Below are 57,671 nucleotides of genomic sequence, written 5' to 3'. Positions count from 1 at the left end.
CCGAGTTCGTACCCGTCCAGGGCACCACGGACGCCGACCTCGCGGACGCCGCTCAGCTCTCCTCGCTCTCCGACGAGACGCCGGAAGGCCGCTCCATCGTCGTCCTGGCGAAGGAGAAGTACGGGCTGCGCGAGCGGCAGCAGGGCGAGTTGAGGGGCGCCGACTGGGTCGCCTTCACCGCCCAGACCCGGATGTCGGGTGTGGACGTGGACGGTCGCAAGGTCCGCAAGGGCGCGGCCGGTTCGGTCATCGCCTGGGTCATCGAACGCGGCGGGGTCGTCGCCAAGGACGCCCAGACGCTCACCGACGCGATCTCCCAGGCCGGCGGTACGCCGCTGCTCGTCGCCGTCGAGGACACCGCGGGTGCCCGCGTGCTGGGCGTCATCCACCTCAAGGACGTCGTCAAGCAGGGCATGCGCGAGCGCTTCGACGAGCTGCGCCGGATGGGCATCAAGACCATCATGATCACCGGGGACAACCCGCTGACGGCGAGGGCGATCGCCGAGGAGGCCGGGGTGGACGACTTCCTCGCGGAGGCGACTCCCGAGGACAAGATGGCGCTGATCAAGCGGGAGCAGGCGGGCGGCAAGCTCGTCGCGATGACCGGTGACGGCACCAACGACGCTCCCGCACTCGCCCAGGCGGACGTGGGTGTGGCCATGAACACCGGTACCTCGGCCGCGAAGGAGGCCGGGAACATGGTGGACCTGGACTCCAACCCCACCAAGCTCATCGAGATCGTGGAGATCGGCAAGCAGTTGCTGATCACCCGTGGCGCGCTGACCACGTTCTCCATCGCCAACGACGTCGCGAAGTACTTCGCGATCATCCCCGCCATGTTCGCGGTGGCGTACCCGGGCCTGGACAAGCTCAACATCATGCACCTGGCCTCGCCCGAGTCCGCGATCCTGTCCGCCGTCGTCTTCAACGCGCTGATCATCATCGCGCTGGTGCCCCTGGCTCTGCGGGGCGTGCGGTACAGGCCGATGGGCGCCGACAGGATGCTCCGCCGGAACCTGGCCGTCTACGGACTGGGCGGCCTGATCGCCCCGTTCATCGGCATCAAGATCATTGACCTGCTCATCTCCCTCATTCCTGGCATCGGGTGACGTCATGAACAACTCATTGGGAAACACCGTGCGGTTGTTCGGAGCCGGGGTGCGCGCGCTGCTCGTCCTGACCCTGGTCTGCGGGGTGCTCTACCCGCTCCTGATCACCGGGATGGCCCAGGGCCTGTTCAACAACAAGGCCAACGGTTCGGAGGTCAAGGACGGCGGCAAGGTGGTCGGCTCCGGCCTCATCGGGCAGACCTACAACCTGCCGCTGAAGGACGGCGAGGAGACTCCCGCGCCCGACCTGAAGTGGTTCCAGCCGCGACCCTCCAACGGACTCGGCACCAACTCCGTGAACACCCAGTACAAGCTCATCCTGTCCGGGGCCACCAACCGCTCCGGCGACAACGCGGATCTGATCAAGTGGGTCACCGAGGCCAAGGCCGCCGTCGTCAAGGACAACTCCACCGCGGACTTCAAGGTCAAGCCCTCGGACGTGCCGGCCGACGCCGTCACCTCCTCCGGCTCGGGCCTCGACCCGCAGATCTCGCCCGAGTACGCCCAGCTCCAGGTCCACCGGGTCGCCGCGCTCAACAAGCTCGGTGCCCAGCAGGTCGAGAAGCTGGTCGAGGAGAACACCGACGGCCGCATCCTCGGCTTCATCGGTGAGCCCCGGGTGAACGTCCTGAAACTCAACATCGCACTCAAGGCGCTCATCGCGGGTTGATGGCGGCTCCCCGCATGGGGCTGCCCCGGGGCCGGTTGATGACCGGTGTGCCCGGGGCAGCTCGTGGGGGTCAGGAGGGTCGTGGCGGGGGGCCGGGGGTCAGCGGGTGTCGGCCTTCGGGGCCTTTGGGGCCCGGTCGGGTTCCGCGGCGGGATCGTGGTGGTTCGCCCAGGGGGTGAGGGCGGGCTCGCCGCGGCGGACGGATCCGGGGGCGCGGCGGGAGGGGCGCTGGGGACGGTGTTCGGACGAGCTCAGCTGCCAGGGCACGCTGATGACCATCACGCCGGGGGTGAACAGCAGCCGGCTCTTGAGCCACAGCGCGGACTGGTTGTGCAGGAAGTTCTCCCACCAGTGCCCGACGACGTACTCGGGGATGAAGACACTGATCACATCGCGCGGGCTGGCGCGGTTCAGCGACCGTACGTACTCCACGACCGGGCGGGTGATCTCACGGTAGGGCGACGCCAACGTCTTCAACGGCACCTCGATCCCGTAGGTGTCCCACTGGTCCTGGAGGATCTTGGCCTCGTCGCGGTCGACCGCGACCGTGAGAGCCTCGAAGGTGTCGGGGCGGCAGGCGCGGGCGTACGCGAGAGCGCGCAGCGTCGGTTTGTGGACCTTCGAGACCAGCACGACGGCGTGCACGCGGGCGGGCAGCACCGTCTCGTCCGCCGGGTCGGTGACGGCCAGTTCGGCGGCGGTGTTGTCGTAGTGCCGCCGGATGCCCCGCATCATCAGCCACAGCGCCACCGCGGCGATCACCGCAAGATAGGCGCCCTGCAGGAACTTCGTCAGCAGGACGATGACCAGCACCAGACCGGTGACGAACGCGCCCAGGCCGTTGATCAGCCGTGCGGTCCGGTGCCGGCGGCGCTGGGCCGGGTCGGGCTCGGTGCGCAGGGCGCGGTTCCAGTGCCGGACCATGCCGGTCTGCGACAGCGTGAAGGAGGTGAAGACGCCCAGGATGTACAGGTGGATCAGGTTGGTGACCGACGCGTCGAACACCCACAGGAGGCCACCGGCGACGACGGCGAGGGCGACGATGCCGTTGGAGAAGGCGAGACGGTCGCCGCGGGTGTGCAGCTGACGGGGAAGGTAGCGGTGCTGCGCCAGGATCGACGACAGCAGCGGGAAGCCGTTGAAGGCGGTGTTGGCGGCCAGGACCAGGACCAGTGCGGTCGCGGCCTGGATGAAGAAGAAGCCGAAGCTGTGATCGCCGCCGAAGATCGCGGCCGCCAACTGGGCGATGACGGTGCGCTGCGGAGTGGTCGCGCAGTCCCCGGCGAAGCCCGTGAGACGGCAGGTGTCCTCGGTGATGTGCACCTTCGCGATCATCGCGAGCGCGGTGATGCCGGAGAACATCACCACCGCGATCAGACCCATCACGGTCATTGTGGAAGCCGCGTTGCGGGACTTGGGCTTGCGGAACGCCGGCACCCCGTTGGAGATCGCCTCGACGCCGGTGAGTGCGGTACAGCCGCTGGAGAACGCCCGCAGGCCGAGCATCAGCAGCGCCAGGCCCGTCAGATTGCTGTCACCGGGGGCCGCGGTGACGCCGTAGGCGGCGGACTCCGCCACCGGGGCGTCACCGACCAGCCAGCGGAAGAGTCCCGTGGCGCACATGATCAGCACGCCGGCGACGAACAGGTATGTCGGTGCGGCGAACGCCCGGCCGGACTCGCGCACGCCGCGCAGGTTCACCGCGGCCAGCAGCGCCACGAACCCCACGGCCATCGCGGTGCGGTAGTCGTTGAGCGAGGGCACCGCGGAGATGATGTTGTCGACGCCGGAGGCGACCGACACCGCGACCGTCATCACGTAGTCGACCAGTAGGGATGCGGCCACCACGAGTCCCGCGGACGGGCCGAGGTTGGTGGCGACCACCTCGTACGACCCACCGCCGGACGGATAGGCGTGCACGACCTGCCGGTAGGACAGCACCACGACGGCCATCAGGCCGACCACCGCCATCGCCACCCAGGTCGTCAGATGGAGGAAGGCCAGCCCGCCGAGGGTGAGCACCAGCAGGATCTCCTGCGTGGCGTACGCGACCGACGACAGGGGGTCCGACGCGAAGATCGGCAGCGCCAACCGTTTCGGCAGCAGCGTCTCCTGCAACCCCTCGCTCGGCAACGCCCGACCGATAACTACCCGCTTTATGCCATCAACGATTCTCGCCACGCGGGGGAGCGTAAGGGCCGCTCAGCCATCAGGCGCGCGACGCTGACGACCTCGCGGGGGCCCCTGATCCGGTGCGTTGGGCAATCAACTCCCTTACAGGGCAAGGGAGTACGCCGATGGGAGGCCGTCGCGGCGGGCTGGGTGGCCCTGGTTGTCGGTGACCAGTCTTAACGAAATCCATACGGCTCGCGCGTCCTGCCCGCCGCCGGTCCTGCCCGCGGCCCCGCACAGGAGAGTGCGGCGGTGAACGGCCCACCGCCGCACTCGGAGCGGAGCGGATCGGCCGGCATACCCGACCTCTCCGTTCCCGTATCGCATCGGTACGCACCACTTCGCCGGCGTCCCGCCGACCGGATGGGCGGATCCGGTCTCGGCGGGACACCGCCCCGGTCAAGCAGCTCAAGACCGGCGGCCTGATCAGCTGACCGCTCCCCGAGAAATCCGCAGCCGATTCGGCCATCCCTTCGCAGATCGCGGACGGATGGCCGAATTCGTTTCCACTCCTCCGACGCGGCAAGGTGGCCGCCGTCGAGACGGCCGGCAGCACCGTGAGGTCATCGGGGTCCGATAGGGTCACGGCGCCGTACGAGCCGAAGACGTGAGGGGCTGGCGACGAGTGACGGTGGACCGGAGCACGGGCACAGGCGCGGGCGCGAGCGCGGGCCGGGTGGGGCTGGGCACGATCGCGCGGGAGTGGGGGCGGATCGGCTGCATCGGCTTCGGCGGGCCGCCGACCCACATCGCCCTGCTGCGGCAGCTGTGCGTGGAGCGCCGCGACTGGATCCCGGCGGAGGAGTTCGAGGACTCGATCACCGCGACGAACCTGTTGCCGGGCCCGGCCTCCACCCAGCTGGCGATCCTCACCGCCTGGCGCCTGCGCGGCCTGCCTGGGGCGCTGGTCGGCGGTCTGAGTTTCATCCTGCCGGGCCTGGCACTGATCCTGGCCCTCGCCGCGCTGTTCCTGTCCGGGAACCCGCCGCTGTGGGTGCGCGGGGCGGCCGCGGGAGCCGGGTCCGCCGTCGCCGCCGTTGCCGTGCACGCCGCCTGGTCGTTGGCTCCCGCCAGCTGGAAGCGTGCGGGGACGGCACGTGCGGGGACGGTACGTTCCGCTCGGGTCCGCTGGCTCGGGTACGCGCTGGCGGGCGGTACGGCTGCCGCTCTGACCGGGCCGTGGCTCGTGCTGGTCCTGCTCGGCGCGGGGCTGGTGGAGATCGCGGTACGTTCCCGCGGCCGGCGGAACGACCGGCGCGTCGGGCGACGCGTAGCGTCGTGGCCGGTCGTGGCGGCCGCACCGGTGCTCGGCTCTGGGGTGCTGGCGCTGGCATGGGTGGCGCTCAAGGTCGGAGCCCTGTCGTACGGCGGCGGGTTCGTGATCATTCCGCTGATGCAGGCGGACGCCGTCGACCACTACCACTGGATGACCGACGGCCAGTTCCTCAACGCCGTCGCCCTCGGCCAGATCACCCCCGGCCCGGTCGTGCAGACCGTCGCCGTGGTCGGGTACGCGGCGGCGGGAGTGTGGGGCGGTCTGCTGGCCGCCGCGGTGGCGTTCGCCCCGTCGTTCCTGTTCGTGATCCTCGGTGGGCGGCACTTCGACGGGGTGCGCTCCAGCGAGCGGATGCAGGCGTTCTTCGCCGGCGCCGGCCCGGCCGTGATCGGCGCCATCGCCGGATCCGCGATCCCGCTCGCGCTGGCCCTGCGCAACGGCTGGCAGTACGCCGTTCTGGCGGCCGCCGCGCTGTGGCTGCTGGCTGCCCGCCGCGGAGTCGTCAGCGCACTGATGGGAGCGGGAGCGCTCGGTGTGGCCGCGGCGCTGGCCGGCTGGCCGGTGGGCTGACCGCCATCCGCGCCCGACCGGGTTCTGCCCCGACCGGTCTCCGCCTGACCGGTCTCTGCCACGACCGGTCTCCGCCCGGCCCGGTCAGTGGGCGTGCGGGCCGGGCCGGTGGACGGGGCCGTGGGCGTCGTCGCAGCCGGACTCCTGGCCCTCGGCCGCAGGTGTGGTGATCTGCAGGAGCTCGGTGCTGTCCTCGCCGAGGTGGTCGACCTGCAAGGTCGCGTGATCGACCCCGTACTCGTCCTGGAGCAGGCGCTGCAGGTGGCGCCGTACGGCGTGGCAGTCGCCGCCGGGCTGGACCAGGACGTGGGCCGACAGGGCCGGCTGCCCGGAGGTGATCTGCCAGATGTGCAGGTCATGGACCTCCACCACGGTGTCCTGGGCTGCCAGTCGGTCCCCGAGCACGTCGGGGTCGAGTCCCGCGGGCGAGGCTTCGAGGAAGATCCGTGCGGAGTCGCGCACCAGGCCGTAGCCGGCCTTGAGCATCAGGGCGACCACGAGCAGCGAGGCGATGGCGTCCGCGCGGGCGAAGCCGGTGGTCAGCACGATGGCCCCGGCGATGGCGGTGGCGATGAATCCGAAGAGGTCGGTGAGGATGTGCTGGTAGGCGCCCTCGACGTTCAGCGAGGTGCGGTTGGCCTTGGAGATCGCCCAGGTGGCGACCAGGTTGACCGCCACTCCGGCCAGGGCGGTGATCAGGACCAGGCCGCCGGTGACCTCCGTCGGAGCGATCAGCCGCTGGATGGACTCGTAGGCCAGCCATGCCGACAGCAGCAGCAACGTCATGCCGTTGGCCTGTGCGGACAGGATCTCCACGCGCTTGAGCCCGTAGGTGTAGTGGCCCTTCGCGGGCCGGGCCGCGAGTCGCATCGCGACCAGCGCCAGCACGATGGACACGACGTCGGTGAGCATGTGCGCGGCGTCCGAGAGCAGCGCCAGGGAGTTCGCCGCCACACCGACGACGACCTCGCCGAGCATGAAGGCGCCGATCAGCGCCAGGGCGATCGTCAGCCAGCGCCGGTCCGCGTCCGCGGCCACCCCGTGCGAGTGCCCCGCGTGGCCGCCCCCCGACCCGCCGGCGTGGCCGCCGGCGTGGTGGTGCTCGTGGTCGCTCACAGGGCCCCCAGGGGTGTGTGTTCGTGTCCGGCGTGTGCAAGTGAAGCGCAGTAACGAGGTATTCGCCAAAGGCTGCAATGGACACCGTTACCACTGTCACCTGCGGCGATGCGGCAGACCCGCGCGGTGAGTGGCGATGAGAACGAGGACGACGGGGTAGCTGCGCAGGGACCGGCCGTCGCCGCGACGGCCAGGTCGGCGGTACGGAACGGCGCCGTTATTTCAGCAGTCGGGACATCCGCCGGTCGGCGAGGGGTTTGCCGCCGGTCTGGCAGGTGGGGCAGTACTGCAGTGACGAGTCGCTGAAGGACACCTCGCGGATGGTGTCTCCGCACACCGGGCAGGGCTCGCCTTTGCGCCCGTGGACGCGCAGTCCGCTCTTCTTCTCGCTCTTGAGGTCCCGCAGGGCGAGTCCGCTGGACCGTTCGATCGCGTCGGCGAGCGTCGAACCGATCGCCGCGTGGATCCGGGCCACCTCGTCCTGCGAGAGATTGGCCGCCAGTTTGAACGGCGACATCCTGGCGGTGTGGAGGATCTCGTCCGAGTAGGCGTTGCCGATGCCGGCGATCGTGCCCTGGTCGCGCAGGACGCCCTTGATCTGGCGGCGCTCACCCTTCAGCAGCTCCACGAAGGCCGCCAGGGTGAAGGCCTCCGAGAGCGGGTCGGGTCCGAGCCGTGCGATACCGGGCACGTCCTGCGGATCGCGTACGACGTAGATGGCGAGGTGCTTCTTGGTGCCTGCCTCGGTGATGTCGAAACCGGCTCCGTCGGGTTCGGCCAGCCGCACCCGCAGGGCGAGCGGGCCCTTGCCGGGGCGTGGTGGCGCTGCCGGCAGTGCGTCGTTCCAGCGCACCCAGCCGGCTCGGGCGAGATGGATGACCAGATGCAGTTCCCCGGCCCGGAGATCGAGGAACTTCCCGTGCCGGGTCACGCTCTCGAAGACGAGGCCCTCGAGCGCGCCGGGCGGCGGGTCGTAGGTCTTGAGCGCGTGCACGGCGAGCGGGTACACCCGCGCCACGGAACGGCCGACGACGTGTTCGGCCAGGAAGCGGGTGAGGGACTCGACCTCCGGCAGTTCGGGCATGCCTTCAGTCTGCCCCGGCGCGGCCGGATCGGGCGGTTGCGGCGGTGGGTCCGGGTGGGCCGCCGCCCGCGCGGGGCTTCGCGCGGGCGGCGGGCCGTACATGAGGGTCCTAGGAGGGGTCCTGTGCGGGGTCCTCCGTGAGGTCCTCCGTGTGGGGTCCTGCTCTCAGAGCCCGGCGGCGGCGCTCTGGATGGCGGAGGCGAAGGTGCTCACCTCGGTGTAGACGCCCGGGTACCCGGCTCGCGCGCAGCCCTCGCCCCAGCTGACGATGCCGACCTGGATCCACTGGTTGTTGTTGTCCTTGCGGAACATGGGACCGCCGGAGTCGCCCTGGCAGGTGTCGACGCCTCCCTGGGCGAATCCGGCGCAGATCTCCTCGCCGGGTATCAGGTCGCCGCCGTAGGAGCTGCTGCAGGACGCGTCGCTGACGAAGGGCACCTTGGCCTTGTAGAGGTAGCGCTGCTGGCCGCCGCCCTCACTTCTGGCGCCCCAGCCCGCGATGTCGAAGGTGCCGGAGTTGAACGCGGTGGTGCCGGCGATGTTCAGGGTCGGCAGGTTGATGGGCTTGGCGAGTTTGATCAGCGCCCAGTCCTTTCCACTGCCGTTGTAGCCGGGGGCCTGCAGCACGCGAGTGGACTTGACCTTGATGGCGCTGCCGCTCTGGAGGTCGACCACGCCCGCCGTCGCGGTGATGGACGTGTTCGCGCCGCTGCCGTTCACGCAGTGCGCGGCGGTCAGGACGATCTGCTGGGTGTACAGCGCGCCGCCGCAGCCCATGGAGAGCCGGACCATCCAGGGGAACTCGCCCTGCGCGGCGCGGGTGCCGCCGACGACGGACGGTCCGGGCTCAGGGGTGGGGGTGGTCGCCTGGGCGTTGAGGGGCTGGAGGCTGAAGACGGCGAGGGTGATCGCACCCAGCGCCGCGTACCTCTTGAGTGGTTTCAGGAAGTTCTTCAACGGTCTTCCTCTCGTGTGGGGGAAGGCACGTTGCGACAGGTGCATGACAATTCTGGATCCGGAAGACACCGCAAGACTTCCGGTTCAGTGGACCGACGCCGCAAGAGTGCCGGTGCGAGTGTGCTGGCGCGGCGAACTCTGCGGCAAGGGCGCCTTTTCGGCCAGCCGATGCCGTGCCCGGCGGGCCGGCCACCGCCCGCACGGCTCCACGACCCCCGGGGGTCGGTTTCGAGTACCGGCGCTCACGAGATATCTTGATGTCGAGACGTTGTCGACGTGAAGCGGAGTACTGGTGACTGACTCGACCATTATCTATACGCACACTGACGAGGCCCCGGCCTTGGCAACGTATTCGCTCTTGCCTGTGATCCAGGCGTATGCCTCGACGGCCGGCGTCCGCGTGGAGACCCGCGACATCTCGCTGGGCGGGCGCATCATCGCCAGCTTCCCTGAGCGCCTCGCGGAGAGCCGGCGCATCGACGACGCGCTCGCCGAGCTCGGCAAGCTTGCCAAGACCCCCGAAGCCAACATCGTCAAGCTGCCGAACATCTCGGCCTCGATCCCGCAGCTCAAGGCGGCCATCGCCGAGCTGCAGAAGATCGGCTACGCGCTGCCGGACTACCCGGACGACCCGAAGACCGACGAGGACCGCGACGTCCGCGCCCGGTACGACAAGGTCAAGGGCAGCGCCGTCAACCCGGTGCTGCGCGAGGGCAACTCCGACCGCCGCGCCCCCGCCTCCGTCAAGAACTACGCCAAGGCGCACCCGCACCGCATGGGTGCCTGGACGGCCGACTCGAAGACGAACGTCGCGCACATGGACACCGACGACTTCCGCTCCACCGAGAAGTCCGCCGTCATCGCCAAGGACGGCTCGCTGCGGATCGAGCTGCACGGCGACGACGGCAGCACTACGGTGCTGCGCGAGTCGGTACCCGTGCTCGCCGGCGAGGTCGTGGACGCCTCCGTCATGCGCGTCGCCGCGCTGCGGGAGTTCTTCACCGCGCAGGTCGCCCGCGCCAAGGCCGAGGGCGTGCTGTTCTCGGTGCACCTGAAGGCCACGATGATGAAGGTCTCCGACCCGATCATCTTCGGCCACGTCGTGCGGGCCTTCTTCCCGAAGACGTTCGCCGAGTACGGCCACACGCTCGCCGCGGCGGGCCTGAGCCCGAACGACGGGCTCGGCGGCATCCTCAAGGGCCTGGAGTCGCTGCCCGAGGGCGCGAAGATCAAGGCGTCCTTCGAGGCTGAGCTGGCCGAGGGCCCCGAGCTGGCCATGGTGGACTCCGACCGGGGCATCACCAACCTGCACGTGCCGAGCGATGTCATCGTCGACGCCTCGATGCCGGCGATGATCCGCACCTCCGGCCACATGTGGGGCCCGGACGGCTCGGAGGCCGACACCCTCGCCGTCATCCCCGACAGCAGCTACGCCGGCATCTACCAGGTCGTCATCGACGACTGCCGCGCGCACGGCGCCTACGACCCGGCGACCATGGGCTCGGTCCCGAACGTCGGTCTGATGGCGCAGGCGGCTGAGGAGTACGGCAGCCACGACAAGACCTTCGAGATCCCCACCACCGGCACGGTCCGGGTCGTCGATACCGACGGCAACGCCGTCCTCGAGCAGGCGGTCGGCGCGGGCGACGTGTTCCGCATGTGCCAGACCAAGGACGTGCCGATCCGCGACTGGGTCAAGCTCGCCGTCAAGCGCGCCCGCGCCACCGGCAACCCGACGGTGTTCTGGCTCGACGAGGGCCGCGCGCACGACGCCAACCTGATCGCGAAGGTCAAGGCGTACCTGCCGGAGCACGACACCGACGGTCTGCAGATCGAGATCATGACCCCGGAGCAGGCGACCGCGTTCTCCCTGGAGCGCATCCGCCGCGGCGAGGACACCATCTCCGTTACCGGCAACGTGCTGCGCGACTACCTGACGGACCTCTTCCCGATCCTGGAGCTCGGCACGAGCGCCAAGATGCTCTCCGTGGTCCCGCTGATCAACGGCGGCGGCCTGTTCGAGACGGGCGCCGGCGGCTCCGCGCCCAAGCACGTCCAGCAGCTGCTCAAGGAGAACTACCTCCGCTGGGACAGCCTGGGCGAGTTCCTCGCGCTCGCGGTCAGCTTCGAACACCTGGCGCAGAGCACGGGCAACGCGCGCGCCCAGGTCCTCGCCGACACGCTCGACCGGGCGACCGGCACCTTCCTCAACGAGGACAAGTCGCCGAGCCGCAAGCTCGGCGGCATCGACAACCGCGGCAGCCACTTCTACCTGGCGCTCTACTGGGCCCAGGAGCTGGCCAAGCAGACCGACGACGCGCAGCTGGCCGGCGCGTTCGCGGGTCTCGCCAAGACGCTGGCCGAGCAGGAGCGGACCATCGTCGACGAGCTGATCGCCGTCCAGGGCTCGCCGACCGACATCGGCAGCTACTACCGTCCCGACGACGCCAAGGCCTCGGCCGTGATGCGCCCGTCGAAGACGTTCAACGACGCCATCGCGACGCTCGGCTGACGAGAGCCGCACGGCAAGGCCCGTTGGTCCTGGGAGAAGTCCCCGGGCCAACGGGCCTTCGTGCGTGAGTGCATGACCAGGCGATCGGCTACGAGGACCGGCCGGCGGCGAGGTCCTTCAGCAGCGTCTCGATCGCCGTCAGGCGCGCCTGCAGGGCCTCGACGTCTCCGCGGGTGGCGCTCTGCTGCTCGGGTTTGAGCGTGATGATCAGGTGGCCGTCCGGTTCCAGGCTGCCCGAGGCGACATCCGAGATGGCTTCGCCGTTCTGCATCCGGACCGCGTGCTCGATCTCGCTCGACCGCAGTGCCAGCTCGCGCATGGCCCGCGGTACGAGCTTGCCGTCCTCGATGACGCTGGTCGGGGTCCCTTCCAGCAGCCGTTCCGCGCGGGGGTCGCCGGCCAGCCACCGGTTCACCGCCGCGTTGACGGCGATCAGGGTGAAGGCGCCGATCACCCCGCCGAGGAAGCTGTTGTCCGGCCCGATGATCGCGTTCTGCACGACGTTGGACAGCAGGAAGATCACGACGAAGTCGAAGGTGTTCAGGTTCGCCAGGCCCCGTTTTCCGGCCAGCCGGAACAGGAGCAGGATCAGGGCGTAGACCAGGACGGTGCGGGTGATCTTCTCCGCGATCGACACCTGAACGGACATCAGGTCATGCCACATGACAGCTCCTCGGGGTTGTGACGCTCACCGTGACCCGCCGGTCAGGCAACGCAGAGGGTCACGCTACGCGCCGCCGGCTCCGGCGCACGGGCCTCCCCGTGCGCCGCGCCCGCGTCCTTGCGCCATCGGTCACACGGCGGTCCGCCGCGACTGCTGGCTCGTGCTTCCGGTGTCGGTCTGCTGCACTATGGCCGCGAGGTCGGCGGTGGAGTCACCGGGGATCCAGGAAGGCCATCAGGTCGCAGGACTTCGGAACGTGGCTGCGGGACGAGAGCAGCCGACAGGGCTGACCGGCCGTTAACGGCTGTTCAATGCCCCGTTCTCCAGGAAGCACCTCCGCCATCACTTACAACCATTAAGGTCTCATTCGCACGTTCGAGTACATGGACGGCCTCGGCTGCGCCGGCAACTCCTCCGCCGATTCCGCCGCCACCGGCAACTGGAGCTCCTGAGCATGTATCTCGCGGACCGCTCCGCCCCCAGTGGGGCGACCACCGCGCCGGGCCGTACGCGCGGCCGCCGGTTCCCCGGGGTCTCCTCGGTGGTGTTCGCGCTGGGCGCGGTCAGCCTCATCACCGACATCTCCTCCGAGATGGTCACCGCCGTCCTGCCGCTGTACCTCGTCGTGGGGCTCGGCCTCAGCCCGCTGGGCTTCGGCGCTCTCGACGGTGTCTACAACGGTGTCAGCGCGCTGGTCCAACTCGCGGGCGGCCACCTCGCCGACCGGGTGCGGAACCACAAACTCATAGCCGGGCTCGGCTACGGACTGTCCGCGGTGTGCAAACCGCTGCTGCTCCTCGTGCACAGCCTGGGTCCGCTGGGCGTGGTGCTCGCGCTGGAGCGCACCGGCAAGGGGCTGCGCACCGCCCCGCGCGACGCGATGATCTCCCTGTCCACGCCACCGGAGTTCCAGGGCCGGGCCTTCGGCGTGCACCGGGCGATGGACACCACCGGCGCGGTACTCGGACCCATCGCCGCGTTCCTGATCCTGCGCGCGGCGACCGATGGCTACGACGCCGTCTTCGGCGTCAGCGCCTGCGTGGCCGTACTCGGCGTGCTGGTCCTGATGCTGTTCGTCCCCGGGAAAGTGCGCGCCGGGCAGGCCGAACCGGTGACACCGGACGAGGCTGGGGGTGGGGAGCGGGCCGGGGCCGAGGTCGTGGACAAGCGACCCGTCGACCTTCGCGAGGCGCTGCGCCTGTTGCGCATGCCGCGGCTGCGCGGGCTCGCCGGCTGCGCCGCCCTGCTCGGCCTCACCACCGTCAGCGACGCCTTCGTCTATCTGCTGCTGCAACGCCGTACCGGCATCAGCGAGTACTGGTTCCCGCTGATGCCGCTCGGCACCGCCGCGGTGTTCCTCCTGCTGGCCGTGCCCGTCGGCACGTTGGCCGACCGGGTCGGGCGGCGCGTCGTGTTCCTCGTGGGGCACGCCCTGCTGCTCATCGCGTACACGCTGCTGCTCTGGGCCCCCGACCTGCCGGCCCTGCCCTATCTCGTGCTCGCGCTGCACGGCATGTTCTACGCCGCGACCGACGGTGTGCTGCCGGCCGCGGTCTCCGCCATCGTCCCCGAGCAGTTGCGGGCCAGCGGCCTCGCGCTGGTCGGCACCGGCCAGGCGCTGGCCCGGTTCTGCTGCTCGATCGCCTTCGGCGCGGCCTGGACCGTCTGGGGAGACGGTCCGGCGCTGGCCGGATCCGCGGTGGGCCTGCTCTGCTGCGCGGCCGTCGCGGGCGTGGTGCTGCGGCCGTCGGGCGGCCGCGCGTGATCCGGCACCGTGTACCGACGCCCGCCGCGGTGACGTGTGTACCGACGCTTTCTGTCGCCTCGCAGCTCCCCGCCGCTGCGCCGCCACTCCTGTCCCGACACCCGCACGGATCCCGATGACGCCAAAGCGCCGCCTGCTCATACTCGCCACGGCGGTGCTCCTCGTCGCGGGGCTGGGAATCGGACTGGTCCTGCACGCCGCCTCCCGCGCGGACAAGAAGAACCAGCCACAGGCGGGCGCGGTCGGGACCACCGACCTGTGGAGCGTTCCCGCCGACGGCACCGGCACGCCCCGCCTGCTGATCCCCGGCGCTTCTTCCCCCGCGCCTCTGTAACCATGGCGGACGACCGCGGGACCACCCACGATATGCAGGATGGTTGACGATCGTCGAAATGGCGGCATAGCCTCAGGGGGAGCAGGTCGAGCGTGTGCGTGGCGCGCCGCGATGTCAGTGACACGTGTCTCTTCGCGCCTCGGCCGTAGCTGCCAAGCCTCTGCCGACGCTCGTCGGCCGCCAGGGAAGGAAGCCTCTGATGGTTGGTGCCGGAGACCAGGATGCGCCCGTCGTGGAGTTGTCCACGGGCACGTTGCGCGGCCGCACGGAGGGCGGGGTCGCGGTGTTCAAGGGGGTGCCGTACGCCGAGCCGCCCGTCGGCGACCTGCGGTGGCGTCCGGCCCGGCCGCACCCGGGCTGGAGCGGGACGAGGGATGCGACGGCCTACGGCCCCAGCGCCCCGCAGATGTTCATGGAGGGCGGCGACCCGGTACTCGGCGGCCACGGCTTCCCGCCCTTCGACGAGGACTGCCTGACGCTCAACGTCTGGACGCCGTCCCCCGACACCGCCGGCCGGCCGGTGCTGGTCTGGATCCACGGCGGCGGCTTCGTCTCCGGGTCCGGCTCGCTGCCCAACTACTCCGGTGAGACCTTCGCGCGCAACGGCGACCTCGTGGTGGTGTCCATCAACTACCGCATCGGTCCGCTGGGGTTCCTCTCCTTCGGCTCGGACGCGGACGGGGAGCCCGCCAACTTCTGGCTCACCGACCAGGTCGCCGCGTTGCGCTGGGTGCGGGAGAACATCGTCGAGTTCGGCGGTGACCCCGACAACATCACCGTCGCCGGCCAGTCCGGCGGCGCCATCTCCACGGCGGCGCTCGCCGGCCACCCGGAGGCCAGGACCCTGTTCCACCGCGCCATCCTGCAGAGCCCGCCGTTCGGCCTGCACGTCCCGACCCGCGCCGAAGTCCTGGAACGCACCACCGTCTATCAGGAGATCCTCGGCGCCAAGGACATCGCGGACCTGCGGACCGTGCCCTGGCCGCGGCTGATCGAGGCGGGCGGGGAACTGTTCGGGCGCACGATGCGCTGGGGCTACTGGCCCACACCGTTCCTGCCCGTCATCGACGAGGCGACGATGGACCGGCATCCCGTCGAGACGCTGCTCAACGGCGCCGGGTCCGACATCGACGTGCTGATCGGCTGGACCAGGGAAGAGGCCAACTTCGGCTTCGGGCTCGACGAGAGGTACGCCGCCGCCACCCAGGACCAGGTGGTCAGCAGGGCGGCGGACACCTTCGGTGAGGGGGCGGCGGAGGCGTACGCGGCCTACGCGGCGGCCCGGCCGGGCGCCCGGCCGGTGGACGTGCTGATGGATCTGATCTCGGACGAGCTGTTCCGCGTGCCGAGCGTGAAATTGGCCGAGCGCCGGGCCGCCCAGGGACGTCCGGTGTGGGTGTACCAGTTCGACTTCCCGACCCCGGCGCACGACGGCCGGCTCGGTGCCGCCCACTGCCTGGAACTGCCTTTCACCTTCAACAACTTCGACCAGTGGTCGCACGCGCCCTTCCTGGAGGGGATCCGGCCCGCGGCGCGCGACGGCCTCGCCGCGTCCATGCACCAGGCGTGGATCTCCTTCATCCGCACCGGCGATCCGAACCATGCGGCGCTGCCGGTCTGGGAGCGCTATGACGAGCAGTCCCGTACGACCATGCGTTTCGACTCCGTGATCACGGCCACCGCCGACCTCGCGGGGGACTCGCGGAGATTGCACGGTTCTGCGAGCCGGTGATAACGCGTGTAACCTGATCTCTGAACCTGTGTGCTCCGGGCTGACGTGCCCGTGGGCGCACCACCGGGGAATTGATCAAGGAAGTCATGGCCAAGGACGCTCCCGCTCAGCCGCCACGGACCATCACCAGCGCGGATGTGGCGCGCCTGGCCGGGGTGTCCCGGGCCACGGTGTCCTTCGTGCTCAACGACACCCAGGCGCACCGGGTCAGCGAGAGCACCCGCGCCCGGGTACTGACCGCCGCCGACCAGCTGGGCTACGTCCCGCACGCCGCCGCGCGTTCGCTGCGTGCCGGACGCAGCAATCTGGTGCTGATGCCGTCATCGGTGTCGGCGATCGGCCGGCTGGTCAGCGATTGGGTGGACGATCTGCACAGCGAGCTCGACCGGCGCGGTTACACGGTCGTGCTCCATGCCGGCCGCTTCCCCGACGCCGTCACCGCCGCCCGCGCGTGGGCCGAGCTGCGGCCAGCGGCGGTGTTCGCTCTCTCCGGCGACTCCTTCACCCCGGAAGCGGCCGATCTCCTGCACCGCGCGGGAATCCGCGGGCTGCTGGCGTTCGCCGCCCGTCCGCTGGCCGGTGCCCACACCATCACGTTCGACCACGCGGACATCGGCGCCGCCGCCGTCGACCACCTCGTCGCGCGGGGGCGGAGCAACATCGCCGTGCTGATGCCGCAGGAGCGCGGCCTGAGCGCCTTCGCGGAACCGCGGCTGGCCGGAGCGCAGGGCGTCGCGGCCACGCGCATGGCGACGGTGACCGCCGTGGAGGTGGCGTACACCCAAGACTCCGTGACCCAATTGGCTGTTCGCTGGCGGGAGCTGGGCTTCGACGCGGTGTTCGCCTACAACGACGAGTACGCGGCGCTGCTGATGCACGCCTTCCAGGACGCGGGCATCGGTGTCCCGCAGGATGTGGCCGTGGTCGGCGCGGACGATCTGGTGCTGGCCTCGCTGCAGCGCCCGCCGCTGACTTCCATCCGGCTCAATCTGCCGGGTCCGGGTGTCATCGCCGAGACCCTCCAGCAGCTGATCGAGCACGGAACGGCGGAGCCCGTCGACCCGGTGGACGTCACCCTCATCCACCGGGCGTCCTCCTAGCGTCCGTTCCGGTGCGCAGTCCTACCACTACAGGGCAGGTGCGCAAGTACGACGCGTGGTATCGCCACCCTCGTGGCGCTCACCCTGGCTTAGGTCCGGGACTGTTCAACTTGATCGGCTCCGCCCGCGACGCCGTTGACTTGGGAATTCACTGGTCCAAGTGGCGCCGCGAGCACCAGGCCGAAGCGCGCCGCCACCACGTCAAGCGGCGCCTGCGACCGTCTGTGCACCCGCAAACGGGCCATACCGTTCCTACGTGCCGTCGATCGCCCACACCCGCATCCACCGCCCCGTGCTGGCCGACAAGATCCTCCGACAGGCCCTGAGCGCGGCCCAGTTGGCAGCGCCAGGACGCCTCCGGGTTGCCGGTACCGGCAACCCGGAGAACCCCGTCACCACAGGTCACAAGGCACGTCTTCGTCATCAAGGCACCCGCAGACGGTCACCGATCCCTGTATCCAGTGGATCCAGCTTCAAATCTTGAGCACAAATTCCACACATCCCTCTCTTCAGGCAGGCCCCGAGGGTCTAGACTGACCGTGCTTCACATGGTGGGATACGAGGCGACAAATCATGATCTCCAGGTCACACGTTGCGGGCAGCCGACAGCTGCGTCTCCGCCGCCAGACATGGGCGTGATCAATTCCTGGAGCCCGCGAGGGGGGCTTGGGTGCGGGGAGCACCCGAGGTTTCGACGGGTTCCCGCGCACCTTGAGAGTCCGGCAGGACAAGTGAGTCCGCTGTTGTCAGGGTGGGTTGTTCAAGTAGCTCTGAAATAGCCCGGGATGTCATGCGGGCGGGGGCCTCCCGAGAGGAGGAACAGTGCGGCAGCGCGGGGGGCGGGGGCCTCCCGAGGGGAGCAACAGTGCGGGGGGCGGGGGCCTCCCGGGGGGAGGAACAGTGTTGGGCGAACACGTCGAGCCACTGGGGACCTGGGGGGTTCTGTGCGGCAAGGGGGATTAGTCAGCCCGTTTCCGTCGGCGCGCGGGCGTCTGGCGAACGGAGCGATCAGACAGCCCGCGATCGCGCTCGTCACCATGACCGCGCGGTATCTGCTCCGCCTCGGATTGCACAAACCGCGGAATGAAGGACGGTGCCTGAGACCGGTGCTCGCTGCCGGGAGCCTGGCCACCGTGCGCGACCTGATCACCCGAACCCGCAAGTTCCCGCACCTCGGCTGGCGGGTGGAGGCGGTGTGCACGACGGACGGTCTCGTGCTCGACGGTGACCAACTGGACGGAGTGCCGGTCGTCGGCCGGCTGACGGACGTCGCGGGCCACGTCCGCCGCGACGGCTACCGGGTCGTCGCGGTCACACCGGACCCGCACTGGTCACCGGAGCGGCTGCAGCGGCTGGCCTGCGGGGGGCGCCGTCCCGTCGGCGCACGGACCGCAGGCCGAATGGTCGGCGCACGGACAGCAGGCCGAAAGGGCCTGCCCGGGGGGAGGAACGGGACATGAGAGTAAGCGTCTTTGGGCTCGGCTACGTGGGCTGCGTGTCGGCCGCGTGCCTGGCCAGCCTGGGTCACGAGGTCATCGGGGTGGACGTGAGCCAGGTGAAGGTCGACCTGGTCAACGACGGCAAGGCCCCGGTGGTCGAGGAGCGGATCGGCGAGCTCATCGCCGAGGCTGTGCGGACCGGAGCGTTAAGCGCCACCGGCGACGTCCGCGAGGCGATCATGGGCAGCGAGGTGTCGCTGGTCTGCGTGGGCACGCCGTCGGAGCCCAACGGCAGCCTGTGCACCACGTACTTGGAGCGGGTCACCGAGCAGATCGGTGCTGCGGTGGCCGAGCGGGGTGGGCGGCAGACCGTCGTGTTCCGCAGCACCATGCTCCCGGGCACCTGCCTGAACCTGCTGGTACCGATCCTGGAGAAGTACGTCGGCGGCACGGCCGGGGTGGACTTCGGGGTCGCGGTCAACCCGGAGTTCCTGCGCGAGGGCACGAGCGTGCGGGACTTCTTCGACCCGCCCAAGACCGTCATCGGCGAGCTCGACCCGGCAAGCGGGGACGTGGTGGCGGCGCTGTACGACGGAGTGCCCGGCGAGGTGTTCCGGGTGCCGATCCCGACGGCCGAGGCGATCAAGTACGCGGACAACGCGTTCCACGGACTCAAGATCGGCTTCGCGAACGAGCTGGGCGCGGTGTGCCAGGCTCTCGGGGTGGACTCGCACCAGGTGATGGACGTGTTCCTGGCCGACCGCAAGCTGAACATCAGCCCCGCCTACCTGCGACCGGGCTTCGCCTTCGGTGGCTCCTGCCTGCCCAAGGACCTGCGCAGTCTGGTCCACGCTGCACGGCGGGCCGACGTCTCGGTGCCCATCCTCGCCCACGTACTGCCCTCCAACTCCGACCATCTGCAGCGCGCGGTGGAGCTCGTCGAGCGCACCGGCAAGCGTCGGGTGGGTCTGTTCGGTCTTTCCTTCAAGCCCGGCACCGACGACCTCCGCGAGAGCCCGCTCGTCGAGCTGGCGGAGAGACTCTTCGGCAAGGGTTACGACCTGCGGATCTACGACCCCAACGTGAACCTCTCCCGGCTGCTCGGCGCGAACCGCGAGTACATCGAGAACCGGCTGCCGCACCTCGCACAGCTGCTCGCCGGCTCCGTCGGCGAGGTGCTGGAGCACGCCGAGGTGTGCCTGGTGGGAACCGGGGATCCGGACGTGCTTTCGGCGCTGCCCCATGGCGAAGGACCGGTGCTCATCGACCTCATCCACCTTCCCGACGCCGACGCGCGCCGGGCCGAACCAGGGTACGTGGGCCTTGCTTGGTGACGCGGTCAGCGGCGACGGGACGGCCCGTCGCGCGCTGATCCTGGTGGAGAACCTGTCGGTGCCGTTCGACCGGCGGGTGTGGCAGGAGTGCACGACGCTGCGCGACGCGGGCTGGACGGTGCACGTCATCTGCCCCCAAGGGACAAAGCGGGACACCGAGGCGGAGGCGGAGATCGACGGGGTGCGGATCCACCGCTACCCGTTGCGCGCGGCCACCGGAGGGCCGGCAGGCTACCTGCGGGAGTACGGATCGGCGTTGTGGCACACGTTCCGGCTAGCCCGCAAGGTCGGCCCGGTCGACGTGGTCCACGCCTGCAACCCGCCCGACCTGCTGTTCCTGCCGGCACTGTGGCTGAAGCGGCGCGGGGCACGGTTCGTCTTCGACCAGCACGACCTGGTACCGGAGCTGTACCTCTCCCGGTTCGACCGCGGCGAGGATCTGCTCTACCGCGCCGTGTGCGCGCTGGAACGGCGGACCTACCGGGCCGCGGACGTCGTGCTCGCCACGAACGAGAGCTACCGGGACGTCGCACTGCGCCGTGGCGGCCGCCAACCGGCGGACGTCTTCGTGGTGCGCAGCGCGCCCCAGACCGACCGGTTCCAACCGGTACCGCCCGAGCCGGAGTTGAAGAACGGCAAGCCCCATCTGCTGTGCTACCTCGGCGTCATGGGCCCGCAGGACGGCGTCGACTACGCCTTGCGGGCCCTCGCGAAGCTGCGCGACGAGCTCGGGCGGACCGACTGGCACGCCGTGTTCGTCGGTTCCGGCGACGCCTTCGACGCGATGGTGGAGCTGTCCCGGCAGCTCGGGCTGTCCGATCAGGTGGAGTTCACCGGGCGCATTCCGGACGCCGACCTGGTGCGCTACCTGTCCACCGCGGACGTGTGCCTCTCCCCCGACCCGCGCAATCCGCTCAACGACGTGTCGACCATGAACAAGGTCCTGGAGTACATGGCGATGGGCCGGCCGATCATCTCGTTCGACCTCCGGGAGGCGCGGGTCTCCGCCGGTGACGCCGCCCTCTACGCGCCCGCCAATGACGAGGCCGAATTCGCCAAGCTCATCGCGCTGCTCCTTGACGATCCGGAGAAGCGGGCCCAGATGGGCAAGATCGGCCAGGAGCGGATCAGCGGACAGCTTTCCTGGCGGAACTCGCAAGCGTCGCTGCTCGCCGCCTACGCCGCTGCGTGCCGTGACCACACCCCGGTGTCGGCGGGCGACCCAGTCCGCACAGGGAAGAGGCAGCACCGTTGAGCGATGACACGATCCGCCTGGTCACGATCGGGTGGATTCTCCGTCGACGGTGGCGGCTTCTCGCCGTCCTCGCCCTGGTGGGCGCGCTCGTCGGCTACGGCACCTCGGTGCTGTTCCCGCCGCGGTACACGACGTCGGCATCGGTACTGCTGCCAGGACAGTGGGAAGAGCGCGAGCTCCTGACTCAGGTGGATATTGCGACCAGTTCGACGGTGGTCGACCGCGCGGCCGCCGCTCTCGACTGGAGCAAAGTCAGCGGCACCGAGCTGCGGGATCGGGTGAGCGCCAAGGCCGCCGACGGGAACATCATCAAGATCTCGGGAACGGCCGACACCCCGGAGCACGCGCAGCAGCTCTCCGACCGGATGGCCCAGCAATTCGTCAAATTCGCCGCGCGGATCGCAGGCGGCAGCACCGACCCCGACGCGGCTACCGGGATCGAGGCACTGCGGCAGAAAGTGGTGGAGACCAACCGCCGCATCACCGACCTGGCCAATGCGGCCGATCCGGGGCAGACCGTGGAGAGCGTGCAGGCCCGCACCGACCTCGAGAAGCTCCGCACCTCGCTGGAGGAGGCCATGACGAAGCTGGACCAGGCCGACCCGGCGACCAACAAGGCCGGCATGGTCGTCATGGGGCCGGCGGCCCGGCCGACCGGTGAGGCGCCGCCGACGAGGATGCAGCTCATCGTCGCCGGGGCGCTGCTGTTCTTCCTGCTGGCGGTCATCGGCCATCTCGTCGCCGCACGGGTGAATCGCCGACTGCGCACCGAACCGCAGATCGCCGCGGCGCTGGGCTCGACGCTCCTCGGCACCGTCGACGTGCCTGGTGAACGGCGCGCGCACCAGCCAGCAGGCCGTGGCCCGCGAGCCCGGATCCGCCGACTCCTTGGCGTCGACACCCGGTGGGACATACCGACCCCGCCGAGGTCCGGCGACGAGGCCGGCACGCGGATCCGCTACCGGCGGGTGTGCGCTCGCCTCCGGGACCAGCTGCCGGCCCCCCGGCGGCTGCTGGTTGTCGTACCGGACGGCGACGAGATCGCCCGCCGGGCCGCCGTGCAGCTCGTCGCCGAGGCCCAGGACGATCCGCTGCTGCGGGTGGTGGAGGTCGCGGTGGATCGGCCGACAGTGCCGGACCGCGACACCGAGTCCGGTGCCCTGGTCGTGCTCAGCGCGGGCAGCTGGACCGCTGAGGAGCTCGCCGGCATCGCCGAGGCGTGTGCGGACGGCAGGCATGAGGTTGTCGGCATCGTCGTCGCCGGCACGGTCCGGGCCCGTCCGACGCCATCCGCCGGCCACCCTCCGGACAACGCCACTGTGGCGCTCGCGGTTCACGGTCACGCGACGGGAGGTTCGGTGTGACGACGAGCACGACTTCGGAGTCGTCGGCAGCCACTCCGCTCCTTGACCTGCAGGCACTGGTGGTCGCGGTGCGCAGGCGCCGCCGCCTCTGGTGCTCCCTGGCGCTCCTGGGGCTGCTGCTCGGCGCGGCGGTGGCGGTCCTGCAGCCGCCGCCGCCGGCCGCGGTGACCAAGGTGCTGGTCGCGCATCAGGGGGACCAGCCGAACGACCCCGGAACGCTGATCCGCACCGACGTCGCGCTGCTGCAAACCACGCGAATCGCCGGTAAGGCCCTGCAGTCCCTCGACTCCCCTGAAAAACCAGAGGACTTCATGCGGGACTACGCGGGTGTCGGTTTGACCAACAACCTGCTGCAGATCGATGTGACAGGTGACAGCGACGCGGAAGCGGTGGCCCGCGCCAAGGCGCTGGCCGACGCGTTCGTCTCGGACCATGTGTCGCGGATTCAGGAAGCCGCGAACGCCGAGTCCAAGGCCCTGCTCGACCAGCGTGACCGCATGCGGGAGGAACTCGCCAAGGTCAACAAGGCGATCGGAAACGGATCGCCGAAGAGTGGGCCGACGGCGTCGGCGGACCTGGAGTCGCTCTTCGCCCGCCGGGCCGAGCTCACCTCGCGGATCACCGATTTCGGCCAGCGCGCCGCGGAGGCACGCATCGGCACGCCCCAGCTCGTCGCCGGCACACAGATCGTGGACGCCCCGCGCGCGGTGCAGCACTCCCTGCCCAGGGCCGCTGCCACCAACGCCGCGATCGGGCTCGTCCTCGGGCTCGTCCTCGGGCTCGCGGTGGCCGCGGTCGGCACGGTGGTGGCGGACCGCCCCGTGCTGCGCCGGGACATCGCGGCGAACCTGGGCGCCTCGGTCATCGCGGAGCTGCCCCGCCGGTCGGGCAGGCGGTGGCAGCGCCGACGGACCCGGGCGGCCCGCGAACGGCTCACCGCGACCCTGGCCCGTACCGTGCGCGGCTCCGCGGAACCGGTGTCGCTGCTGGAACTGGGCTGTGCGCGCAGCACGAGCGTGATCTCCCTGGACCTCGCCAAGGCACTGATGGCGGAGGGGCCAGTGGTCATCATCGATGGACTGCCCGGCCTGCAGCTCGCAGGCCGCCGCCCGAAGCCGGGAGACCCGACCGTGGTCAGCGGCGAGCGTGCCGAGGCCGCGTCGCATCAGGAGCGCCGACTCGGTGTCGGCTCGGTGGCCCCCGGCACGGCGTGGACCGGCCTCCCGGACCTCGGTACCCAGACCGTGCTCGTCGTGCGTGCCGGGCACGGCAGCACCGCATGGCTGCACACCGTGGCGCGGCAACTCGCGGACCTGCTCATTCCGGTGATCGGTGTGGTGCTGATCGACCCCGATCCGCGGGACAGGACCGACGGCACCCTGTGGGACGGGCTGCACACCGCGCTGCGCGGTCACAACGAGCGGCTGGCCCGGCAGAACGCGACGGGCCGACTGCTGACGGAGCGGCCGTCATGGGCCGTACGAGTCCCGGACAGCGACCAGGAGGCACGGTAAGACATGTGCGGCATAGCAGGCACGTACCGATGGCCGGACGGGAAGGTCGTGACCGACCGGCTCACCGATACCCTCGCCCACCGCGGTCCTGACGGGGCGGGCCGGTACGGCCACCCCGTCGGTGACGGCGAAGTGCACCTGGGGCACCGCCGGCTGGCCATTATCGACCTGTCCGAGACCGGCGCCCAGCCGATGGTCTCGGACGGCCTCGTCCTGACGTACAACGGCGAGCTGTACAACGCGCCCGAGCTGCGCGGCGAACTGGCAGCCGCCGGGGTGCGCTTCCGCGGTACCTCCGACACCGAGGTGCTGCTTGAGGCCTGGCGGCGCTGGGGCACGGACTGCCTGCCCCGGCTGCGCGGCATGTTCGCGTTCGGGATCTTCGACGAGCGAACCGGTGAACTGGTGCTGGCCCGCGACCAGTTGGGCATCAAGCCGCTGTTCCTGCTCCGGCGCGGTGCGGGCCTGGTGTTCGCCTCCGAGCTCAAGGCGCTCGCCGCCGCCACCGGCGATTCGCTGCAGGTGGACGATGCGGCGCTGGTGGCCTCGCTGCTGTACTACTGGGTGCCGGACTCACGGTGCGCGTTCCGCGAAGTGGAGAAGCTGCCGCCGGGGAGCTGGCTGAGGTGCCGGCCCGACGGCCGGGTGGAGCGCGGCCGGTACTGGAACCTGCGGGACGTCGCCGCCGAGGGCCGGGAGCGGGCCCGGAGCGGCGAGCGGCCGGATATCGCTGCCGTCGTCGAGGAGTCGACTCGACGCCACCTGCTCTCCGACGTACCCGTGGCGACCTTCCTCTCCGGCGGTCTCGACTCCAGCTACCTGACCGCCCTGGCGGCCCGCGACCAACCCGGGATCTCCGCCTACACGATCGGGTTCCGCGCCGAGGACGCCAAGTTCGAGGCGATGCCGGACGACCTTCGCTATGCCCGGCAGGTGGCCGAGCGGTTCGGCGTCGACCTGCACGAGATCGAGATCGCTCCGAACGTGCTGGACCTGCTGCCGCAGATGACGTACCACCTGGACGAGCCGATCGGCGACCCCGCCGCGATCAACACGTTCCTGATCTGCGAGGCCGCCCGGGAGGCCGGGGTCAAGGTGATGCTCTCGGGGATGGGTGCCGACGAGCTGTTCGCCGGGTACCGCAAGCACCTGGCCAACCTGCTCGCGCTGCGCTACCAGCGCGTCCCGCGGCCCCTGCGGCGCGGCCTGTCCAGGGCCGTGGACCGGCTGCCGGTCGCCACGGCCCGCCGGGGGTACCGGTCGGTGCGCTTCGCGAAGCGGTTCCTTTCCTTCGCCGATCTGCCGGAGGAGACCGCGTTCCGGCGCAGCTACACCATGTACGACCGGGACGAACTGCTCGCCCTGGTCAATCCGGACCTGGCCGGGACGGTCGACGACGTGCTGACCGAGCACGCGGACATCTACCAGGACAACGAACTCGACGACTTCGTCAACCGCATGTGCCTGGGCGACGCCCGGATGTTCCTGCCGGGCCTGAACCTCGCCTATACGGACCGCTCCAGCATGGCCGCGTCGACCGAGGTGCGGGTGCCGTACGTGGACGTCGAGGTGGTCAAGGCGGCGTTCGCCGTGCCCGGCGATCGCAAGATCGTCGGACGGCAGGGCAAGGCTGTCCTCAAGGAGGCGGCCACCTCGATCCTGCCCCGGGAGATCGCATACCGGCCCAAGGGCCTGTTCAGCGCCCCGCTGCGGGCCTGGATGAGCCGGGATCTGGCACCGCTGGTGCGCGAGGTGGTGAACGACGGCGTGCTCGTCAGTTCCGGGATCCTGCGCCGCGACGCGCTGGCGCGGATGGTCGCCGCGGACGCCGCCGGGCAGCGGGATTTCTCCAAGCATCTGTGGCATGTGCTGACCCTTGAGTACTGGTATCGCGGCGCGACCTCCGGCTCCGGCCGGACCCACCCCTGACAGCGTAGAAACAAGAGGAGTTCGGGTGAAGCAGGTTGTGCAGAACTACAAGAGCGGCGAGTTGGCGCTGCTCGACGTACCGGTGCCGGGGTGCAAGCCGGGCGGTGTGCTGGTCCGCAGCGCTTACTCGCTGATATCCACCGGGACCGAGCTGATGAAGGTGTCCGAGGCCGGCCTGTCGATGGTGGGCAAGGCCCGCTCCCGTCCCGACCAGGTGGCCAAGGTGATGCAGAGCGTGGCCACCAACGGGGTGCCCGCCACCTACCGCAAGGTGATGGGCAAGCTGGACTCCTACACACCGTTGGGCTACTCGCTGTGCGGGGTGGTCGAGGAGGTCGGCACCGGGATCGACGATGTGAAGGTCGGCGACCTCGTGGCCTGCGCCGGCAATGAGCACGCGCTGCACGCCGAGCTGAACTGGGTGCCGAAGAACCTCTACGCCCGGGTGCCGGACGGCCTCGCGCCGCGGCACGCGGCCTTCGGCACCGTCGGGTCGATCGCGATGCAGGGCGTCCGCCGCGGCGAGCCACAGCTCGGCGACGTGGCGCTGGTCATCGGCCTCGGGCTGATCGGGCAGCTGGTGGTGCAGTTGCTCACCGCCTCGGGAGTCCGCGTCGTCGGCGTCGACCCCGACCCGGTGCGCTGCGAGCTCGCCGAGCGCCTGGGCGCCGCGGCCTGCGGCGATCCCTCGTCCGCGGCCGTGGAAGCCGCCGTCGCCGAGCTCACCGACGGGCACGGCGTGGACCAGGTGTACCTGGCCGCCGGCGGCGGTACCAACCAACCCGTCGAGTTGGCCGCCCGGTTGAGCCGGGACCGCGGCCGGGTCGTCGACATCGGCAAGTGCCGCCTGGACCTGCCGTGGAACGCGTACTACGAGAAAGAGCTCGACGTCCGGTTCTCCCGCAGTTACGGCCCCGGGCGCTACGACCCGGAGTACGAGCTGGAGGGGCGCGACTACCCGATCGGCTACGTGCGCTGGACCGAGCGCCGCAACCTGGCGTCTTTCCTCGATCTCCTTGCCCGCGGCCGCATCGACGTGGAGCCCCTGGTCTCCCACATCTCCGACTTCGATGACGCCGTCGAGACGTACCAGCGTCTGAAGGACGGCGACCTGAAGGCCGTGGCCGTGCTGTTCCGGTACCCCGAACAGAAGGAGGAAGCGCAGGCCCCGGCGGTGACCGTGCCCGCGGTGCGACGCAGCGACAAGGCGCCCACCACGGCCGGGTCACCCAAGGCGCAGGTGCGCCTTGCGTTCGTCGGCGCGGGAAACTACGCGACGTCGATGCTGCTGCCGCACCTGGCACAGCGCGACGGCGTCGAGTTGTCCACGGTCGTCACCACGACGGCGCTGTCCGCGGCCAACGCGCAGCGGAAGTTCGGCTTCGCCGAGGCGACCACCGATCTCGACGCCGTGCTCGGCGACCCGTCCATCGACGCGGTGTTCGTGGTCACCCGGCACAGCTCGCACGCCGAACTGACCCGAAGGGCACTGCTGGCAGGCAAGGCGGTGTTCGTCGAGAAGCCCCTGGCCCTCACCGAGGACGAGCTGGCAGGCGTGCTCGCGGCGGTGGAGGAATCCGGCAACGACCGGCTGCAGGTGGGCTTCAACCGCCGGTTCGCGCCGCTGCTGCAGGAGGCCAGCAATCGGTTCGGCGCCAGGACCGGTCCTGCGAGCCTCCGCTACCTGGTCAACGCAGGTCGGCTGCAGCACGGCAGCTGGTACCTCCAACAGGGCGCCGAGGGCTCGCGGTTCGCCGGTGAGGGCGGGCATTTCATCGACACGGCGAGCTGGCTGCTCGCGGCCGACCCGGTCTCGGTGTACGCGGTCGCCACGTCCGGCAACGAGGACCTGCAGGTCGTGCTGCGCTACCCGGACGGGTCCACCGCCACCATCAGCTACATCACCACCGGCCCGCCCGGCTTCCCCAAGGAGACGCTGGACCTGATCGCGGACGGCAAGGTGCTGCGGCTCGACGACTTCGTCCGTGCCTCGGTATACGGCCGTAAGCGGTGGGTCAGTTCGCGGCTGCCCAAGGCCCGGGACAAGGGCCAGTCCGCCGAGCTGGCCGCGTTCATCAAGGCCGTGCGGACCGGCGGGCCGATGCCGGTGCCGCTGGAGTCGCTGGTCGCCACCACGGCGGCCACCCTCGCCGTGCGCGCCAGCCTGGTCGGCGGCGCGCCGGTGACGTTGACGAGGGCCCGATGACCATGAGCGCGGGCTGGTACCTGCGGCGGTTGTCCCGGATGGGACCGCGAGAGGTCGGCGGCCGGGCGGGCGACGCGGTGCGCAGGCGGCGGTGGCGGTCGGCGCTGCCGGACTGCCCGAGCGTGACCGGCGCCCGGTTCACCGCGGTACTGCCCGCCGGGACGATCGCCGCAGTGCCACCGGACGCCGCGAAACGTCTCATCGCCGAGGCGGACCGGCTGATGGACGGGCACGCCGAGTACTTCGGGGTGGACCGCGACGACCTGGCCGACCCGGACTGGTCGTACGACCCGAAGACCGGGCGACGGGCTCCGTCCGGTTACGCCTTCGACGTGCCGTACCGGAACGAGGACGCGGTCGGGGACATCAAGCAGATCTGGGAGCTGTCCCGGCACCAGTACCTCACCGTGCTCGCCGCCGCCTACGCGATCACCGGGAACGAGCGGTACGCCGAGCGAGTGGCCGAGCACCTGCGGTCCTGGTGGACGGCCAACCCACCGCTGCGTGGCGTGCACTGGATCAGCGGCATCGAGCTGGGGATCCGGCTGTTGTCCTGGGTGTGGATCCGCCGGCTGCTCGACGGCTGGCCGGGCGCGGCCGGTCTTTTCGAGCGCAACCCGGTTGCGCTGAACCAGATATGGCACCACCAGCGCTGGCTGGCCGCCTTCCCCAGCCGGGGGTCCTCGGCGAACAACCACGTCATCGCCGAGACCGCCGGGCAGCTCGCCGGGGCCTGCGCATTCGGGTGGTTCCCCTCATCGGCGCGCTGGCGAGCCGACGCGCTGCGGTCGCTGGAGCGGCAGCTGCGAAGCAACACCTTCCCCTCCGGCCTCAACCGCGAGTTGGCCACCGAGTATCACGGACTCGTCCTTGAACTCGGCCTGGCCGCGGTGGCCGAGGCGGATGCCGCCGACGTGCCGGTCCCCGCGTCGATCCGGCTGGTGCTGCTGCGGATGACCGACGCGCTCGCGGCCGTCGTGGACGGCCGGCTGCGGCCGCCGCGCCAGGGGGACGCGGACGACGGGCACGGTCTGGTCGTGGACGGCGCGGGCACCGACCGCTGGGCCTCGCTCCTTGCCACCGGGGACGCCGTGTTCGGCCGACTCGACTGGTGGCCGACGGTGTCCGACACCGATGTGCGCACCCGGCTCCTTGCCGCGCTCATCCGGCCGTACGCGGAAGAGGGAACCGCACCGGCCGTGACCCGCCCTCCAAGCCGACCGGCCCACTTCGCCGACGCGGGGCTCACCATCCTGCGCGGTCCGGAGGAGATCTGGTGCCGCTGCGACGGCGGTCCGCACGGGTTCCTGTCCATCGCCGCGCATGGCCACGCGGACGCGCTGTCCGTGGAGGTCCGGCACGACGGGGTCGACGTGCTCGCCGACCCGGGGACGTACTGCTACCACGGACAGCCCCAGTGGCGGCAGTACTTCCGGTCGACCCTCGGCCACAACACCCTGCAACTGGACGGCGGTGACCAGTCCGTCTCCGGCGGGCCGTTCCTGTGGACCCGGCATGCCCGCAGCCGCGTCCTTGTCGCGGACACATCCAGCGAAGGTGTGGCCCGCTGGAGCGCCGAGCACGACGGTTACCAGCGCTCCGTGCACCGCCGCCGGGTGGAACTGACCGCCGCAACCAAGGAGTTGCGGGTGGTTGACGAGGTGCGCGGCCCGCGCCGGGCCGTGCGCCTGGCGTTCCACCTCGGCCCGGCGATCGCCGCGGACCTGGTGGGGAACCGGGCCGTGCTCACCTGGACCGGGGACGGCGAGGACCGCTCCGCGGTGCTCGACCTGCCCGGGCAGCTGAGTTGGCGGGCGCATCGCGGCGAGAGCGACCCGCCGCTGGGCTGGTACTCCGCCGGCTTCGGGCGCAAGGAACCCACCACCACGCTGGTCGGCACCGGCTTCGCCGACGGCACCGCGCTGTTGGAGGAGTTCACCACCGTACTCACGTTCCGCGGGCGGGAGAACGCGTGGTGATCAAGAGGCGGCACCGGGCGCTGTCGACGGCGCCGCTGGTACTGGTCCTGCTGGCGGCGACGGGCTGTGAGAGCACGCCGGGCGCGCGGCCGGAGCCGGCCGCCGCGCCATCCACGTCGGTGGCCCAACCCGTGACCCAGGTGTGCGCCAAGCCCCCGGCCGGGCCGGCGGAGGCGCCGGCGGGCGCGGTCGCGGTCGACCCCGCAGTGGTCGGTGACCTGGCTGCGAAGACCAAAAGCAGCCCCCCGAACACCACGTTCTGGCTTCGGCCGGGGACGCACAAGCTCGACCCGGACCGCTACGCCCAGGTCGTCCCCAAGCAGGGGAACCGCTACCTCGGTGCGCCGGGCGCGGTGCTCGACGGCCGCAAGACCAACCAGTACGCGTTCAGCGGTACCGCCGGCAACGTCACCGTTCAATACCTGACCGTGCAGAATTTCGTCGCGCCGCCGGATGAGGGCGTGGTCAACCACGACTCGGCCGACGGATGGCTGATCGAGCACTCGACCATCCAGTACAACTCCGGCGCCGGGCTGATGGCCGGTGCCCGCCAGCAGGTCCGCGCCAACTGCCTGCGCAACAACGGGCAGTACGGAATGAACGCGTACAAGTCCGGTGGCTCCATCAGCGGCCTGGTGGTCGAGGGCAACGAGATCGTCGGCAACAACACCGGCGACTGGGAGCGGCGGAAGGAAGGCTGCGGCTGCACCGGAGGCATCAAGTTCTGGGCCGTCAACGGCGCCGACATACGCGGCAACTGGGTGCACGACAACCGCGGACCCGGGTTGTGGGCGGACACCAACAACAACGACTTCCGCATCGAGGACAACGTGCTGGAGGCCAACGACGGTGCCGCGCTGATCTACGAGACCAGCTACAACGCGGTCATCCGGAAGAACACGATCCGGCGGAACAACTGGGTCGAGGGCCGCAAGTACGCCGACCGCGGCGACACCTTCCCGTTCGCGACCGTCTACGTGTCCGAGTCCGGCGGCGAACCACGGGTCCGAGCCCGTACGGACAAGATCGAGATCTACCAGAACGTGCTGGAGAACAACTGGTCCGGGATCACCCTGTGGGAAAACGCTGACCGGTTCTGCAACAGCCCGGCCAACACCTCGTCCGGTGACTGCACGTTGCTGGTGAAGAAAACCGACCTCTGCGCACGGCCGGCGATCGCCACCGCACCGCTCTACGCCGACTGCCGGTGGAAGACCCAGCGGGTGGACATCCACGAGAACCGCTTCGTGCTGGACACGTCCGTCGTCCAGTGCACGGTGAAGTGCGACCGCATGGCGGTTCTCGCCAACTACGGCACCTATCCGGACTGGTCGCCGTACCAGGGCGAACGGGTCGCCGAGGCGATCACCGGCAAGCAGAACAACCGCTGGCACGACAACGTCTACATCGGACCGTGGAAGTTCGTCGCCCACGACCCGAGCCGGGTGCTCGACTTCGGGCAGTGGCAGGGCACGCCGTACCAGCAGGACACGGGCAGCACCCTCCGCGCACAGGGCGGTGGTTGAGATGAGCCCGGACCACACAGAGCACACGTCGAAGATCGTCGGGACGGTCTGGGGGCTGCTGATCCTCAACACGCTCGGCTCCACCGGGGCGAAGACCATCATCCCGCTGCCCCGCTCCCTCATCCAGATGGTCACCATGGGCGCGCTGGTCGCCGCGTTCGCGCTGGCGCTCGCAGGTAATCTCCAGTTGCGCATCCGGCCCAGCGCCTTCGTGTTCCTGCTCACCCTGCTCCTTGTGCCGAGCATGATCTCCAGCGCGAGCCTGGAGTCCGGGTCGGGCGCGCTGTTCCGCTGCGCCCGGCTTGCTCTGTTCATCGGCACGCTGTGGCTGCTCAGCCGCTGGTGGGACGGCGGCCTGACGTTCGTACGGCACCACATCCGGATCTACTTCGCGGTGCTCGGGTCGGTGGCCGTCGGCCTGGTCGCCTCACCGGGAGCGGCCATGCCCGGGCTCTACGGCGGGCGGCTTGTCGGCGCGTTGTGGCCGCTCACCCCGCCGCAGATCGGACAGTACGCCGCAGTGATCATCGGGCTCACCGTGCTGCTCGTACTGGGGCACCGGATCGACAGGGGCAGCGCGGCGGTAGTCATCGTGCCGTCACTCATCCTGCTCGCGCTGACCCATACCCGGACGGCCACGCTCGGCCTGCTCATCGGGCTGGTGCTGGCGATCGGCTCGCTCGTCCTGACCAGCGCTGCCGCCCGCCGGTTCTTCGGCTGGACGGTGGTGATCGCCACGGTGACCGCGGTGGGGTTCAGCTCCGCGCTGCAGGCGTGGTTCCTGCGCGGACAGGACAAGGAGAACTTCTCCAACCTCACCGGTCGGGCCAAGGTCTGGGACGCCCTGCTGGCAGCCCCCCGGACGAGCTCGGAGCAGTGGTTCGGCATGGGCCTGGGCGACAAGTCGTTCGGCGGCCTGCCGATCGACAACAGCTGGCTGGCCGTTTACAACGAGCAGGGTCTGACCGGCGTCGCCCTGGTAGCGGCGATCATCATCGTGCTCGGCGGCGTCGCGTTGCTGCGGCCACCGTCGCTGTCGAGGGCCTGCGCGATCTTCCTGATCAGCTACTGCGCGATCGCGTCGTACACCGAGGCCGGGCTTGGCGACGCCTCGCCGTATCTGCTGCATCTGGCCGTGGCCGCCTCGCTGCTTGCGGCACCTGCCGCGGTCACTCCCCGCTCCACGCCCCAAGTCCCTCGACGGCACATACCGCGATGGGCCCAGAGATCGGAGGTGATCTGAGCATGCATGTCCTCGTGTTGCACAACCGCTACGCCTCGGCGCAGCCGAGCGGCGAGAACAAGGTCGTTGACCAGGAGGTGGCTCTGCTGCGCGAGGCCGGCCACCGGGTCGAGGTGTTCGAGCGGCGCAGCGACGACATCGCCACCCTGTCCCTGCTCGCCAAGGTCGCCCTGCCGCTGCTCGTGCCGTGGAACCCGGCGGTCCGCTCGGAGCTCGCCGCCCGGCTTCGCACCTCACGCCCTGACGTGGTGCACGTCCACAACGTCTTCCCGCTCCTGTCGCCCGCGGTGCTTGCCGCCTGCGCCGACGCCGGTGTGCCCGTCGTCGCCACGCTGCACAACTACACCCAGGTCTGCCCGCCCGGCACGCTGCAGCGGGACGGCCGGCCGTGCACCGAGTGCGTCGGGTCGGCGCCGCTGCCCGCCGTACGGCACGGCTGCTACCGGAACTCCCGGCTTGCGACGGTGCCGCTCGCGGTCAGCCTCTCGGTCAACCGGCGGCGGTGGTGGTCCGGCGTGGAGCGGTTCTTCTGCATCTCCGCTGCGCAGCGCGATGTCCTGGTGCGGGCCGGCATGCCGGCCGAACGGCTGGCGGTGAAGCACAACTTCGTGCCGGACCCGGACGCCCGCCGAGCGGGCGACGGCGAGCATCTGCTCTATCTCGGGCGGCTCGCGGAGGCCAAGGGCGTGCGGCTGCTCATGGCCGCGTGGGACGAGATCGCCGCCGGCGGCGGTGTGGGCGTGCCGCTCGTGGTCGCCGGCACGGGGCCGCTGGAGCCAGAGGTGACCGCCTGGGCGGCGGGCCGGGACGACGTGCGGTACGTCGGCCTGTATGACGCGGAGGAGTGCCGGCAGGCCATCGCGCGTTCGGTCGCCGTGGTGGCTCCCTCGACGTGGCTGGAAGCGTTCGGCCTGGTGGTCGTGGAGGCGATGGCGGCCGGGGTCCCGGCCGTCGCCGCCGGTCACGGCGCCTTCGTCGAACTCGTCGAGGACGGGGTGACCGGGCTGCTGCACCGGCCGGGCGAGCCCGCCTCGCTCGCGTCCTGCATACGCCGGATCGCGGCCGAGCCGGCCCGCAACCAGGAGATGGGCCAGGCGGCCCGGCGCCGTTACGAGCAGGGCTTCAGCCCGGCCGTCGGTCTCGAGCGCCTGGTGGAGGAGTACCGATCCGCGATCGCGGATCGGTCCGTCGGCGGGGACAGCGCGCCGCCGGCAGGGAACGGAAACGCTGGCTCGCGGCGGGGTACCCGCGCGAGCAGGGATGGGGGGAAGTAGATGACACGATGCCGACTCTGCGGCTCGGCGGCGCTGGGGAGCGTCGTCGATCTGGGGGCGACCCCGCCGTGCGAGAGCTTTCTCGCCGCGGACCAACTGGACCTGCCGGAGCCTGCGTACCCGCTGCATCTGCGGGTCTGCACCGACTGCTGGCTCGCGCAGATCCCTCCGCTGATCACGCCGGAGGAGACGTTCAAGGAGTACGCGTACTTCTCCTCGTACTCGACCTCCTGGGTGGAGCACGCGCGCACGTTCGTCGCGGATGCCGTGCAGCGGGTGGGTCTCGGGTCCTCGGAAGAGGAAGCCTTCGTGGTCGAGGTCGCGAGCAACGACGGGTACCTGCTGCGGCATGTGGTGGACCGGGGGATCCGCTGCCTCGGCATCGAGCCGTCGGTGAACGTCGGCGCCGTGGCGCGGGACGCGGGTGTGCCCACGCTCACGGAGTTCCTGAGCCCGGAGACCGGCGCGGCGGTCCGCGCCGAGCACGGCCCGGCGAACCTGGTCGTGGCCAACAACGTGTACGCGCACATCCCCGACGTGGTCGGGTTCACCCAGGGGCTGCGCGCCCTGGTCGCCGACGACGGCTGGGTCTCCATCGAGGTGCAGCACCTGCTGACCCTGATCGAGGAGAACCAGTACGACACGATCTACCACGAGCACTTCCAGTACTACACGGTCGCATCCGCGGCCAGGGCGCTGGCCAGCGGCGGACTCGCGCTCGTGGACGTCGAGTTGCTGCCCACGCACGGCGGCTCCATCCGGCTGTGGGCCCGGCCCACCGAGGTAGCCGGCGAGCCGACACAGCAGGTGGCCGATGTACTGGACCGGGAGAAGGCCGCCGGGCTGCAGGAGCTGTCCGGGTACACCGAGTTCTCCGCCCGGGTGGCCAAGGTGCGCCGGGACCTCCTGAAGTTCCTCATCGAGGCCGCCGAGCGCGGCGAGACGGTCGTCGGCTACGGCGCCCCGGGCAAGGGCAACACCCTGCTCAACCACTGCGGCATCCGGCCCGACCTGCTCCCGTACACGGTCGACCGCAACCCCTACAAGCACGGCAGGTTCACCCCGGGCACCCGCATCCCGATCCTGCCGCCCGAGCAGATAGCCACCGACCGACCCGACTACGTACTCGTCCTCCCCTGGAACCTGCGGGCCGAGCTGGTCGAGCAACTGTCCTTCGTGCACGCCTGGGGCGGCCGGCTGGTCTTTCCCATCCCGGAACTGAGCATTGTCGAGGCCAAGTCATGAAGGTCGTACTGTTCTGCGGCGGCTATGGGATGCGGATGCGCAACGGAACCTCCGACGACGTCCCCAAGCCGATGGCGATGGTCGGCCCGCGACCGCTGATCTGGCACGTCATGCGCTACTACGCGCACTTCGGGCACACGGAGTTCATCCTGTGCCTCGGGTACGGGGCGCACCACATCAAGGACTTCTTCCTCAACTACGAGGAGACGACGTCCAACGACTTCGTGCTGCGGGGCGGGCGGACCGAGCTGCTGTCCACCGACATCTCGGACTGGACGATCACGTTCGCGCAGACCGGCATCGAGTCGCCGATCGGGGAGCGGCTGCGCCGGGTGCGGCACCACCTGGGCGGCGACGAGATGTTCCTCGCCAACTACGCCGACGTGCTCACCGACGCCCCGCTGCCGGAGATGATCGACCGGTTCGCCCGGCGCGACGCCGGTGCGTCGATGATGGTGGTGCCGCCGCAATCATCGTTCCACTGCGTGGAGTTGGGCGAGGACGGCCTGGTGGGGGGCATCACCGCGGTGAGTGAACTGCCGCTCTGGGAGAACGGCGGCTACTTCGTGCTCCGCCAGGAGGTCTTCGACCACATACCGGAGAACGGGGACCTGGTCGCCGACGGATGTGCCCAACTGGCCAAGCGCGGCCGGCTGGTGGCGCACCAGCACCGCGGCTTCTGGAAGCCGACCGACACCGTGAAGGAGCGGGCCGCGCTCGACGACGCCTACACCCGGGGCGACCGCCCGTGGGCCGTGTGGGAACAAGGCGGCGCGGGGGCGAGCACGACCGGCAGCAGGGACGGCGCCGGGGCGAGGACCGCGTGATCCGGCTCGGGGCCGGGGGCCTGGACCGGATCGTCGCGGTGGGCGCGCACTGCGACGACATCGCCATCGGCGCCGGAGGCACGCTGCTGACGATGTGCCTCGCGCGGCCGGGTATCCGTATCGACGCGCTGGTGCTCTCCGGCGGTGGCGGCGCTCGGGAGCAGGAGGAGCAGGCCGCGCTCGCCGCCTTCTGCCCGGGCGCCGAACTGAGGCTGACCGTGCTCAAGTTGCCGGACGGCCGGCTGCCCGTGCACTGGGACGAGGCCAAGGCCGCGGTCGAGGAGCTGCGCGCGGGGACCGAGCCGGATCTGGTGCTCGCGCCGCGTACCGATGACGCGCACCAGGATCACCGCGGCCTGGCGAAGCTGATACCCACCGCATTCCGCGACCACCTCGTGCTCGGCTACGAGATCGTCAAGTGGGACGGCGATCTCGGTCGTCCGGCGGCGTACCAGCCGCTGTCGCCGGAGATCGCCGAACAGAAGGTGCGGCTGTTGCAGGAGCACTACCCCTCCCAACGGCACCGGCCCTGGTTCGACCGGGAGGCCTTCATCGGTCTCGCGCGGATCCGCGGCATCGAATGCCATGCGCGCTACGCCGAGGCGTTCGCCGTCACCAAACTCACGCTCAATCTGGAGGGATGAACCTTGCGCGTACTACTGACCGGCCACCAGGGCTACCTGGGCACCGTGATGGCCCCGGTCCTCAGCTCCGCCGGACACGAGGTCGTCGGGCTTGACGCCGGTCTGTTCGCGGACTGCGTGCTCGGCCCGCCGCCCGCGGACCCGCCGGGGCACCGGGTGGACCTGCGCGACGTCACGGCCGACCACGTGGCCGGGGTGGACGCCGTGATCCACCTGGCCGCGCTCTCCAACGACCCGCTGGGATCGCTGGCGCCCGACCTCACCTACGACATCAACCACCGCGCCTCCGTACGGCTGGCCCGGCTGGCCCGCGACGCCGGGGTGCGGCGCTTCCTGTACGCGTCGACCTGCTCCGTCTACGGTGCCGCGGGCGGTGACGACCTGGTGGCCGAGGACGCCCCGCTGCGCCCGGTGACGCCGTACGCGGAGTCCAAGGTGCGAGTGGAGGACGACCTGCACGCCCTGGCCGACGGCGACTTCAGCCCGGTGTTCATGCGCAACGCGACCGCCTTCGGCTTCTCACCCCGGCTGCGCGCCGACATCGTGCTGAACAACCTGGTGGGTCACGCTCTCCTGTCCGGCGAGGTCCTTGTGCTCTCCGACGGCACCCCCTGGCGCCCGCTGGTGCACGCCGCCGACATCGCACGGGCCTTCGAGGCCGCGCTGACCGCGCCGCGGGAAGCGGTGCACGACCGGGCGTTCAACATCGGCAGCGAGGTCAACAACGTCACGGTCGCCGAGATCGCCGAGCAGGTCGCCGAGGCGGTGTCCGGCTCGAAGGTGAAGATCACCGGGGAGAACGGCGCCGACCCGCGGTCGTACCGCGTGGACTTCTCCCGGTTCCGCACGGCAATACCCGGCTTCGACTGCGAGTGGACGGTGAAGCAAGGCGCGCTCGAACTCGCCGATGCCTACCGGAGGTTCGGGATGACCCGGGAGGACTTCGAGCGACGCTTCACCCGGCTTGCCGTGCTGCGCGCGGCGTCCGACGCCGGTGCCGTCGACGACACTCTGCGGTGGCGCGGATGACCACGGCCGGCGAGGAAATGCACGCGCTGGTGGAGCGGTTGTACCCGCTGTGCCGCAGCATCACCGGCGACGGTGTGCGCGCCACCCTGGAGATCGTCGGCGAGTACGTCCCGGTCCAGGTGCACGAAGTGCCGACCGGGACGCAAGTGCTCGACTGGACGGTGCCGCAGGAGTGGAACATCCGGGACGCGTACATCGCCGACACCGCAGGCAACCGGGTCGTCGACTTCGCCGCGTCCAGCCTGCACGTGCTCGGCTACAGCGTGCCGGTGTCGGCGACCATGCCGCTGGCCGAGCTGCGCGAACACCTGCACACCCTGCCGGACCACCCGAACTGGGTGCCGTACCGCACCAGTTACTACAAGCCCGAATGGGGGTTCTGCCTGGCCCAGGAGACCTTGGACGCGCTGCCTGACGGCGAGTACGAGGTGCGCGTCGACTCCACGCTCGCGGACGGCCACCTGACCTACGCCGAGCACGTGGTCCCCGGGCAGGTCGCCGACGAGGTGATCGTCTCCTGCCACGTCTGCCACCCGTCGCTGGCCAACGACAACCTGGCCGGCATCGCGGTGGCGACGTTCCTGGCCCGCGCGCTGGCGCAGGAGACGCCGTACTACACCTACCGGTTCATCTACGCGCCCGGCACCATCGGGGCGATCACCTGGCTGGCCCGCAACGCGGAGCGGGTGGAACGGGTCAAGCACGGCCTCGTGCTGGCCTGCGCCGGGGACCCGGGACAGTTGACGTACAAGAAGAGCAGGCGCGGTGACGCGGAGATCGACCGGGTGATGCGGCACGTGCTGGCCGCGTCCGAACGCCCGCACCACGTCAACGAGTTCACCCCGTACGGCTACGACGAGCGGCAGTACTGCTCGCCCGGGTTCAATCTCGGCGTGGGCTCGCTCAGCCGGACCCCGTACGCCGGCTACCCCGAGTACCACACCTCGGCGGACAACCTGGACTTCGTCTCCCCGGAAGCGATGGCGGACACGCTCGCCGTCTGCCGCGAGGCGTTCTCCGTGCTTGACCGCAACCGGCGGTACCTCAACCTCAGCCCCTACGGCGAACCACAGCTGGGCCGGCGCGGGTTGTACGACGCGCTCGGTGGCCGCAGCGACACCAAGCAGGCCCAGATGGCCATGCTCTGGGTGCTCAACCTCTCCGACGGCGAGCACAGTCTGCTGGACGTAGCCGAGCGGTCCGGGCTGCCGTTCGACACCGTGGCCGCCGCCGCCGACGCCCTGTGCGGCGCCGAACTGATCAAGGCATGAAGCCGATGACCACCGAGGGGGAGAAGACGGCGGCACCGGCTGCCCCGGCCGGACCCGCCCGGCAGACCGCCAAGCGGGCCATGGTCGGCCGGCTGTCCTGGGGACTGGCCGACCAGGCGGCCTCCAGCGTGAGCAACTTCGCGGTGGGCATCTACGTGGCCCGCTCGCTGGGGGTGACCGCGTTCGGCGTGTTCAGCCTGGCCTGGGTGACCTACGGTGTGGTGCTCAACGTCTCCCGCGGCCTTGCCACCGACCCGCTGGTGGTGCGCTTCAGCGGCGCGCCGGACACGTCCTGGCGCGGGGCGGTGGGCCAGTCGACGGGTACCGCACTCGGCGTCGGTACGGCCATCGGCGCGGCGTGTCTGGTGGCCGGGCTCGGCCTCGGCGGCCGCCTGGGGCCCGCGTTCGCCGCCCTTGGTGTCATGTTGCCGGGGCTGCTGCTCCAGGACGCCTGGCGGTTCTCGTTCTTCGCCGCCGGCGCCGGGCGGAAGGCGTTCGTCAACGACGTCGTGTGGGGTGTCGCGCTCGTTCCGGCCCTGGTGGTGGCGGCCCGGGTGGGCAGCGTGGCCGCCTTCGTGCTCGCCTGGGGTGCGTCCGCCACGGTGGCGGCGGGGTACGGCTACATCCAGTCCGGCATCCGGCCCCGGATGACCGAGGTACGCGGGTGGCTTCGCGAGCAGCGCGACCTCGGCTACCGGTACCTGGTCGAGAACGTCAGCCTCAGTGGCGCGAGCCAGCTGCGGGCGTACGGGCTCGGCGCGATCGTCGGGGTGAGCGCGGTGGGGGCGGTGCGGGGCGCCGAACTCCTGCTCGGCCCGTTCCTCGCCGTGCTGATGGGGCTGTCTCTGGTCACCGTCCCGGAAGCGGCACGGGTGCTGCGGCAGGCCCCGCACCGGCTCGGCAGGTTCTGCCTCCTGCTGGGCGGGGGGCAGGCCGTCGGCGCGCTGCTCTGGGGCACGGCGCTGCTGATGATGCCCGGGCGGCTCGGTGAGCTGGTGCTCGGCGACGTCTGGCACTCCGCCTCGGAGCTCATCGTGCCGATCACCCTCGGCGTCGCGGGCGCGGGCCTCGGCACCGGCGCGGCGGCCGGGCTGCGCGCGCTCGGCGCGGCTCGGCGCAGCCTGCGTTGCCAGCTGTTCGCCTCCGCCTGCTATGTCAGCGGCGGGCTCGGCGGGGCGGCCGCCGCCGGCACGGTCGGCTCGGCCTGGGGAGTCGCCGCCGCAACCATCAGCGGCTCGGCCGTCTGGTGGCTGCAACTGCGGTCCGCCCTGCGCGAAGGCCACCGCAATCCCATCCCCGAAGTGAGGACCTCATGACCGCCCACCCCAGGCTGAGCATCGGCCTGCCCGTGTACAACGGCGAGGAGTACCTGGCCGAGTCGCTCGACGCCCTGCTCGGCCAGACCTACGAGGACTTCGAGCTGGTCATCTCCGACAATGCCTCGACCGACGGGACTCAGGACATCTGCCGCAAGTACACCGTGCAGGACTCGCGCATCCGGTACCTCCGGCTGCCCCGGAACATCGGCGCCACGCCGAACCACAACCATGCGTTCGCCGAGTCCCGCGGCGAGCTGTTCAAGTGGGCCTCGCACGACGACCTGTACGGCCGCGACCTGCTGCGGCGTTGCGTGGAGGCGTTGGACGAGCGGCCGGACGTGATCCTCGCGCACACCGGCCAGGCGGTCATCGACGGCGGCGGCCAGGTGACGGTCCCGTACGAGTACACGCTCGCCACCGACTCGCCGCACCCGCCGGAGCGCTTCCGCAGCATGCTGTTCGAGCCCGGCGGTGACGACTTCTACGGGGTGATCCGGGCCGACGCGCTGCGCCGGGTGAAACCGATGGACAGCTACCACCACGCGGACCGCACGTACGTCGCCGAGATCGCCCTGCACGGGCGCTTCCACCAGGTGCCGGAACTCCTGTACTTCCGCCGTGACCACCCCAACCGCGCCGAGCGGGCCAATCCGTCCAAGCGCTCCCGGTGTGTCAATCTTGACCCGCGCCGGGCGGGCCTGCTGCACCCGACGCCCCGGCTGCTCGCCGAGTACGTCTGGGGCTTTGCCTCGGCGATCCGGCGGGCGCCGCTGTCCCCGGCCGACCGGCGCGCATGCTATCGCCACCTGGCCGCATGGATGACCAGCCGGGTCCGGCCGGGCGCCGGCGAGCGGGTCGAGGACCGCGCCCCGATCGACCCGGCCCTGCTCACGGTCTCCGTCGACGCCCTCGTCGCCGGCCGTGAGGGGAGGCAGGCATGACGCCCGGTGACGAAACTCCGGTGCGCGTCGGGGTGTTCGGCCTGCTCGGCTCCGGCAACCTCGGCAACGACGGATCGCTCGAAGCCGTGCTCGGGTACCTCCGCACCGAGCACCCGGAGGCGGTTGTGGACGCGCTGTGCGGCGGACCCGAGGCTGTGACGACGCGGTTCGGGATCCCCGCGACGCGGCTGCACTGGTACCGAGGGGAGTACCGGACCGCGTCGCGTGCGGGCGCCGTCGCGGCGAAGGGTCTGGGCAAACTCGTCGATGTCTTCCGCACCGCTGCCTGGGTGCGCCGGCACGACGTGGTGATCGTGCCGGGCATGGGCGTCCTGGAGGCCACGCTGCCCCTGCGGCCGTGGGGCTTTCCGTACTCGCTGTTCCTGCTCTGCGCGAGCGGCCGACTGTTCGGCACCCGGGTCGCGCTGGTCAGCGTCGGCGCCGCGGCGATCGGCAACCGGCCGACCCGGCTCCTGGTCCGCTGGTCGGCGCGGCTGGCCGCATACCGGTCGTACCGGGACGCGCAGTCCCGCGACGCGATGCGGGCGATGGGCGTTGACACCGCGCGCGACAAGGTCTACCCGGACCTCGCGTTCGCCCTGCCGACGCTGCGGGCGAGCGCGCCCTCGGACCCGTCGGCCCCGCCGGGGCCGGTCTGCGTCGGCGTCATGGACTTCCACGGCGGCAACGACGATCGCGCCCGAGCCGATGAGATATACCGGCGCTACCTCGACGGGACGATCCGGTTCGTCCGCACGCTGGTCGAGGAGGGCAGGCCGGTCCGGCTGCTCACCGGCGACCAGTGCGATGCGTCGGTGGTCGCCGCGATCCTCGACGCGGTGGACTCACTGCTGGTCACCGCTGCCGAGCCGTCCTCACTGGCCGACCTGATGAAGGAGATGGCGGCTGCCGACACCGTGGTGGCGATCCGGTACCACAACCTGATCTGCGCGCTGAAGACCGGTACGCCGGTGCTCGCTCTCTCCTACGCGGCGAAGAGCGACGCGCTCATGGCGGAGATGGGCCTTGGCGCGTTCTGCCACCCGGCGCGCGAGGTCGACGCCGACCGGCTGCTCGAGCAGTTCCGTGCGCTGGAGAAGCGTTCGGCCGAGCTGCGGCAGACCCTCACCGAGCGGAACCTGGCCGCCGCCCGGCAACTCGAGCACCAGTTCAACTCCTTGACCGCGGCCCTGTTCCCTGCGGCAGACCACGCCCACACCTCGAGGAAGGCTCCATGAAAGCGACCGAAGTCCCGGAGATCACCGGCGCGTACCTCTTCGAGCCGACGCCGTACGCCGACGAGCGCGGCCTCTTCTGCCGTACCTTCGACGCCGACGTGGTCCGCTCGGTGGGCCTCGACCCGGACGCCTTCGTCCAGGACAGCCTGTCCCGCTCGGTCCGGGGCGTGCTGCGCGGCCTGCACCTGCGCTCCGGCGCCGGCGAGGCCAAGCTGGTGCGGTGCTCGTACGGGAGGATCTTCGACGTCGTCGTGGACCTGCGGCCCGACTCGCCGACCTACCGCAACCGGGCCTTCTTCGAGCTGTCCGGCGAGACGCAGGTGACCTTGTACATCCCGGCGGGGTGCGCGCACGGCTTCCAGGCGCTGACCGAGACCGCCGACACCTCCTACCGGATCGACCGCCCGCACGATCCGGCCGAGGACGTGACGATCGTCTTCGACGACCCGGAGCTCGCCATTCCCTGGCCGCTGCCGGTCACATTGATGTCCCAGCGGGACCGGGAGGCGCCGAGCCTCGCCGAGGCCCTGAAGCGGAAAGAGAGCTGAAGTCAGCGTGGACACCGAAGAGTTCCTCCTGCCCCGGTCGCGGCTGGCGAACGAGCGGCTGCACGCCATGATCCCCGGGGGCGCGCACACCTATGCCAAGGGCGACGACCAGTACCCCGAGAACCTGGCGCCGGTCATCAGCCACGGCCGCGGTGCCCACGTGTGGGACATCGACGGCAACCGCTACATCGAGTACGGCTCCGGCCTGCGGTCGGTCAGCCTCGGCCACGCCCACCCACGCGTGCTCGAGGCGGTGCGGCGGGAACTCGACCGCGGCAGCAACTTCGTCCGGCCGTCCATCGTGGAGGTCGAGGCCGCGGAACGCTTCCTTGCCACGGTGCCGACCGCGGAGATGGTGAAGTTCGCGAAGAACGGCTCCGACGTCACCACCGCCGCGGTGCGCCTCGCCCGCGCCGTCACCGGGCGCCCGCGGGTGGCCATCTGCGCCGACCATCCGTTCTTCTCCGTCGACGACTGGTTCATCGGCATCACGCCGATGTCCGCCGGCATTCCGGCGGCGACCACCGAGCTCACCGTGGCGTTCCCTTACGGGGACCTGGCCGCCACGGAGGAATTGCTCACCCGGTACCAGGATGAGGTCGCCTGCCTGATCCTCGAACCGGCCGGCCACACCGAGCCCCCGCCCGGATACCTCGCCGGCCTGCGCGAGCTGGCCGACCGGCACGGCTGCGTACTGATCTTCGATGAGATGATCACCGGCTTCCGCTGGTCCGAGGCCGGAGCCCAGGGCCTGTACGGCGTGGTGCCCGACCTCTCCACGTTCGGCAAGGCGCTGGGCAACGGGTTCGCCGTCTCCGCGCTGGCCGGGCGCCGCGACCTGATGGAGTGGGGCGGGCTGCGTCACTCCGGCGACCGGGTGTTCCTGCTGTCCACCACGCACGGTGCGGAAACGCACTCCCTGGCCGCCGCGATGGCCGTGCAAACCACCTATGTCGAGGAGGGCATCACCGCACAACTGCATGCCCTCGGCGAGCGGTTGGCCGCCGGTGTCGTCGCCGCCGCGGCCGGCATGGGCGTCGGCGACCACATCGTCGTACGAGGCCGGGCCAGCAACCTGGTCTTCGCCACCCTGGACGAGAACGGGCAGCCGTCGCAGCAGTACCGCACCCTGTTCCTGCGCCGGCTCCTCGCGGGCGGAGTGCTGGCCCAGTCGTTCGTGGTGAGCAGCGCGCTTGACGACGCAGACATCGACCGCACCGTCGACGTGGTGGCCCAGGCATGTGCGGTGTACCGGAAGGCACTGGACGCCGCTGACCCGACCCCTTGGCTGGCCGGGCGGCCGGTGAAGCCCGTGTTCCGCCGCTTGGTGTGACGTGACGTCAGCGAGGCTCCCGCCAACCGGCCGCGGCCATCCGATCGACCAGCCAGTCGGCCATCCGGTCGACCAGCCACGCGGTCGCCGGTATCACGGCCAACGCGGTGCACCAGCCGCCGAGGACGTCGGTCGGGTAGTGCGCGCCCAGGGCGACCTGCGCCCAGCCCATGGTTGCGCCGGCAACCAGCGCCGCGGCAAGCACGAGTAACGTGCGGCCCGTCCTGCCGAGGCCGAGCCGGCCGGTCGCGAGCAGCGCCACCATGAGGGCGAGCGCGGTGGCGAAGGCGGTGTGCCCGCTCGGGTAGGACAGGTTGCCGTCGCCGTGGATGGTGCGCCCCACCAGATGCTTGAGCAGCGTCGCCGTTCCCACGGTCATGCCGACACCGGCAACGACGAGCACCGCTGCGCGAGGACTCCGAAGCAGCAGGCACCCCGTCACGATGGCCACGACCAGCGTCGCCGCTCCCACGGGCTCCCCCAAGAAGTCCATGGTCAGAGCGACGTTCCGCCACGGCGGCCGCACACCCTCCACCGCCGGCTGGATCCACCCGTCCACCCTGCCGGGCTGGCTGTGGCCGGCATACAGGACCCCGAGCACGGTGACCGCCGGCGCGGCGAGGGCCGCAATCAGCCCGAGCCACACGCGCAGCGATGGGGGCAGCATCGCGGGCACCGGCCGGCCGGTCACACGCCCACCGCGTCCGGTCGACCTGCGGTAGTGACCATCTTTTCTGCCGTGCGCAGCGTCGGGCGTTGCGGGTACAGGACGAACTGGTCTTGGCCGACTTCCAGGTCCGCTCCGGACAGGCGATCCAACGCGAGCCCCCCGTCGTGTCCGACCCAGCCTCCAGCGACCATAACCACCGCGCGAAGGACCGCTCCTGGCCTGTACGACTCCTCTACTTGTCATCCTAACCGGCGATCGGGGGACTCGCGGAGATTGCACGGTTCTGCGAGCCGGTGACAACGCGTGTACTTGATCTGGCGTCGCGCGGGGGCGGAGCAACATCGCCGTGCTGATGCCGCAGGAGCGCGGCCTGAGCGCCTTCGCGGAACCGCGGCTGGCCGGAGCGCAGGGCGTCGCGGCCACGCGCATGGCGACGGTGACCGCTGTGGAGGTGGCGTACACCCAGGACTCCGTGGCCCAATTGGCTGTTCGCTGGCGGGAGCTGGGCTTCGATGCGGTGTTCGCCTACAACGACGAGTACGCGGCGCTGCTGATGCACGCCTTCCAGGACGTGGGCATCGGTGTCCCGCAGGATGTGGCCGTGGTCGGCGCGGACGATCTGGTGCTGGCCTCGCTGCAGCGCCCGCCGCTGACGTCCATCCGGCTCAATCTGCCGGGTCCGGGTGTCATCGCCGAGACCCTCCAGCAGCCGATCGAGCACGGAACGGCGGAGCCCGTCGACCCGGTGGACGTCACCCTCATCCACCGGGCGTCCTCCTAGCGTCCGTTCCGGTGCGCAGTCCTAGCGGTCACGCTCCAGCAGCGGTGCGAAGGCCCACCAGAGCAGCAACGACGTGCCCGCGCCGGCCAGCGCGCCCGCGACCGTGTCGCTGAGCCAGTGCGCGTGCAGCCACGTCCGGCTCCACATCATCAGGGCGACGAACACGGCGCCGCCCAGCCACCAGGCCCGACGGCGCGCCAGCGGGATCAGCACGACGCCGACGATCACCACGAGGGTCGCCGCTCCGGCGGCGTGCCCGGACGGGAACGAGCCGTGATCCACCCTGACCAGCGGATGGGCGGGCCGCGGCCGGTCCACCACCTGCTTGAGGACCTGGACCACGAGCATGTTCGCCGCGAGGTACGTGGTCAGCAGATACAGCACCGACCACCAGCGCCTCGACACGAGCAGGAACACCAGGAGCGCCATCGGGACCACCACCCCCAGCGGTCCGCCGAACCAGTTCAGTGCTGCGGCGACCGCCTCGTAGGCGCCTTGGTGCGGTCCTCCCATCCACTCCAGCCACCGGTCGTCCAGCCCCTGGAAGAACGGGTGGCGGACGTCGGTACGCGTCGCGATCCCGATCAGCGCGGTGGCAACCAGGCCGCCCAGCGCGAGCGGCAGCACGCGGGGGCGCGGGGGAGCGGCGGTTGGCCGGCGGTCCCTCGCGGCGGTGGCCGGGAGGTCGGGAACGGCGGTCGACTGGTCGGTCATGGTGGCGCCTCTCGCGGCCCGGCCGCGGGCGTGGGCGGACGGGAAAACGGATACGGAAGGGTGCGGAACGGATCCGAAGGGACGCGGATCCGAGGGAATGCGGCTACGGACGGGATGCGGACGGAGCAGGGGGTCGGCGTGGCGCGAGCGGCGGCCGGGCGTCCGGCCGCCGCTCGCTGAAAGGTCCCGCCCGGGTCAGGGCTGGGACGGCCCGGTCAGCTGCCGGGCGATGAAGGCGACGCTCTCGCCGACGATCGACACGATGTCCGGCGAACCCAGGAAGATGTGGTCGGCGCCGTCCACCGGCGTGAGGGTGACATCGCCGCCCGCGTTACGCAGTTCCGCGGCGAGGAGCTCGCTCTGGCTGTAGGGCACCAGACCGTCCTCGGTCCCGTGGATCAGCAGGAACGGCGGGGTGCCGGGGCCGATGTACGTGACGGGGCTGGCGGCCCGCGCCAGGCCGGGCCGCTCTTCGGCGGTGCCGCCGAGGAGCGCCGCGAACGGGTTGGGGTACTCGGCCGCGCCGGGCGGTGACGGCGGCATCGGGTGGGCGAGCAGGGAGGCGATCTCGGAGACCCCGTACCAGTCGACGACGGCCTGCACCGCGGTCGGTTCGCCGAGGACGCCCTCGCTGCCCTCCATCGCCGCGCCACCGGGCCCGTCGGGTGTGGTGAGCCCGGCCAGCGCCGCCAGATGGCCGCCGGCCGACTCGCCCCACACGGCGATCCGGTCGGTGTCGATGCCGAGGCCGCCGGCGAAGCGGCGGATGTAGCGGATCGCCGCCTTGACGTCGTGCAGCTGCGCCGGGAACGGCGCCTCGAGGCTGTGCCGATAGTCGATGGAGACGAGGGCGAAGCCGGCGTCGAGGATCGAACCGTGCAGCAGCTCGACGGGGACGGTCGGCGGCGGGTAGCGCCGGTCGCCCTCCATCCAGCCCCCGCCGTGGATCCAGAGCACGACCGGAGGTGGCGTCGCACTGGCCGGCACATGGACGTCGAGCAACCGCGGCCGGTACCCCGGCGCGGTCGCGTAGGTGACGCCCTCGAACCGGGTCACGCCGTCGGCGCCCACCACGGGCGGCACGGGGGCCAGGAAGGGGGGCGGAGGCCACCCCAGGTCGAGTTGGGCTGGCGGTGACTGCGTCATACCGGTCCCTTTCCATCCATGTCGTTCGACGTGTGTCCGCGGCGGCGCACGGGCCGGTTGCTCGTCGCGGGCCGTCGCCGCGATCCGCGCACGGCGGTGGAGGTCCACGACGGTGTGCGGGAGTGCGCGGCGGCTCACGGAGCCGGCGAGATCAGGCATCCTGCAACTTTTGCCCGAAATGCCTTGCGCTCGGCGCGGTGGGCTGGCTAGCATGTTACACGTGTAACAACGATCCGCACCGGCGCTCGCCCCAGAATTTCGGGCCATGTGTTCCGTGGGGTGGCGCAGGAGCGGGAGGGCGTTGCACGAGCAACACAGGCGTCCGTCCCCCCTCGCCTCGCCATCCCGCCCCGGGAGCCCCGCGATGCTCACCGCCACCGCGTTCACCGTCTCCGCTCCGCCCGAGCTGTCCGCCCCGCCAGCTGCTGCCGAAACCGGCCGGCGGCGGCCCCATCCGTTCGCGTCGCCCCCTGCGGGCCGCACGCTCGTCCACTGGGCGTTGCCGCCCGCGCTGGCGGCCGTTCCGCGGATCCGCCGGCGCCTGCACCGCGTCCTGCTGGACTGGCACCTGCATCCCGACGTCATCGACGCACTCCTGCTGGTGGTCACCGAACTGGCTGCCAACGCCGTGCAGCACGCCGGGTCGTCCACCGAGCGGCTGCGCGTGACCGCGGCCGTCGGCGGCGGTCAGCTGTGGCTGGACGTGAGTGACGGGGACCCGTGCCCGCCGCGGGCGGGGGTGGATGTCGATCCGGATGCCGAGTGCGGTCGCGGCCTGCTGATGGTCAATCTCCTGGTCGACGAGGTGCGCGGCTCGCTGGACGTGCTGCCGTGCGGCGCCGGGAAACGCGCCGGGAAGACCGTCCGGGTGCGGGTGCCCGTCGCGCGATGACCGGCGCGGCCACCGCTCCAGGTGGCCGCTCGCGCCCGTCGCAACGCGCAGCTTCCGTCACTTTCCGTGACGAAACCTGCTCTTAACGAGAAGGTTTATAGCGAATCATTGACTGTCGTCATTTTGGCGAGATACTGGCTCCACTCTCCCCGCTGCCCCGAGATTGAGGTGCCGCCCCATGGAGCTCTCTCCGTCCGCGCATGTCGATACCTTCTGTCGCGACCGGTTGCCACCGTTCGCCCAATGGCCCGAACTGAGCTTTGACCTACCGGAGTTGAATTACCCGACCCGGCTCAACTGCGCGCAGTCGCTGCTCGACGACGCCGTCGCCTGCTGGGGTCCCGACCGGCCGTGCCTGCTCACTCCGACCGAGCGGTGGACGTACGGGGAACTCCTGCGACGTGCCAACCAGGTGGCGCAGGTGCTCACCGAGGACCTCGGCCTGCGGCCCGGAAACCGCGTGCTGCTGCGCGGCCCGAACAACCCGTGGCTGGTCGCGAGCTGGTTCGGCGTCCTGAAGGCCGGCGGCGTCGCCGTCACCACCATGCCGCTGCTGCGGGCGGCGGAACTCGCCGAACTGCACGACATCAGCCGTCCGGTGGCCGCCCTGTGCGATCACCGCTATCTCGAAGAGCTCGACGCGGCCGGGGCCGCCGGCCTGACCGTCATCCCTTACGGCGGCACCGGACCGGACGACCTGGCGGTCCGCAGCGCCGCCAAGAGCGGCTCGTTCGTGAACGTCGACACCGCCGCGGACGATGTGGCGCTGATCGCCTTCACCTCCGGCACGACGGGGCGCCCCAAGGCGACCATGCACTTTCACCGGGATGTGCTGGCCAACGCCGACACGTTCTCCCGGCATGTCCTGCGGCCCCGGCAGGACGACGTGTTCACCGGCACGCCGCCGCTGGCCTTCACCTTCGGGCTGGGCGGGCTGGTGGTGTTCCCGCTGCACGTCGGCGCGGCGACGCTGCTGATCGAGCAGGCCACTCCCACCCAACTGGCCGATCTCGTGGCCGAGCACGGCGTCACGGTGCTCTTCACCGCACCCACCGCCTACCGCGCGATCATGGCCGCCGGCGCCGCGGACCGGCTGGCCGGCGTCCGCCGGTGCGTCTCCGCGGGAGAAGCGCTGCCCGCGAGCGTCTGGGAGGAGTTCCGCGCCACCACCGGACTGCACATCATCGACGGCATCGGCGCCACCGAGATGCTGCACGTGTTCATCTCGGCCGCGGACGACGAGATACGCCCCGGCGCGACGGGCAAGCCGGTCCCGGGGTACCGCGCGGCCGTCGTCGACGAGAAGGGTGCGGCCGTCCCCGACGGGCAGCCGGGCCTGCTCGCCGTCAAGGGCCCGACCGGCTGCCGGTACCTGTCGGACCCGCGGCAGTCGGAGTACGTCAGGGACGGGTGGAACATCACCGGCGACACCTACATCCGGGACGTGGACGGCTACTTCTGGTACGTGGCCCGCAGCGACGACATGATCGTCTCGTCCGGCTACAACATCGCAGGTCCCGAGGTGGAGAAGGCGCTCGTCGTCCATCCCGATGTCGAGGAGTGCGGTGTCGTCGGCGCCCCGGACGGCAAGCGCGGCATGGTCGTCACGGCCTACGTCGTGCTGCGGGCCGGGGTCGAAGCCGGCGCGGACACCGTCAAGGCGCTGCAGGACCACGTCAAACGGACCATCGCGCCCTACAAGTACCCCCGCGCCATCGAGTTCGTCACCGTTCTGCCGCGCACCAGCAACGGGAAGCTGCGCCGCGGAGAGCTGCGCAAGCGGGCCGTGGCCGGTGCGGCGGGCGGCGAGGCGTCCCTGCCCAGCGTGACCGTCGAACGGCGGGTCGAGTGGCCGGACACGGACGCGGCCGGGCACTACCACCACTCCACGGTGGTGCGCTGGGTCGAGGCGGCCGAAGCGGTCCTGCTGCGCAGGCTCGGGCTCGGGCACCTCTTCGGCAGCATCCCCCGGGTCCACTTCGAGGCGGACTACCGGGAGCGGTTGTGGTTCGGACAGGCCGTCCGCACCGAGCTGCGGATCACCAAGGTGGGCACCAGTTCGCTGCACTACGCCTTCACCGTCCGCGGTGAGAGCGAGGACGCGGGAGCGGAAGGGGACGGCGTCGCGGCCACCGGACGTATGACGATCGTCCACTCCGCCGCGCGCGCCAAGGGCTCCGAGCCATGGCCCGCGGAGGTCCGCCGGCTGCTGTCGACGGCGGGCGCGCAGGCTCCCGAACTGTTCGCCTGACCGGCGCGGGCGGGGCGGGGCGTACCCGGTCACGTCCACGCCATGTTGCAATATTGACGATCGTAGAAAATGCGGCATATCTTGTTCGCAGAACCACGAGGAGGACCCGTGCGCGTAGCAGTCATCGGAGGAGGCCCCGGCGGGCTGTACTTCGCGGCCCTGGCCAAGCAGCTCTCACCGCGATGGGACATCACCGTCTGGGAGCGCAACGCCGCTGACGACACGTTCGGTTTCGGAGTGGTGTTCTCGGACGAGACGCTCGACGGCATCGCGCAGGCCGACCCGGAGATCTTCGCCGCCATGTCGGAGGAGTTCGCCCGGTGGAGCGACATCGACGTCTGCTACGGCGGTCAGGTGCTCACCTCCGGCGGCCACGGCTTCGCCGCCCTGGGCCGCAAGCGCCTGCTCCAGATCCTGCAGCAGCGCTGCGCCGCCCTGGGTGTCGACGTCCGCTACAGCACGCAGGCGCCGCCGGCGGCGGAACTCGCCGCGCAGTACGACCTCGTGGTGGCCTCCGACGGGGTGCGGTCGGCGACCCGGGAGCACTTCGCCGACCGCTTCGGGCCGGATCTCGACGAGCGCGGGTCCCGCTACATGTGGCTGGGCACCGACCGGGTCTTCGAGGCGTTCACCTTCATCGTCGCCGAGGCGGACTTCGGCACGCTGCAGGTCCACGCCTACCCGTTCGACGGGGAGCGCAGCACCTTCATCGTCGAGATCGACGAGGCGGCCTGGCGGCGCGCGGGCTTCGACACGTTCGCGGCCCGCGACCTGCCGCCCGGCACCAGCGACGAGGAGAGCATCCGGCTCTGCGAGGAGATCCTCGCGGACCACCTCGACGGGCACCGGCTCATACCCAACAACTCCAAGTGGCTCCGGTTCACGACCGTCCGCAACCGGTCCTGGCACCACGGCAATGTCGTGCTGCTGGGGGACGCGGCGCACACCGCGCACTTCTCGATCGGCTCCGGCACCAAGCTGGCGATGGAGGACGCGCTCGCCCTCGCCGCCTGCCTCCACGAGCACCCGGACGTGCCCGCGGCGCTGAGCGCCTACGAGTCCGAGCGCCGGCCGGTGGTCGAGTCCACCCAGCGCGCGGCCCAGGCCAGCCTGGAGTGGTTCGAGAACGTCGGCCGGTACACCGGCCAGGACCCGCACCAGTTCGCGTTCAACCTGCTCACCCGCAGCCGCCGCGTCACCTACGACAACCTCCGGGTGCGCGACGGGGAGTTCACCGCGGCCGTCGACTCCTGGCTCGCCGAGACGGAGGGGCCGGCGACCGTCGCGGTGCGGACGGCGGCGGTGACCGTGCCGCCGATGTTCCGGCCCTTCCAACTCGGCGGCCTGCACCTGCGCAACCGTGTGGTCGTACCGCCCACGGCCCTGTACACCGCACGCGACGGCGTACCGGGGGACTTCGACCTCGTGCACCTGAGCACCCGGGCGCTCGGCGGCTCGGCCCTGGTCTTCGCGGGCATGACGGCCGTCAGCCCGCAGGGGCGGGCCACCCCCGGCTGCCCCGGGCTGTACACCGACGGGCAGGAGGCCGCCTGGCGGCGGATCACCGACTTCGTCCATCAGCAGTCGGACACCTGCCTGGGCATCCAGCTCACGCACGCCGGACGCCGCGCCGCGACCACCACACCGCGTTCCGACGGCAGTTCCGACCCGCTCGGCGCCGACGGCTGGCCCACCCTCGCCGCCTCCGCCCTCCCGTGGAACGAGGCGGACCCGGTGCCGCGCGAGGCCACCCGCGCGGACATGGACGACATCGCCCGGGACTTCACCGCCGCCGCCGAACGCGCCCACCGGGCCGGATTCGACGTCCTGGAGCTGCAGTACGGCCACGGCCACCTGATGTCCGGCTTCCTCTCCCCGCTGACCAACCTCCGCACCGACGCCTACGGCGGCACGCTGGAAGGACGGCTGCGCTTCCCACTGGAGGTGCTGCGGGCGGTGCGCGCCGTATGGCCCGCCGGGAAGGCGCTGGTCATCAGGATCTCCGCGGCGGACTGGGCGGAGGGCGGCACCAGCGAAGCCGATGTGGTGGAGATCTGCCGGGCCCTGGCGGATGCCGGGGCGGACGCGCTGGACGTGTCCACCGGCGAGGTCGTCGCCCATGAGCGGCCCCGCTACGGGCGCAGTTACCAGACGCCGTTCGCCGATCTGGTGCGCAACGCCACCGGAATCCCGACCATCGCCGTGGGTGCCATCTCCACCTACGACGACGTCAACTCGATCATCCTGGCGGGCCGCGCCGACCTGTGCGCCGTCGGCCGGGCCCAGCTCCACGACCCGCTGTGGACCCTGCACGCCGCCGCGGCCCAGGGCTACACCGGCCCCGGAGCGACCTGGCCGCAGTCCTGGAAGGCGGGCAGCGGCAGGCCGCCCGGCGCCCGCACCGACCGGGTACCGCCCCGGCTCCAACTGCTGCGCGAACCACCCGTGCCGGTGCACCAGCGCTGGCTGCCGCGCGCGGACCTGTCCGGCGCGACGAGCGGCCGCTGACCGTGCCGACCACCAGAGAAGCAAGGAGGACCGGATGTTGAACCTGCCCCGCTTCACCGCCGCCGCGGTCCAGGCGTCCCCGGTGTACCTGAACGCCGGCGCGACCGTCGACAAGGCAGTCGCCCTCATCGGGGAGGCGGCCGGCAACGGTGCCTCGCTGATCGTCTTCCCCGAGGTCTTCGTCCCCGGATACCCGTACTGGAACTGGACGATGAACCCGGTCCAGGGCTCCCCGTGGTTCGAACGCCTCTACCGCTCGTCGGTCGACATCCCGGGGCCGGAGGTCGACGCGCTGCGCGCCGCGGCCCGCCAGTACGGCGTCGTCCTCGTCATCGGCGTCAACGAGCGAGGCCCGCACAGCCTCGGCGTCCTCTACAACACCATGCTGACCATCGGTACCGACGGCGAACTGCTGGGCGTGCACCGCAAGCTGGTCCCGACGTGGGCGGAGAAGCTGACCTGGACCGGCGGCGACGGCAGCTCCCTGAAGGTGCACCGAACTCCGATCGGCCCGCTCGGCGTCCTGGCCTGCGGCGAGAACACCAACACGCTGGCCCGCTTCACGCTGCTGGCGCAGGGCGAACTCGTCCACGCCTCCAGCTACATCGCCCTGCCGGTGGCCCCGGCGGACTACGACATGGCGGACGCCATCGCGGTGCGCACCGCCGCGCACTGCTTCGAGGGCAAGGTCTTCTCGGTCGTGGCGTGCTCCACCATCTCCCCGGAGATCGTGGACACCATCGCCGGCGACGACCAGGAGGTGCGCCGGATGCTGGCCCGCCCCCGCAGCGCGCTCTCCGGGATCTTCGGCCCCGACGGCCGCCCGGTCACCGAACCGCTGATCGACGACGAGGGCATCGTCTACGCCGAGATCGACCTCGGCAAGTGCATCCAGCCCAAGCAGATGCACGACATCACCGGCCACTACAACCGCTTCGACGTCTTCCAACTGCACGTCGACAACCGTCCACGCCCCCCGGTGACCTTCGCGACCGACCCGGCACCGGCGGCTCCCGACCCGGACGCCACGGAGCTCAAGGATCTCAGGGCCCTCAGGGCCCTCAGGGCCCTCAAGGAGGAGATATGACCGCCGAGAACGACGACACCATGCTGGGACGCGCCCGCGTGTCCGACACCCCCGAACTGACGGCGTACTACGGCGAGCTCGCCGGTCTCGAGGCCGGCGCCCTGTGGACCGTGGCCAACGAGATCGAACCCTGGTTCCCGCAGCCGAAGTCCGTGCCCGTCCTGTGGCGCTACCAGGAACTGCGGCCGCTGGTCCACAAGGCCCTCGACCTGGTCAAGGCCGACGACGCCGGGCGGCGCGTGGTCATGCTCGTCAACCCCGGCCGCAAGGACGTCAGCGCCGCCGCGGGCCTGCTCTACACCGGACTGCAGATCATGGGCCCCGGCGAGGCGATGACCGCCCACCGGCACCAGGCCGCCGCGCTCCGCTTCGTCCAGGAGGGCACCGGCGCCTGGACGATCGTGGACGGACAGAAGCTGAAGGTCGGTGCGCGCGACTTCGCCATCACCCCCAACGGCACCTGGCACGAGCACGGCAACGACTCCGACGACGCGCCCGTCATTTGGCAGGACGGCCTGGACATCCCGCTGGTCAACGCCTTGGACGCGGGCTTCTACGAGGTCCACCCCGAGCTCTACCAGACACCGGGAAAGGTGATCAACTCCTCGGTCCTCACCTACGGGGGCAACCTCCTGCCCTACGGCGTGGAGAAGTGGACGAGGCCGTACTCGCCGCTGCTGGCCTACCCGTGGGAGCCGACCTACGCGGCACTGCGCGACCTGGCGAAGGCCACGGCGGGCTCCCCGTTCGACGGCGTGATCATGGAGTACACCAACCCCGTCACCGGCGGGTCCGTGATGCCCACCATGAGCGCCCATATGCAGCTGCTGCGCCCCGGCCAGGCCACCCGGGCCCACCGGCACACCGGATCCGTCATCTACACGGCCGCCAAGGGCCATGGTGTCTCGGTGATCGCCGGGCAGCGGTTCGAGTGGAAGCAGGGCGACATCTTCTGCGTGCCGTCCTGGGCCTGGCACGAGCACGCCAACCTCGACCAGTCCGAGGACGCCTGCCTGTTCTCGTTCAACGACTTCCCGGTGATGCGCTCGCTCTCGTTCTTCCGCGAAGAGGCGTACACGGAGAACGGCGGCCACCAGCCCATCGGCTAACCGGCCCGCCACCCAGACGGCCCGCGCCGCCGGATCCGCCGGCCCTGACACCGGCTCCGGCGCGGCGGAGCCACCGGGGACATTCCTGTCGCGCCGACACCGTCCCCGGCCAGGACCGGCGGTGTCCTCCTGACCTGGACACCGCCGGTTCACCTCCAGCCCTCCCGACCCGTCGCACCACGTCCCACCCTCGCAAGGAGCAGCCATGCGCCTGATCACGTACACCCTCAACGACGCCCCCGACCGGCTGGGCGCGCAGCTCGACGACCGGGTGGTCGACCTCGCCGCGCTGGCCCAGCACGCCGGCGTCGAACTCCCCGCCGACCTGCTCTCGTTCATCCGGTCGGGATCCGCCGCCCTGGACACGGCCCGGGACCTGCTCAGCGGCGACCCGGCGACCTGGCCCGCCGGCACGGTCCACCGCTTCGCCGACGTCGAACTGAGCGCACCGCTGCGGCCGGGCAAGGTCGTCGGCGTTGGGCTGAACTACGTCGAACACGTCGCGGAGTCCAGCCGCACGCTGGACACCGCCAAAGAACTGCCCGACCGGCCCGTGCTGTTCGGCAAGCCCGCCACCGCGATCACCGGCCCCGGCCGGCCGATCCTGCACAACGCGGACCTGACCACACAGCTGGACTGGGAGTGCGAACTCGCCGTCGTCATCGGGCGCACCGCCTTCCGCGTGTCGGAGGAGGACGCCTGGGACCACATTTTCGGCTACAGCATCATCAACGACATCAGCGCCCGCGACCAGCGCCGCTCCGGCCAATGGTTCTTCTCCAAGGGCCAGGACTCCTACGCGCCCTTCGGCCCGGCCGTGGTCACCGCCGACGCGGTGCCGGACCCGATGGCGCTGGATCTGTCGCTGCGCGTCAACGACGTGATCAAGCAGAAGTCCAACACCCGCCACATGCTCTTCCCGATCGCCCGGCTCATCGCCGACATCACCTCGGGCATGACCCTGGAACCCGGTGACGTCATCGCGACCGGCTCCCCGTCGGGCGTCGGCGCCGGCATGGTCCCGCCGGAGTTCCTCCACCCGGGCGACCTGGTCGAGGCCACGATCGAGGGCATCGGCACGTTGTCGAACCCGGTGATCGACGCCCGCTGACCCACCGTCACCACCCACCCCTCGCACCGAAGGAGCGTCCCGCCTTGTCCCACCGCACCTACCGGATCGGCCAGATCGTGCCGAGTTCGAACGTCACGATGGAGACCGAAGTACCCGCCATCCTGCGCGCCCGGGAGACCGTCGCACCGGAACGGTTCACCTTCCACTCCAGCCGGATGCGCATGACCCACGTCACGCCGGAACAGCTCAGAGCCATGGACGCCGACTCCGACCGCTGCGCCCTGGAACTGTCCGACGCCCGCGTGGACGTGCTCGGTTACGCCTGTCTGGTGGCCATCATGAGTATGGGCCTGGGGTACCACCGCGTCTCCGAGAGCCGCCTGCACGCGCGCACCGCCGAGAACGGCGGCCCGGCGCCCGTGGTCACCAGCGCCGGCGCCCTCGTGCACGGACTGCGCACCCTCGGCGCCAAGAAGATCGCGCTCGTCGCCCCCTATATGCGGCCGCTCACGCAGACCGTCGTCGAGTACCTGACCCACGAGGGCTTCGAGGTGCTCGACTACGAGGCACTGGAGATCCCCGACAACCTCGACGTCGCCGCCCACGACCCGGCCCTGCTGCCGGACATCGCGCGGGCGCTGGACTACGAGGAGGCCGACGCCGTCGTGCTCTCCGCGTGCGTCCAGATGCCCTCGCTGGGCGCCATCGACCAGGCCGAGCAACTGCTCGGCAAGCCCGTGGTCTCCGCGGCGGTGTGCACCGCCCACCAGCTGCTCCGGGCACTGGACCTGCCGGCGGTCGCGCCCGGAGCGGGACATCTGCTGTCGGGCGACTACGCCGACGCGCCCATCGTGGGCCAGGCGGCAGCCGCCGGGTGACCGCCGACCCGCTGCCCGGCCCGGCAGGACCGGCCCTGGGGACG

General features: G+C 70.9%; 44 protein-coding genes and 2 pseudogenes (1 of these 46 only partly in view). 38 read left to right on the top strand and 8 right to left on the bottom strand.

Features of this window, described 5'->3' with window-relative positions; genetic code table 11:
• Both kdpB and AC07DC_RS04235 read left to right on the top strand, forming a co-directional pair.
• Nucleotides 1–1,109: the 3' portion of a potassium-transporting ATPase subunit KdpB gene (kdpB, locus tag AC07DC_RS04240; protein ID WP_478911645.1), read on the top strand. The gene continues 1,021 nt to the left of window position 1, outside the view; the window shows 1,109 of its 2,130 coding nt (coding positions 1,022–2,130); its start codon lies beyond the left edge, outside the window; its stop codon occupies nt 1,107–1,109.
• A gap of 4 nt (nt 1,110–1,113) precedes the next feature.
• On the top strand, nt 1,114–1,779 hold the full coding sequence (locus tag AC07DC_RS04235) for a potassium-transporting ATPase subunit C (protein ID WP_478911643.1): 666 nt from the start codon (nt 1,114–1,116) through the stop codon (nt 1,777–1,779).
• 99 nt (nt 1,780–1,878) lie between these two features.
• Here the strand turns inward: AC07DC_RS04235 and AC07DC_RS04230 are convergent, their stop codons facing one another.
• Nucleotides 1,879–3,960 carry an APC family permease gene (locus tag AC07DC_RS04230; RefSeq protein WP_478911642.1) on the bottom strand — a complete coding sequence of 694 codons (2,082 nt, stop codon included), beginning with the start codon at nt 3,958–3,960 and terminating at the stop codon, nt 1,879–1,881.
• A 622-nt stretch (nt 3,961–4,582) separates the two neighbouring features.
• On the opposite strand from AC07DC_RS04230, the gene chrA reads away from it, so the two are divergent.
• On the top strand, nt 4,583–5,797 hold the full coding sequence (chrA, locus tag AC07DC_RS04225) for a chromate efflux transporter (protein ID WP_478911641.1): 1,215 nt from the start codon (nt 4,583–4,585) through the stop codon (nt 5,795–5,797).
• 84 nt (nt 5,798–5,881) lie between these two features.
• On the opposite strand, the gene AC07DC_RS04220 is transcribed toward chrA, so the two are convergent.
• The 3 genes from AC07DC_RS04220 to AC07DC_RS04210 form a co-directional block, all read right to left on the bottom strand.
• Nucleotides 5,882–6,913, bottom strand: coding sequence for a cation diffusion facilitator family transporter (locus tag AC07DC_RS04220; protein ID WP_478911639.1), 1,032 nt, complete (start codon nt 6,911–6,913; stop codon nt 5,882–5,884).
• 217 nt (nt 6,914–7,130) lie between these two features.
• Nucleotides 7,131–7,997 carry an Fpg/Nei family DNA glycosylase gene (locus tag AC07DC_RS04215; protein ID WP_478911637.1) on the bottom strand — a complete coding sequence of 289 codons (867 nt, stop codon included), beginning with the start codon at nt 7,995–7,997 and terminating at the stop codon, nt 7,131–7,133.
• Nucleotides 7,998–8,162: 165 nt separating this feature from the next.
• Nucleotides 8,163–8,999 (bottom strand): S1 family peptidase, encoded by an 837-nt coding sequence (locus AC07DC_RS04210; RefSeq protein WP_478911635.1) that lies wholly within the window; start codon nt 8,997–8,999, stop codon nt 8,163–8,165.
• A gap of 247 nt (nt 9,000–9,246) precedes the next feature.
• On the opposite strand from AC07DC_RS04210, the gene AC07DC_RS04205 reads away from it, so the two are divergent.
• Complete coding sequence (locus AC07DC_RS04205) at nt 9,247–11,466, top strand: NADP-dependent isocitrate dehydrogenase (protein ID WP_478911633.1); 2,220 nt, start codon at nt 9,247–9,249, stop codon at nt 11,464–11,466.
• Between the two features lie 88 nt (nt 11,467–11,554).
• Here the strand turns inward: AC07DC_RS04205 and AC07DC_RS04200 are convergent, their stop codons facing one another.
• On the bottom strand, nt 11,555–12,130 hold the full coding sequence (locus AC07DC_RS04200; RefSeq protein WP_478911631.1) for a DUF421 domain-containing protein: 576 nt from the start codon (nt 12,128–12,130) through the stop codon (nt 11,555–11,557).
• Between the two features lie 454 nt (nt 12,131–12,584).
• Between AC07DC_RS04200 and AC07DC_RS04195 the strand changes: the two genes are divergently transcribed.
• From AC07DC_RS04195 to AC07DC_RS04075, 25 genes and pseudogenes are all read left to right on the top strand, one after another.
• Nucleotides 12,585–13,895, top strand: coding sequence for an MFS transporter (locus tag AC07DC_RS04195; protein ID WP_478911629.1), 1,311 nt, complete (start codon nt 12,585–12,587; stop codon nt 13,893–13,895).
• A gap of 115 nt (nt 13,896–14,010) precedes the next feature.
• Complete coding sequence (locus AC07DC_RS04190) at nt 14,011–14,229, top strand: hypothetical protein (RefSeq protein WP_478911627.1); 219 nt, start codon at nt 14,011–14,013, stop codon at nt 14,227–14,229.
• A 199-nt stretch (nt 14,230–14,428) separates the two neighbouring features.
• A complete protein-coding gene (locus AC07DC_RS04185) occupies nt 14,429–15,961 on the top strand; it encodes a carboxylesterase/lipase family protein (protein ID WP_478911625.1) in 1,533 nt (510 codons plus the stop codon).
• Nucleotides 15,962–16,047: 86 nt separating this feature from the next.
• Entirely contained in the window at nt 16,048–17,061 is a 1,014-nt protein-coding gene (locus AC07DC_RS04180; protein WP_478911623.1) for a LacI family DNA-binding transcriptional regulator, read from the top strand.
• Between the two features lie 1,016 nt (nt 17,062–18,077).
• A pseudogene (locus AC07DC_RS04175) lies at nt 18,078–18,419 on the top strand (nucleoside-diphosphate sugar epimerase/dehydratase); the annotation flags it as partial.
• Nucleotides 18,420–18,517: 98 nt separating this feature from the next.
• Nucleotides 18,518–19,834 carry a nucleotide sugar dehydrogenase gene (locus AC07DC_RS04170; protein WP_478911621.1) on the top strand — a complete coding sequence of 439 codons (1,317 nt, stop codon included), beginning with the start codon at nt 18,518–18,520 and terminating at the stop codon, nt 19,832–19,834.
• The gene (locus AC07DC_RS04165; protein ID WP_478911619.1) at nt 19,824–21,089 is read left to right on the top strand and encodes a glycosyltransferase family 4 protein; all 1,266 of its coding nucleotides are present in this window, start codon (nt 19,824–19,826) and stop codon (nt 21,087–21,089) included. Before AC07DC_RS04170 ends, AC07DC_RS04165 begins: the two co-directional genes overlap by 11 nt.
• Complete coding sequence (locus AC07DC_RS04160; RefSeq protein ID WP_478911617.1) at nt 21,086–22,453, top strand: Wzz/FepE/Etk N-terminal domain-containing protein; 1,368 nt, start codon at nt 21,086–21,088, stop codon at nt 22,451–22,453. The genes AC07DC_RS04165 and AC07DC_RS04160 overlap by 4 nt, the downstream gene beginning before the upstream one ends.
• Nucleotides 22,450–23,967 carry a Wzz/FepE/Etk N-terminal domain-containing protein gene (locus tag AC07DC_RS04155; protein WP_478911615.1) on the top strand — a complete coding sequence of 506 codons (1,518 nt, stop codon included), beginning with the start codon at nt 22,450–22,452 and terminating at the stop codon, nt 23,965–23,967. Before AC07DC_RS04160 ends, AC07DC_RS04155 begins: the two co-directional genes overlap by 4 nt.
• Nucleotides 23,968–23,970: 3 nt before the next feature.
• On the top strand, nt 23,971–25,896 hold the full coding sequence (asnB, locus tag AC07DC_RS04150) for an asparagine synthase (glutamine-hydrolyzing) (RefSeq protein WP_478911613.1): 1,926 nt from the start codon (nt 23,971–23,973) through the stop codon (nt 25,894–25,896).
• Nucleotides 25,897–25,921: 25 nt separating this feature from the next.
• On the top strand, nt 25,922–28,102 hold the full coding sequence (locus AC07DC_RS04145) for a bi-domain-containing oxidoreductase (RefSeq protein ID WP_478911611.1): 2,181 nt from the start codon (nt 25,922–25,924) through the stop codon (nt 28,100–28,102).
• Nucleotides 28,099–30,081, top strand: coding sequence for a heparinase II/III family protein (locus AC07DC_RS04140; protein ID WP_478911609.1), 1,983 nt, complete (start codon nt 28,099–28,101; stop codon nt 30,079–30,081). Before AC07DC_RS04145 ends, AC07DC_RS04140 begins: the two co-directional genes overlap by 4 nt.
• Nucleotides 30,075–31,607: a right-handed parallel beta-helix repeat-containing protein gene (locus tag AC07DC_RS04135; protein WP_478911608.1), complete on the top strand. Its 1,533-nt coding sequence runs from the start codon at nt 30,075–30,077 to the stop codon at nt 31,605–31,607. The genes AC07DC_RS04140 and AC07DC_RS04135 overlap by 7 nt, the downstream gene beginning before the upstream one ends.
• 1 nt (nt 31,608) lies before the next feature.
• Nucleotides 31,609–32,850, top strand: a complete 1,242-nt coding sequence (locus AC07DC_RS04130) for an O-antigen ligase domain-containing protein (protein ID WP_478911606.1) — start codon at nt 31,609–31,611, stop codon at nt 32,848–32,850.
• A gap of 2 nt (nt 32,851–32,852) precedes the next feature.
• Nucleotides 32,853–34,124, top strand: a complete 1,272-nt coding sequence (locus AC07DC_RS04125) for a glycosyltransferase (protein ID WP_478911605.1) — start codon at nt 32,853–32,855, stop codon at nt 34,122–34,124.
• Complete coding sequence (locus tag AC07DC_RS04120) at nt 34,125–35,369, top strand: class I SAM-dependent methyltransferase (RefSeq protein WP_478911604.1); 1,245 nt, start codon at nt 34,125–34,127, stop codon at nt 35,367–35,369.
• Nucleotides 35,366–36,196, top strand: a complete 831-nt coding sequence (locus tag AC07DC_RS04115; RefSeq protein ID WP_478911602.1) for a sugar phosphate nucleotidyltransferase — start codon at nt 35,366–35,368, stop codon at nt 36,194–36,196. Before AC07DC_RS04120 ends, AC07DC_RS04115 begins: the two co-directional genes overlap by 4 nt.
• Nucleotides 36,193–36,840, top strand: a complete 648-nt coding sequence (locus tag AC07DC_RS04110) for a PIG-L deacetylase family protein (protein WP_478911600.1) — start codon at nt 36,193–36,195, stop codon at nt 36,838–36,840. The genes AC07DC_RS04115 and AC07DC_RS04110 overlap by 4 nt, the downstream gene beginning before the upstream one ends.
• Before the next feature lie 3 nt (nt 36,841–36,843).
• Nucleotides 36,844–37,869 (top strand): NAD-dependent epimerase/dehydratase family protein, encoded by a 1,026-nt coding sequence (locus AC07DC_RS04105; RefSeq protein ID WP_478911598.1) that lies wholly within the window; start codon nt 36,844–36,846, stop codon nt 37,867–37,869.
• Complete coding sequence (locus tag AC07DC_RS04100) at nt 37,866–39,140, top strand: DUF4910 domain-containing protein (RefSeq protein ID WP_478911597.1); 1,275 nt, start codon at nt 37,866–37,868, stop codon at nt 39,138–39,140. The genes AC07DC_RS04105 and AC07DC_RS04100 overlap by 4 nt, the downstream gene beginning before the upstream one ends.
• Nucleotides 39,141–39,145: 5 nt before the next feature.
• Nucleotides 39,146–40,456, top strand: coding sequence for a hypothetical protein (locus AC07DC_RS04095; RefSeq protein ID WP_478912602.1), 1,311 nt, complete (start codon nt 39,146–39,148; stop codon nt 40,454–40,456).
• Nucleotides 40,453–41,400, top strand: a complete 948-nt coding sequence (locus tag AC07DC_RS04090; protein ID WP_478911596.1) for a glycosyltransferase family 2 protein — start codon at nt 40,453–40,455, stop codon at nt 41,398–41,400. Before AC07DC_RS04095 ends, AC07DC_RS04090 begins: the two co-directional genes overlap by 4 nt.
• A complete protein-coding gene (locus AC07DC_RS04085; RefSeq protein WP_478911594.1) occupies nt 41,397–42,638 on the top strand; it encodes a polysaccharide pyruvyl transferase family protein in 1,242 nt (413 codons plus the stop codon). Before AC07DC_RS04090 ends, AC07DC_RS04085 begins: the two co-directional genes overlap by 4 nt.
• Nucleotides 42,635–43,186, top strand: coding sequence for a dTDP-4-dehydrorhamnose 3,5-epimerase (gene rfbC / locus AC07DC_RS04080; protein WP_478911592.1), 552 nt, complete (start codon nt 42,635–42,637; stop codon nt 43,184–43,186). Before AC07DC_RS04085 ends, rfbC begins: the two co-directional genes overlap by 4 nt.
• Before the next feature lie 7 nt (nt 43,187–43,193).
• Nucleotides 43,194–44,519: a glutamate-1-semialdehyde 2,1-aminomutase gene (locus tag AC07DC_RS04075; protein WP_478911590.1), complete on the top strand. Its 1,326-nt coding sequence runs from the start codon at nt 43,194–43,196 to the stop codon at nt 44,517–44,519.
• 7 nt (nt 44,520–44,526) lie between these two features.
• On the opposite strand, the gene AC07DC_RS04070 is transcribed toward AC07DC_RS04075, so the two are convergent.
• On the bottom strand, nt 44,527–45,210 hold the full coding sequence (locus AC07DC_RS04070; protein ID WP_478911588.1) for a phosphatase PAP2 family protein: 684 nt from the start codon (nt 45,208–45,210) through the stop codon (nt 44,527–44,529).
• A 331-nt stretch (nt 45,211–45,541) separates the two neighbouring features.
• On the opposite strand from AC07DC_RS04070, the gene AC07DC_RS04065 reads away from it, so the two are divergent.
• Nucleotides 45,542–45,970 (top strand): substrate-binding domain-containing protein, encoded by a 429-nt coding sequence (locus tag AC07DC_RS04065; RefSeq protein ID WP_478912600.1) that lies wholly within the window; start codon nt 45,542–45,544, stop codon nt 45,968–45,970.
• Between the two features lie 21 nt (nt 45,971–45,991).
• Here AC07DC_RS04065 and AC07DC_RS04060 read toward each other — a convergent pair whose 3' ends face one another.
• Nucleotides 45,992–46,684: a phosphatase PAP2 family protein gene (locus AC07DC_RS04060; RefSeq protein ID WP_478911586.1), complete on the bottom strand. Its 693-nt coding sequence runs from the start codon at nt 46,682–46,684 to the stop codon at nt 45,992–45,994.
• 195 nt (nt 46,685–46,879) lie between these two features.
• Nucleotides 46,880–47,830 carry an alpha/beta hydrolase fold domain-containing protein gene (locus tag AC07DC_RS04055; protein ID WP_478911584.1) on the bottom strand — a complete coding sequence of 317 codons (951 nt, stop codon included), beginning with the start codon at nt 47,828–47,830 and terminating at the stop codon, nt 46,880–46,882.
• A 364-nt stretch (nt 47,831–48,194) separates the two neighbouring features.
• On the opposite strand from AC07DC_RS04055, the gene AC07DC_RS04050 reads away from it, so the two are divergent.
• From AC07DC_RS04050 to AC07DC_RS04015, 8 genes and pseudogenes are all read left to right on the top strand, one after another.
• Nucleotides 48,195–48,722 (top strand): ATP-binding protein, encoded by a 528-nt coding sequence (locus AC07DC_RS04050; RefSeq protein ID WP_478911582.1) that lies wholly within the window; start codon nt 48,195–48,197, stop codon nt 48,720–48,722.
• Nucleotides 48,723–48,900: 178 nt separating this feature from the next.
• Nucleotides 48,901–50,526: pseudogene (locus AC07DC_RS04045) on the top strand (AMP-binding protein); the annotation flags it as partial.
• A complete protein-coding gene (locus tag AC07DC_RS04040; protein ID WP_478912598.1) occupies nt 50,509–50,973 on the top strand; it encodes an acyl-CoA thioesterase in 465 nt (154 codons plus the stop codon). The pseudogene AC07DC_RS04045 and the gene AC07DC_RS04040, both read left to right, overlap by 18 nt.
• Nucleotides 50,974–51,081: 108 nt before the next feature.
• Nucleotides 51,082–53,481 carry a bifunctional salicylyl-CoA 5-hydroxylase/oxidoreductase gene (locus AC07DC_RS04035; RefSeq protein WP_478911580.1) on the top strand — a complete coding sequence of 800 codons (2,400 nt, stop codon included), beginning with the start codon at nt 51,082–51,084 and terminating at the stop codon, nt 53,479–53,481.
• A gap of 34 nt (nt 53,482–53,515) precedes the next feature.
• Nucleotides 53,516–54,568, top strand: coding sequence for a carbon-nitrogen hydrolase family protein (locus tag AC07DC_RS04030; RefSeq protein ID WP_478911578.1), 1,053 nt, complete (start codon nt 53,516–53,518; stop codon nt 54,566–54,568).
• The gene (locus AC07DC_RS04025) at nt 54,565–55,677 is read left to right on the top strand and encodes a cupin domain-containing protein (protein WP_478911576.1); all 1,113 of its coding nucleotides are present in this window, start codon (nt 54,565–54,567) and stop codon (nt 55,675–55,677) included. The genes AC07DC_RS04030 and AC07DC_RS04025 overlap by 4 nt, the downstream gene beginning before the upstream one ends.
• Nucleotides 55,678–55,882: 205 nt before the next feature.
• Nucleotides 55,883–56,788: a fumarylacetoacetate hydrolase family protein gene (locus AC07DC_RS04020; protein ID WP_478911574.1), complete on the top strand. Its 906-nt coding sequence runs from the start codon at nt 55,883–55,885 to the stop codon at nt 56,786–56,788.
• Between the two features lie 98 nt (nt 56,789–56,886).
• Entirely contained in the window at nt 56,887–57,627 is a 741-nt protein-coding gene (locus tag AC07DC_RS04015) for a maleate cis-trans isomerase family protein (RefSeq protein WP_478912596.1), read from the top strand.
• The last annotated feature ends 44 nt before the right edge of the window (nt 57,628–57,671 follow it).

Source organism: Streptomyces sp. NPDC045021 (assembly GCF_056432645.1).
Note: the sequence above shows the minus strand (reverse complement) of the source record. Positions and strands in the feature narration are given on the sequence as shown.

Bases quoted from the DNA above. Each gene is read 5' to 3' on its own strand.
- AC07DC_RS04235 (WP_478911643.1), top strand. From the start codon at position 1,114: ATGAACAACTCATTGGGAAACACCGTGCGGTTGTTCGGAGCCGGGGTG.
- AC07DC_RS04215 (WP_478911637.1), bottom strand. From the start codon at position 7,997: ATGCCCGAACTGCCGGAGGTCGAGTCCCTCACCCGCTTCCTGGCCGAA.
- AC07DC_RS04210 (WP_478911635.1), bottom strand. From the start codon at position 8,999: ATGCACCTGTCGCAACGTGCCTTCCCCCACACGAGAGGAAGACCGTTG.
- AC07DC_RS04200 (WP_478911631.1), bottom strand. From the start codon at position 12,130: ATGTGGCATGACCTGATGTCCGTTCAGGTGTCGATCGCGGAGAAGATC.
- AC07DC_RS04195 (WP_478911629.1), top strand. From the start codon at position 12,585: ATGTATCTCGCGGACCGCTCCGCCCCCAGTGGGGCGACCACCGCGCCG.
- AC07DC_RS04190 (WP_478911627.1), top strand. From the start codon at position 14,011: ATGACGCCAAAGCGCCGCCTGCTCATACTCGCCACGGCGGTGCTCCTC.
- AC07DC_RS04185 (WP_478911625.1), top strand. From the start codon at position 14,429: ATGGTTGGTGCCGGAGACCAGGATGCGCCCGTCGTGGAGTTGTCCACG.
- AC07DC_RS04180 (WP_478911623.1), top strand. From the start codon at position 16,048: ATGGCCAAGGACGCTCCCGCTCAGCCGCCACGGACCATCACCAGCGCG.
- AC07DC_RS04170 (WP_478911621.1), top strand. From the start codon at position 18,518: ATGAGAGTAAGCGTCTTTGGGCTCGGCTACGTGGGCTGCGTGTCGGCC.
- asnB (WP_478911613.1), top strand. From the start codon at position 23,971: ATGTGCGGCATAGCAGGCACGTACCGATGGCCGGACGGGAAGGTCGTG.
- AC07DC_RS04140 (WP_478911609.1), top strand. From the start codon at position 28,099: ATGACCATGAGCGCGGGCTGGTACCTGCGGCGGTTGTCCCGGATGGGA.
- AC07DC_RS04130 (WP_478911606.1), top strand. From the start codon at position 31,609: ATGAGCCCGGACCACACAGAGCACACGTCGAAGATCGTCGGGACGGTC.
- AC07DC_RS04125 (WP_478911605.1), top strand. From the start codon at position 32,853: ATGCATGTCCTCGTGTTGCACAACCGCTACGCCTCGGCGCAGCCGAGC.
- AC07DC_RS04120 (WP_478911604.1), top strand. From the start codon at position 34,125: ATGACACGATGCCGACTCTGCGGCTCGGCGGCGCTGGGGAGCGTCGTC.
- AC07DC_RS04115 (WP_478911602.1), top strand. From the start codon at position 35,366: ATGAAGGTCGTACTGTTCTGCGGCGGCTATGGGATGCGGATGCGCAAC.
- AC07DC_RS04100 (WP_478911597.1), top strand. From the start codon at position 37,866: ATGACCACGGCCGGCGAGGAAATGCACGCGCTGGTGGAGCGGTTGTAC.
- AC07DC_RS04095 (WP_478912602.1), top strand. From the start codon at position 39,146: ATGACCACCGAGGGGGAGAAGACGGCGGCACCGGCTGCCCCGGCCGGA.
- AC07DC_RS04090 (WP_478911596.1), top strand. From the start codon at position 40,453: ATGACCGCCCACCCCAGGCTGAGCATCGGCCTGCCCGTGTACAACGGC.
- AC07DC_RS04085 (WP_478911594.1), top strand. From the start codon at position 41,397: ATGACGCCCGGTGACGAAACTCCGGTGCGCGTCGGGGTGTTCGGCCTG.
- rfbC (WP_478911592.1), top strand. From the start codon at position 42,635: ATGAAAGCGACCGAAGTCCCGGAGATCACCGGCGCGTACCTCTTCGAG.
- AC07DC_RS04065 (WP_478912600.1), top strand. From the start codon at position 45,542: ATGCCGCAGGAGCGCGGCCTGAGCGCCTTCGCGGAACCGCGGCTGGCC.
- AC07DC_RS04060 (WP_478911586.1), bottom strand. From the start codon at position 46,684: ATGACCGACCAGTCGACCGCCGTTCCCGACCTCCCGGCCACCGCCGCG.
- AC07DC_RS04055 (WP_478911584.1), bottom strand. From the start codon at position 47,830: ATGACGCAGTCACCGCCAGCCCAACTCGACCTGGGGTGGCCTCCGCCC.
- AC07DC_RS04050 (WP_478911582.1), top strand. From the start codon at position 48,195: ATGCTCACCGCCACCGCGTTCACCGTCTCCGCTCCGCCCGAGCTGTCC.
- AC07DC_RS04030 (WP_478911578.1), top strand. From the start codon at position 53,516: ATGTTGAACCTGCCCCGCTTCACCGCCGCCGCGGTCCAGGCGTCCCCG.
- AC07DC_RS04025 (WP_478911576.1), top strand. From the start codon at position 54,565: ATGACCGCCGAGAACGACGACACCATGCTGGGACGCGCCCGCGTGTCC.
- AC07DC_RS04020 (WP_478911574.1), top strand. From the start codon at position 55,883: ATGCGCCTGATCACGTACACCCTCAACGACGCCCCCGACCGGCTGGGC.
- AC07DC_RS04015 (WP_478912596.1), top strand. From the start codon at position 56,887: ATGGAGACCGAAGTACCCGCCATCCTGCGCGCCCGGGAGACCGTCGCA.